The organism is Aurantimonas sp. E1-2-R+4, assembly GCF_036549515.1.
In the GTDB taxonomy this organism is placed as follows: domain Bacteria; phylum Pseudomonadota; class Alphaproteobacteria; order Rhizobiales; family Rhizobiaceae; genus Aurantimonas; species Aurantimonas coralicida_A.
This window is the reverse complement of the sequence record NZ_JAZHLK010000011.1, coordinates 55,368-98,710: the sequence shown is the minus strand read 5'-3', so window position 1 is coordinate 98,710 and position 43,343 is coordinate 55,368. Positions and strand designations below refer to the sequence as shown.

Below are 43,343 nucleotides of genomic sequence, written 5' to 3'. Positions count from 1 at the left end.
CCCATCAGCGCCAAAATGCCGAAAAGTTCATTGCCCCTGCATCGAGGGCCGCGTAACGTTCAACCCGGCATCGCCGCTCAACGAAGTTCAACAAACTTCGGGACATCCCCCGTCTGCGGCAAATTTCCGATGAAGATCCCGAACCCGATCGCGCGTTAGGCGGGTTGCTGCGGCAAGTTCTGGCGCTCGTGATCTAACGCTCGCAAAATCAAGCCGGGAACGCAGAGGTCCGCTTTTTGATATGTAAGTACATCGCAAAAATCCGTCGACTTCAGAAAATTCCTGCTCGCTCATCCCTCCGGCTCCAAAATTAATAACAATGCGTCCGCTTCAACCTGATCGCCGACGGCGACCAGAAGCTCAAAGACAGTCCCATCGCGGGGGCTCTTTAAAGTGTACTCCATCTTCATGGCTTCGAGAACGATCAGCGCCTCGCCTTTCGTCACCGCGCCGCCGGCCTTGGCGGAAACCAGCTTGACGAGGCCCGGCATCGGCGCGGCGATCCTGTCGCCGCCGCCGCCCTCCTCGGCGTGGGCGCTGGCGCTCCAGCGGGCGAAGCGATGCGCCGCGCCGTTGGCGAACACCGTGACGGCCTCCGGCTCCCGGGCCAGCGCCACACCGAAAATGCGGCCGTCGAGCGACAGACGCACATCATCGCCCTCGACCGCGGCGACGGCAAGATTCAGCGGCTCTTCTCCGGCATCCACGGCGAAACGGCCGTCGCCGCGATCGGCGACCGCCACGTCACGGCGCCCTCCCTCCCCGGTCTCGAACCGCGCCGTCTGGCGCGCGGTGCCCCAGACGCGAAAGCCGCGTAAACGCGTCCAGGGATCGTCGCCGGCCTTGACCGGGACAGGCTCCGCGAGATGACCGAGCTGCGCCAGCGCGGCGGTCGCCACGATTTCCGGCGCGGCCGGCGCGGTTGCCGTCAGTGTCTCCTGATCGCGGCCGATCAGGCCGGTGTCGACATCGCCGCCGGCAAACCCCTCATGCGCCGCGAGCCGGCCGAGAAACGCGACATTGGTCACCGTGCCGGCGATATGCGTTTCGGCCAAAGCCCGGCGCAAGAGCCGGAGCGCCGAGGGGCGGTCGGGACCGTGGACGATCAGCTTGGCGATCATCGGGTCGTAGTGCGGGGTGATCCGGTCGCCCGCGCGAACGCCGGTGTCGATCCGAACCCCCTCGCCCTTCGGGAAGCTGAGATGGGTCAGCGTGCCGGTCGCCGGCAAGAAGCCGCGGGCCGCATCCTCGGCATAGATTCGCGCCTCGAAGGCATGGCCGTGGATCGCCAGATCCTCCTGCGTGAACGGCAACGCCTCGCCGGCCGCGACGCGCAATTGCAGCTCGACCAGATCGAGGCCGGTGATCGCCTCGGTCACCGGGTGCTCGACCTGCAGCCGCGTGTTCATCTCCATGAACCAGAAGCGGTCGGGCCTGAGACCATCGGAGGCGTCGACGATGAACTCGATCGTCCCCGCCCCCGCATAGCCGATCGCCTTGGCGGCGGTGACCGCCGCTTCGCCCATGGCGGCGCGCATTTCGGGCGTCATGCCGGGCGCCGGCGCTTCCTCGATCACCTTCTGATGGCGGCGCTGCAAAGAACAGTCACGCTCGAACAGATGCACGGCGTTGCCGTGGCTGTCGCCGAACACCTGGATCTCGATATGCCGGGGCTTTTCGACATATTTCTCGATCAGGCAGTGCGGATCGCCAAAGGACGCCGCGCCCTCGCGCCGGGCGCCTTCCAGCGCAGCGGCGAACGCGGCCGGATCGTCGACGCGGCGCATGCCCTTGCCGCCGCCGCCGGCCCGGGCCTTGATCAGCACCGGATAGCCGATCTCACCGGCTTCACCGGCGAGAAAATCGGGATTCTGTTCTTCGCCGTGGTAGCCCGGAACGACCGGAACGCCGGCCGCGTGCATCAACTTCTTGGCGGCGTCCTTCAGGCCCATCGCCCGAATCGCCGAAGCCGACGGGCCGACGAAGATCAGCCCCGCCGCTTCGACCGCCGCGACGAAATCCGGATTCTCGGACAGGAAGCCGTAGCCGGGGTGAATCGCCTCCGCGCCGGTCCGCTTCGCCGCGGCGATGATGCGCTCGCCCTTGAGATAGCTCTCGCCGACCGGCGCCGGGCCGATATGCACCGCCTCGTCGGCCATTTCGACATGCAGCGCTTGCGCGTCGGCATCGGAAAACACCGCGACGGTCCGAATGCCCAGCCGCTTCGCCGTGCGGATGACCCGGCAGGCGATCTCGCCACGATTGGCGATGAGCAGAGTGGTGAACAGTCGTTGACGATGCTGTGCCATGCCTACCAGCCGAGGTCGCTGTGCGAGCCCAGCCGCACCAGGGTCAGTTCCCGATCATCCAGCTTAGCATAGATGAGCAGGAGATCAGGCCTCAGATGGCAATCGCGATAGCCGTTCCAATCGCCCGTCAGCGCATGGTCGCGATAGGTCTCTGGCAGATCGTTGTCCTCGATGAGGATCGCGACAACGGATCGCAACTCGGCATCCAAAATCGCGCCGTACCGCCCCTTCGCCATCCGCTTGTAGTCGCGGCGGAAGCGGGCCGTACGTCTAATCGTCCGCATTCAGATCGGCCATGAGGGCGTCGACGCTGTCGAACTTCTCCCCGTCGCCTCGGCGGGCCTCTTCAATGGCCGCGATTGTCTCGACATTCGGAACGAAGGGCGCGAAGGGCAGTCTTTTCTCCCTGGCCACTCGCACCATCAGCATGCGAAACGCATCGGACACCGACAGCCCCATCGTCGCGAGGACCGCGGCGGCCTCTTCTTTGGTTTCCTTGCTGATACGGGCCCTGACTACGGCATTTTCGGCCATGATGCGCTCCTTTGGGCTACAATGTAGCACACTGAGCAATCGGATTCGAGGGCCGCTCCATTCGGGTGGCACCTTATCCTTCCACGCGTGTCGAGACCGGTCTAATGTGATTTCCACCCATCCATGTGCGGCTAGGGTTCCGTTGCCTTCGCAAGCTGGTCCGAGCGCCGTTACGAGCCGTGTACGGCAGACACCTGAAAGACGAAAAACTAGGGGGGATGGCTGGGTGCGCTGGCGCGCGCCTGTTTCATCCTCATCGTCTTCAGGGGCCCTCATGACAGTTTCCGGTTTTGTTCTCGTGCTTGCGGCGGCGTTCTGCCACGCGACATGGAACTTCCTGGTCAAGAAAATCCGGGGCGGCCCCGAGCTGATCTGGCTCTTCACGGTGGTTACGCTCGTCCTCTATCTGCCGCCCGCCGTCTATGTCGTTGCCACAAACCCACCCGATTTCGGTCCATGGGAAATCGGCTTCATCCTCGGCAGTACCGGGCTGCATCTGGGTTATATTCTGCTGCTGCAGCGCGGCTATCGCGACGGCGATCTGTCGATCGTCTATCCGACCGCTCGCGCCACCGGACCATTCCTGGCCACGATCTTCGCCGTCACGATGCTGGGGGAACCGCTGACGTGGCAGATCGCCCTCGGCGCGATCGTCATCATCGCCGGCGTCCTGTTTCTGTCGGGCGGGCTCAAGCGTGGCTCCAAGAGCGTCACCGCCTCGATCCTGTTCGGCGTCAGCGTCGGCTTGCTGATCGCCAGCTACACCGTCTGGGATGCCTATGCCGTCACAGCGTTGCTGATTCCACCGCTGCTGCTCGACTATGCCTCCAGTATCGGCCGGGTGATGTTGCTCACGCCCTACGCGCTGCGACGCCGAGCGATGGTGACGGCGCTTTGGACGCACCACCGGGGGAGCGTCATTGCGATCGCCGTTCTCAGCCCGCTCGCCTACATTCTGGTGCTCTACGCCCTCACCTTCACGCCTATCATCTATGTGGCACCGACCCGTGAACTCAGCGTCGTCCTCACCGTCCTGATGGGCAGCCTGCTCTTGCGGGAGGGTCAGCTACGGCATCGTCTGTTCTGGGCGGCGGTCATCTTGGGCGGCGTGGTCCTGCTGGCCACAGGGTGAGGAGCGGCTCGCGTGATAGCTCCTTGGCCTGCTCAGAGGCCGATTTCATCACATGCGGAACAACCCGAACCGTGTGTCCTCGATCGGCGCGTTCAGCGCGGCGGCGAGCGACAGCGCCAGAATATCGCGGGTTTTGGCCGGGTTGACGATGCCGTCGTCCCACAGCCTCGCCGAGGCATAGAGCGGGTGGCTCTGGCGCTCGAACATCGCGATCGTCGGGCGCTTGAATTCGGCTTCCTCCTCGGCAGACCACTCGCCGCCGCGCCGCTCGATGCCGTCGCGCGTTACGCTCGCCAGCACCCCGGCCGCCTGCTCGCCGCCCATCACCGCGATACGGCTGTTCGGCCAGGTCCACAGGAAGCGCGGCGAATACGCCCGCCCGCACATGCCGTAATTGCCGGCGCCGTAGGAGCCGCCGATCAGCATGGTGATCTTCGGCACGGCCGTCGTCGCGACGGCGGTGACGAGCTTCGCCCCGTGCTTGGCGATGCCGCCCGCCTCATATTGCCGGCCGACCATGAAGCCGGTGATGTTCTGCAGGAACACCACCGGGATCTTGCGCTGCGAGCAGAGCTCGACGAAATGCGCGCCCTTCACGGCGCTTTCGGAAAACAGCACGCCATTGTTGGCGATGATTCCGACCGGCATACCGCGGATATGGGCGAAGCCGCAGACCAGCGTCGGGCCGTAGCGCGCCTTGAACTCGTGGAACCTCGACCCATCGACGATGCGGGCGATCACCTCGCGCACGTCATAGGGCGTCTTGGCGTCGGCGGGCACGATCCCGAGGATTTCATCCGGGTCGTAGGCCGGCTCTTCCGGCGTCTGGAACTCCACCGCCGGCCGCTTGTCCCGGTTGAGATGGGCGACGGCGTGGCGGGCTAGCGCCAGCGCATGCAGATCGTCCTTGGCCAGATGATCGGCGACGCCCGACAGCCGCGTATGGACGTCGCCGCCGCCCAGATCTTCGGCGCTGACCACCTCGCCCGTCGCGGCCTTGACCAGCGGAGGGCCGGCCAGGAAGATCGTGCCCTGCTTGGCGACGATGATGGTCTCGTCGCTCATCGCCGGCACATAGGCCCCGCCGGCGGTGCAGGAGCCCATGACGACGGCGATCTGGGCAATGCCCTTGGCCGACATCTGCGCCTGATTGTAGAAGATGCGGCCGAAATGGTCCCGGTCGGGAAACACCTCGTCCTGGTTCGGCAGATTGGCGCCGCCGGAATCGACGAGATAGACGCAAGGCAGATGGTTCTCGGCGGCGATCTCCTGGGCGCGGAGATGCTTCTTCACCGTCAACGGAAAATAGGTGCCGCCCTTCACCGTCGCGTCGTTGGCCAGCACCATCACCTCGCGGCCCGACACCCGGCCGATGCCGGCGATCAGACCGGCCGCCGGCACCGCGTCGTCATACATCCCGTTCGCCGCGAACAGGCCGATTTCGAGAAACGGCGAACCCGGATCGAGCAGCCCCTCGACGCGGTGGCGGGGTAAGAGTTTGCCGCGCGACAGATGCCGTTCGCGAGCCTTCTCGCCGCCCCCGGCCATCGCGGCTTCGGCGGCCGCCTCGACCGCTTCCATCTGCCGGACCATCGCCGCTCGATTTTCGGAAAAGCTCTCGGAGCGGGGCGAGATGGCGGAGGTCAGGACGGACATGAGGTGCTCAAGATTGGCTGCGGGCGACGCGGTCGTCCCGGACCATAGCCATAGAAGTCCCTGCCCTGCTACCGGTAGTCCGGATTGGGATGATCGAACCGACAGCCGGCCTCCCAGGCGTCGCGGTCGTTGCCGTGCCGTGGCAGGCCGTCGGCATCCTTCAGCATCCGCGCCATGTGCATCAGGTTCCAGGTCATGATGGTGGCGTTGCGCTGGGTGAAATCATTGTCGTATCCCAGCGGCCCGTTGTCCGTCTCGTCGCCGTAGCTCGGCCCCGGCCCGGCCTCGCCGATCCAGCCGCAATCGGCCTGCGGCGGAATCGTGTAGCCGAGATGGCCGAGGGCGTAGAGGCAGGTCATCGCGACATGCTTGATGCCGTCCTCGTTGCCGGTGACGACGCAACCTCCGGTCTTGCCGTAGAAGAAGCTCTGACCCTTGTCGTTCTTCAGCCCGCTCATGCCGTAGAGCCGCTCGATCACCAGCCGGCAGGCCGAGCTTTCCTCGCCAAGCCAGATCGGAGTGCCGAGAACGAGGATCTCTGCTTCTTTCACCGTCTCCCAGAGTTCCGGCCAGGCATCCGTCGCAGCGCCGTGTTCGGTCATGTCGGGCATGACCCCGTAGGCGATGGGATGGTCGACGGGGCGGAACTGGCTGACCGCGACGCCGTTTCGCTCCATGATCTGATGCGGAACCGACAGCAGATCGTCCGTATGCGAGCGCTCGGGACTGCGCTTCAGCGTGCAATTGATAATCACCGCCTTCAAATCGCTGAAGTCGAAATCATGCCCCTTGCAGAGCGCTTCCTGGCGGTCATTGAGGGGCATGGGAGTTCCTTTCGGTCACAGTTTTCGCGCAACTGCGCGGAACGCGGAAAATCGGGCATCCGCCCGCAAGGTCAACCCGTCTCGTGGAACAGCTCGCGGCCGATCAGCATCCGCCGGATCTCGCTGGTGCCGGCGCCGATCTCGTAGAGCTTGGCATCGCGCAACAGCCGTCCGGTCGGGTAGTCATTGATATAGCCATTACCGCCGAGCGCCTGGATCGCTTCCAGCGCCATCTGCGTCGCCTTCTCGGCGGCGTAGAGGATGCAGCCGGCGGCATCCTTGCGGCTGGTCTCGCCGCGGTCGCAGGCCGCCGCCACCGCGTAGACATAGGCCCGGCAGGCGTTCATCGTCACATACATGTCGGCGAGCTTGCCCTGCATCAGCTGGAACTCGCCGATCGGCTGGCCGAACTGCTTGCGCTCATGGACATAGGGAACGACCACATCCAGGCAGGCGGCCATGATGCCGAGCGGGCCGGCCGACAGCACCACCCGCTCGTAATCGAGGCCGCTCATCAGCACCCTGGCGCCGCCGCCCTCCTCACCGAGAATATTCTCATAAGGCACCTCGCAATCCTCGAAGACCAACTCGCAGGTGTTCGAGCCGCGCATGCCGAGCTTGTCGAGCTTCTGCGCGGTCGAGAATCCCGCCATCTGCTTCTCGATCAGGAAGGCGGTGATGCCGCGCGGCCCGGCGTCCGGGTCGGTCTTGGCGTAGACGATCAGTGTCGAGGCGTCCGGGCCGTTGGTGATCCACATCTTGGTGCCGTTGAGGACGAAGCGGTCGTTGCGCTTGTCGGCCTTGAGCCGCATGCCGACGACGTCCGACCCGGCGCCGCTCTCCGACATCGCCAGCGAGCCGACATGCTCGCCGGAGACGAGCTTCGGCAGGTATTTCCGCTTCTGGTCCTCGGTGCCGTTGCGACGGATCTGATTGACGCAAAGGTTGGAATGGGCGCCGTAGGACAGGCCCACCGAAGCCGAGGCACGCGAGATCTCCTCGATTGCGACGCAATGCGCCAGATAGCCCATGGCCGAGCCGCCATACTCTTCTTCGACCGTCACCCCGAGCAGGCCGAGCGCGCCCAGTTCCTTCCAGAGCTCGTTCGGGAATTCGTTGGTGCGGTCGATCTCGGCAGCGCGCGGCGCGATCGTCTCCTGCGCGAAGCGGTGCACCATCTCGCGCAGCGCGTTGATCTCCTCGCCAAGCGCGAAATTCATCCCCTTGTCGAACATGTCTGCTCCTTAAAATCCCGCCGGAGCCAATTTGGCGACATCGGGGATAACCGGCAACATTATTTCCGGCCCCAGACCCGCGCAGCATCGCCGAATGATGATCAAAGGGCTAGTCTGGCGATCGAAGAGCCTTGAAAGTCCGGAGGATGAGATGAGCCAGGCAGCGATCAAACCCCAAGCTTCCGACCAAGGCGAGCGGCGGGCCCTGGTGCTGGAGAAAAAGGGCGAACTCTCGCTTCGCGAGATGCCGGTCGACGAACCACTCGGTCGCCGCGACGTGCGGGTCGCTATCCACACCGTCGGCATCTGCGGCTCGGACGTCCACTATTACACGCATGGCGCGATCGGCCCCTTTGTGGTCAAGGCCCCCATGATCCTCGGCCACGAGGCATCGGGCATCGTTACCGAAGTCGGCGATCGGGTCGAAACGCTCCAAATCGGCGACCGCGTCTGCATGGAACCCGGCATCCCCGACCTGGACAGCCGCGCAACGCGCCTCGGGCTCTACAATCTCGATCCGGCCGTGCGCTTCTGGGCGACGCCGCCGGTGCATGGCGTTCTGAGATCCAGCGTCGTTCATCCGGAGGCGTTCACCTTCAAGCTGCCAGACAATGTCTCCTTCGCCGCCGGCGCCATGGTCGAGCCGCTGGCCGTCGGCGTCCACGCCGTGACCAAGGCGCGCGCGGCGCCCGGCAATGTCGCCATCGTCATCGGCGCCGGACCGATCGGCCTGGTCACCGTGCTCGCCGCTCTCGCCGCCGGCTGCGCCCATGTGATCGTCAGCGATATCGACGATAGCAAGCTGGACCTTGCCCGCACGCTCGGACCGGTCTCAACCGTCAATGTGGCGCGGGACAACCTCGTCGAGGCGGTGATGGCCCAGACCGGCGGCTGGGGTGCGGACGTCATCTACGAATGCTCCGGCGCGGAGCGGGCGATCGCCGGCATTTTCGAGCCGCTCTGTCCGGGCGGTACGGTGGTCTTCGTCGGCATTCCGCTGAAACCCGCCGCCTACGATGTCGCGGCGGCGATGCTGCGCGAAGCGCGGGTCGAGCATGTGTTCCGCTATGCCCATGTCTTCGACCGCTGCGTCGCGATGCTGGCTTCGGGAACGATCGACGTCGCGCCGCTGATTACCCGGACCTTTCCCTTCGCGCAAAGCGTCGAGGCCTTCGAACTGGCCGCGAGCGCACCGAAAGGCGAGGTGAAGATGCAGATCCAAATGGGACTTTGACACCAGCAAGAAGCGCATTTCGCGGAAAAGCGGCGGCGGCCGAGCCTGTTCTTTACCGGTCGTTGGGAATGGTCAGCAGGACCGACAGCCCCTTCGTCCCCTCGACCTCGAGGCTGCCGTTCAGTTTGCGGGCGCAGCCTTCCACGATCCGCCAACCGAGCGACTTGGAATTTCGAAGCACCGTCTCCGGATTATCCAGTCCCGGCCCATCGTCACCGACGCGAAGACAGAAATTGGGTCCCTGCTGATATGCTTGAATGTCCACATGGCCGTTCTCGCCGCCGTATTTCGCGGCGTTGGTCACCAGTTCGTTGACCACCAGCGCGATCTCCGTCGCCGCTTCGAACCCGATAGAAATCGCCTCGGCATGGCAGTCAATCGTTAAGCCACTGGAGCCGAAAGCGGAGGCGAGCCTGTCGGTGAGGCTCTCCAAATGCTGCCGCATATCGACCTGGGTCACGTCTTCAGCCTGATGCAGGAAATTATGTGCGTTGGCAAAGGCCTGTATGCGGTTCGTCAAAATCCCGAGCGCTTCCTGCGTCTCCTCCGATTTGGCCTGCCGCGCCTGCATCAGCGCCAACGACTGGATGATCGCCAGATTGTTTTTGGTCCTATGATGGATTTCGCGCAGGAGGAATTGCTGTTCGGCCAGGGAATCGCGCAATGCGCGATTCTGCTCGGCGAGTTCTTCGATCGGGGAGCCTTGCGCGGCGTCGATGAGGGCGCCGGCAGTCGCCTTTGCGAGATCGTCGGTGTCGCGATTCCCATTCAGGTGAAGCCCAAGCGTCACCAGTGTGCCGCCCGCGCCGGTCTTCAGGTCGAAATAATCGACCAGCTTCTGCGAGCCACTTAGGCCCAGACCGAGCCCGGTGTGTGCCTGATGCCGAGCCCGTAGCATCGTTTCGACGGCAGCGATCCCAGGCCCCTTGTCCTGCACCCTGGCCATCAGCCGGGTCCTGTCTTCAGGGCGGTCGAAGGCGAATTCGGCAACTCCCCCGCCCGCATATTGGAGCGCGTTGCGGGCAATCTCCGACACCGCCGTCGCAAAGCGAATCTGATCACGCGTAGCAGCGCCGGCGACCTGCGCGGCAAGGCGCGCGGTGCGGCGTGTATGCGTGACGTCCGCGTCCCGCTCGACACGAATCGACGTGACGACCGCCTTCACTGCCTTGCTCGCGCGACAACCACGCCGCAGTCATCGGTTCCCCGCCGCCTCCGCTTGTAAAGCGTCGCGGCAATTGTCATCGGCTCGCGAAAAAACAGCGACGACGGTTCCGGTACACGCTCGCTGCCCCGCAGACCATCGGTCGAAAGCACCAGCATTCCTTCCGCCGGCCAGTTGTGCTCCGTCACCCGAGGCTGTTTGGCGCTCGCGCCCACGATGCCCGGCGTCGATGGAATGCCGTGGCGAGCGCCGTCAGGGGACAATATTTCCCCCCGAACATTTCCGAGTGACATCGCCCGTAGTTTGCCGGCGGTATGCGGCAGCTCGACGAGTAAAGCGGCGGCACCGCGCCCGCCGCTCAGGGCCGCCGAAATTTCTGCCGCCGTCGCCTCCAGCGAGGCTCCCGTCGACCGCTCGAAGGCCTCGACACCTTTTTTAGCCTCGACCGCCGCCGCGGGTCCGTGACCCAGAACATCCATCAGCATGATCATCGTATGGCGCGCCTCCAGGCGCAGATCGAAGGCGTCCCCGCCCTCGGAGAAATCCGGCTTCGGGACGATCAGGCCGACGGCCTCCAAGGCTTTCCCCAAGTCCTGCTTCAGCTTGCCAATGGTGATCGCAAGCGTCGTGCCCTTCGGGTCGCTGTAGATGTCAAAGGCGTCCGACATGCGCGCGATCGCGCCGAGCCCGCCGCCCAATCCTCGTTCGCCCCCCTGCGCCGTCGTATAACCGTCGGTCATTGCAGCCTGGATATCCGACAAGCCCGGTCCGTCGTCGAGAACGATGACGTCAAATCGCGGCGCCGCGCCCTGCGCACACGGGATCAGAATCATCTCGCCCCCGCGGGCGTGCCGGACCAGATTTGTTGCCGCTTCGGTGACCACTAATGCCAGCCGGTCGCGGTCGTCGGCGGACAAGCCGATCGTCTCGGCTTCGTGGAGAGCTTTTCTGCGCGCCGCACCGACTTGGCTGATTTCCGTGACTTGTAGCGAGATCATCGGGCAGCGGACTCCAATATGACGGTTGTCCCGCTCTCGCGGGACGATTCAACCTCGAGCCGGTCGACCAGGCGGCGGGCGCCGCTCAAACCGAGCCCCAACCCGCCTCCGGTCGTAAAGCCGTCCGTGAGAGCCTGCTTGATGTCGTCAATGCCGGGGCCTCGGTCCGAGCATGTAGCAACGACCTTGCGGAACGACCCGTTCCCGATAATCGCAAATGAAATCACACCTCCGCCACCGTAGACGATCGCGTTGCGGGCGATCTCCGAGACGGCGGTGACGAACTTCGTTCGTTTGATCACGCTGGCGCCCAGAGACGCCATCGCTTTCATTGCGGCTTGGCGCGCGAAAGCCACATCGGTGGCTCGGGCGAGCCTGACGGTCACAACTTCCTCGCTCACGGATCGCTCAATGCTCTATTGGTGAAGGATCAGATCGATTGCCCTGTCCGCGTTCAGTGCCGTCTCGACGCCCTCCAGCGTCATGCCGAGTTCGACGAGAGTCATCGCCACGGCCGGACGCATGCCGACGACGATCGTGCGCGCATTCATCATGCGCGCCATCTGGGCCATGGCGCCCAGCATCCGGCCGGCGAAGGTATCGACGATCTCAAGACTGGAGATGTCGATGACGACACCACGGGCCTTGTGCCGCGCCACTTCCTCGACGAGTTGATCCTGGAGAGTCACGACCCCTTGGTCATCGAGATCATCTCGGATCGCGACAACCACGCATCCGGTGATCGTGACAATGGGGGTGGTGCCGAAGGAAGGTTCCACCCCTTAACTCTCCTTCACGGAGACGCCGATGCGCTCGAAAGCATGGGCGAGGCCGCTCTGCAGATCGACGCGCGTGACGATATTGGGCAGTTCCACGCCGAGATTGACGATCGTCTGGGCGATTTTCGGGCTGATACCGCAGATGACGCATTCGGCCCCCATCAATCGTACCGCCGCCGCCGTCTTCAAGAGGTGCTGGGCAACCAGCGTATCCACAGTCGAAACGCCCGTGATGTCGATAATCGCAACTTCGGCTTCCCACTGCACGATCGAGTCGAGCAGATTCTCCATCACCGCCTGGGCACGGAACGAGTCGAGGGTCCCGATCAGCGGAACCGTGACGATCCGATCCCAGATCTTGACCACCGGCGCGGAGACCTCGGTCATCTCGGCCTGCTGGCGTTCGATCACCGCCTCGCGCTTCTGAACGAGGTACTCGACGGCCTGAAGCACGATCTGATCGACGACCCGCGTGGTGTTCCAGATCTCGTTTGAGAAGGCTTGCGGGCTGTCAGCGAGGATCGACCGCAACTGATCGAACAAGGGCTGCTTGATCGAAGCGATGAACCAGCCCATTTCCTTCGGGGAAACCCCGCGCTGGGTGCGGCTCTCCGTGATCGCCTCCAGAGTCTCGCGGAATTGATCCCACGCTGGCTTGCCGAGATCGAAACCCTCGTCGACGGCGGCGTTTTCCATCGCCCCCGTAAGGACACTCAGAAGCTCCCGGCTCTGCTGCTCGGTTTCCTTGGCGGAAACGAGATCCGTTCGCTTGACGCCTTCCCGCGCCTGGGCCTTTAGCCATCCAGCGAGGACTTTCTCGAAGTCCGCGCGGAGAAGCGCCACGGTCGGTGATGTTTCGACTGCCATTTCATGCCCTTACTATCAGCGTCCCTGCCCGTCTATCGCCCGGTGCGGCCGTCGACGCAATCCGGTTTGTACGCATTTGGCCAGATTGGAAGTTTTGGCAATGGCTTTTTGCCTCTATCGCGGACAGGTTCTGCGCACATATTTTCGCACCAAAGCGGCAGCCATCTGCGGGTGCAGCGCAATATCCACGCGTGAATTCTCCACCATACATGCTGCAATGCAGTATTACCGCAGACTTCGGCGGTCATCCGAAAGTACTATTGGCGAACGCTCCCACTTCGGAAACGATAGCAGGCGTTCAAGCTGATTGTCGGCGTTCAGCGGCCACACGGTCGACGTCCGGCGCTCGGCCGGAATCCAATAATTCGGGAGGTCACCAATGGCATTTTTCAAGGACGGATGGACCCGTCGGCAGTTACTCACGACGGGCGTCGGCGTTGGCGCCGGCCTCGCCATGCCGCACGTGTTCACACGTGGCGCATGGGCGCAGGACCAGGCTTTTTGCAACAATCCGAACGGCGACACGGTCACCCTCGGTTTCAACGTCCCCCAGTCCGGCCCCTATGCCGACGAGGGCGCCGACGAGTTGCGGGCCTACGAGTTGGCCGTCAAGCACCTCAATGGTGAAGGCGACGGTGGCCTGATCCCGCTGCTCAAGCCGTCAAACCTCAAGGGCAACGGCATTCTCGGCAAGAAGGTCGCCTTCGTCACCGGCGACACCCAGACCAAGTCCGACGCGGCGCGGGCCTCGGCCAAGCGGATGATCGAAGCCGACGGCGCGATCATGATCACCGGCGGCTCGTCCTCGGGCGTCGCGATCGCGGTGCAGTCGCTCTGCCAGGAGATGGGTGTCATCTTCATGGCGGGTCTGACCCACTCCAATGACACCACCGGCAAGGACAAGCGGCGCTACGGCTTCCGCCATTTCTTCAACGCCTACATGTCGGGACAGGCGCTCGGACCGGTGCTCGCCGAGGAATATGGCAAGGATCGTGTCGCCTACCACCTGACGGCCGACTACACTTGGGGCTGGACCCAGGAAGAATCGATCAAGAACGCCACCGAGGCGCTCGGCTGGAAAACGGCGCAGGCCGTTCGCACGCCGCTCGGCGCCGGCGATTTCTCGCAGTATCTCACGCCGGTGCTCAATTCCGGCGCCGATGTCCTGATCCTCAACCACTACGGCGGCGACATGGTCAATTCGCTGCGTCAGGCCGTCACTCAGTTCGACATGAAGAGCAAGCAGGTCAACGGCAAACAGTTCGAGATCGTCGTACCGCTGTTCTCCGAGTTGATGGCGCAGGGCGCCGGTGAAGCCGTGAAGGGTATTCTCGGCACCGCCAACTGGGATTGGAAACTCGACAACGAGGCCTCCAAGGCCTTCTCCAAGTCGTTCGGCGAGGCCTACGGCCGTCCACCGTCGCAGGCTGCACAGACCTGCTACGCGCAGACGCTGCTCTATGCCAACGCCGCCGAGACTGCCGGCACCTTCTATCCGCCGGAATTGATCAAGGCACTTGAGGACTTCGAGTTCGACGGGCTCGGCAACGGGCCGACACTGTATCGCGGCGCCGATCACCAGTGCTTCAAGGACGTTCTGGTGGTGCGCGGCAAGCAGGAGCCGACCAACCAGTTCGATCTCATGGAGATCGTCAAGGTCGTGCCGCGCGACGAGGTCACCTACGATCCGGAGATCTTCGGTGGTGAACTCGGCCCCTCGGAAGTCAAAGGTTGCGCGGCCTGATCCAGGGCTGACATGATGAGGGCCGCCGACCGAAGGGCCGGCGGCCCATCAAGCTTTCGCGAGGATCGATAGGATCGATCAGAGGGACCTATGGACGCCATTATTCTTCAGGTCTTGAACGGGCTCGACAAGGGCGGCGCCTACGCGCTGATCGCCCTCGGCCTGACATTGATCTTCGGCACCCTGGGTGTGGTCAATTTCGCCCATGGCGCGCTGTTCATGCTCGGCGCCTTCTGTGCCGTGGCCTTCACCAAATTGCTGACGATCTCCGAGCGGATCCGCGACGAGAGCGTCACGTTTTTCGAGGCCTACAAGGAAATTCCCTATCTGGAGATCTGGTGGGGAGACACCGGCCGCGCGATCGTCGACTGGGCTGTCCCCCTGTCGGTCCTGGTGGCGATCCCGGTCATGCTCTTGATCGGCCTCGCCATGGAGCGCGGGCTCATCCGCTTCTTCTACAAGCGCAGCCATGCCGAGCAGATTCTGGTGACCTTCGGCCTGGCGATCGTGTTGCAGGAGATCGTCAAGCACTATTTCGGCGCCAACCCGATCCCGCTCACAGCGCCCCCGGCGCTGGCCGGCAGCGCCGACATTGGCCAATGGTTCGGGGTCACAGGCATCAGCTATCCGATGTGGCGGATCGTCTATTTCCTGTTCTCGCTCGTCGTCATCGCCGCCGTCTTCGCCTTCTTGCAACTGACCACCTTCGGCATGGTCGTCAGGGCCGGGATGGCGGATCGCGAGACCGTCGGCCTGCTCGGGATCAATATCGGCCGCAAGTTCTCGATCGTCTTCGGGCTGGCCGCGGTCGTCGCGGGCCTTGCCGGCGTCATGTACACGCCGATCCTCGCGCCGAACTACCATCTGGGGATGGATTTCCTGGTCTTGTCATTCGTCGTCGTCGTCGTCGGGGGCATGGGATCGCTTCCCGGCGCGGTGGTTGCCGGCTTCTTGCTGGGAATCCTGCAGTCCTTCGCCTCGCTGACCGAGGTCAAGGACATCGTTCCGGGCATCGACCAGATCATCATTTATCTCGTCGCCGTCGTCGTCCTGCTCGTCCGTCCACGCGGCTTGATGGGCCGCAAGGGCGTCATGGAGGTCTGATCCGATGAACAGCGCTGTTTCACCCTCCGTATCGACCGCCGAGACCGGTCCGCATCGTTCGACTCCGCCGGCAGCCAAGCGCCAGCGCGGCTTCTTCGAGGGGCCGATGGGGGATTATGTCTATGTCGCGCTTTTCGCGGCGGCGATACTGACCATGCCGATCTGGCTGGCGCCGATCGGCGCCGGTTATCCAGACATCCTGCAGAAGTTCGCGATCTTCGGGATCTTCGCGCTCGGCTTCAACATCCTGTTCGGCTTCTCCGGCTATCTGTCCTTCGGCCATGCCGCCTTCCTGGGAGCGGGCTCCTATGCTGCGGTCTGGATGTTCAAGCTCTTGTCGATGAACGCCGTCTTCGGGCTGGTCTTCGCGATCCTCGTCGCCGGCGTGTTCGCGCTGGCCATCGGCTTCGTCAGCCTGCGCAGGTCGGGCATCTACTTCTCGATCCTGACGCTGGCCTTCGCGCAGATGTCCTACAACCTCGCCTATTCGGTGCTGACGCCGATCACCAATGGCGAGACGGGCCTGCAGATCTCCCGCAGCGATCCGCGGATCATCGACCGCGCCTTCGGCACCGCCTCCGCGTCGCTGCCATCGCCAAACTTCTTCGGAATCGAACTGCAGGGATGGGCCGGCTTCTATTTCTGCGCGATCCTTTTGATCCTTGCCTTCTTCCTGGCGATGCGGATCAAGAATTCGACCTTCGGCATGATGTTGCTCGCCATCAAATCCAACCAGAACCGGATGGCCTTCACCGGCTTCAACACCCGGCCCTATCTACTCACCGCCTTTGTCATTTCGGGCATGTATGCCGGCCTTGCGGGCGGTCTTCTGGCCGTCACCGACCCGCTGGCGGGCGCCGACCGCATGCAGTGGACCGCATCGGGCGAAGTCGTTCTGATGACCATCCTCGGTGGCGTCGGCACGCTGCTCGGGCCGGTCATCGGCGCGGCGGTGATGAAATATCTCGAGCAGATCTTCTCCTCGTTCAACGACAGCTTCCTCTATCGCACCTTCGACTTCCTGCCCGACTGGGCGCAGGAGACGATGGTGGCGATCACCAGCCCCTTCGTCGGCGAAGGCTGGCTGTTGACGCTCGGCCTTCTGTTCATGATCCTGGTGATCGCGCTGCCGGGCGGCATCATGGAAGGACTGCGCCGGATCGGCGGCATCGTCCGCAGGCCGAAGACGGCGGGCAATAAACAAATGCCCGACATGCCGCACTCGGCCCATTCGGCCGCGGAATAGAGGAACCGGCATGGATATTCTCGCGATCAGCGGCGTCAACAAGCGCTTCGGCGGGCTCAAGGCCCTCGACAACGTCAATCTGAACGTCAAGGAAGGGACGATTCACGCCATCATCGGCCCCAACGGCGCCGGCAAGTCGACGCTGCTCAATTGTCTGGTGGGGCGCATCGTTCCGGATGAAGGCTCGGTCGAGTTCAACGGCCATGGGCTGCTCGGCCGCCATCCGCACCAGATCAATCAGGCCGGCATCGCACGGGTGTTCCAGACGCCGGAAGTCTTCGGCGAGATGACGGTGATGGAAAACGTCATGATCCCCGCCTTCGCGTCGGCGGACGGGGCCTTCCGCATCAATCTGTGGAAGCGCGCGGCGGACCGCCGACAGGTTGAGGCGGAAGCCGAGGAAATCCTGGAAGACCTGCACCTAGCGGACCAGCGCGACCAGATCGTCAATTCGATGTCGCGCGGCGACAAGCGGCGCCTGGAGCTGGCCATGTGCCTGGTCCAGAAACCCAAGCTGCTGCTGCTCGACGAGCCGACCGCCGGGATGTCGCGCGCCGACACCAACAACACCGTCGAGCTGTTGAAGAAGATCGCCAAGCGCAAGATCACCAAGGTGATCATCGAACACGACATGCATGTGGTCTTCTCGCTCGCCGACACCGTGAGCGTCATGGCGCAGGGGACCGTCATCGCCGAGGGCACGCCGCAAGACATCAAGACCGATCCGCGCGTGCAGGAAGCCTATCTCGGGGGAGCGCATCTATGAGCGAGACCATCGCCACGACGGAACGCCCGGCCTCCCCTCGCCCTGCGGCCGGGACCGGTGCGACGCCGTTCTTCGCCGCGCGGGACCTGCACGCCTATTACGGCGAAAGCTACATTGTCCAGGGCGTATCCTTCGAGGTGCGCGAGGGCGAGATCCTGGCGCTGCTTGGCCGCAACGGCGCCGGCAAGACCTCGACGCTGCGCACCATCGCCCGCGCCGGGCAACCCGAACTCAAGCGCGGCGAGATCTGGCTGGAAGGCCAGCCGCTGCACGAAATGCAGAGCTATCAGGCGGCCCAGGCCGGTATCCAGCTCGTTCCCGAGGACCGGCGGATCATCCCGGGCCTGACCGTCGAGGAAAACCTCAAGCTCGCCCAGATCGAAAAGCCAATCGGCTGGACNCCCGAGGACCGGCGGATCATCCCGGGCCTGACCGTCGAGGAAAACCTCAAGCTCGCCCAGATCGAAAAGCCAATCGGCTGGACGCTGGAGCGCATCTACGATCACTTCCCGCGGCTGGCGGAGCGCCGCACCCAGGAAGGCACGACGATGTCAGGCGGCGAGCAGCAGATGCTCGCGGTGGCGAGGGCCCTCGCCCGCGAGGTGAAACTGCTGCTGCTCGACGAGCCCTATGAAGGCCTGGCGCCGGTGATCGTGCATGAGATCGAGCGGATTCTGGAAGAGATCAAACAGCTGGGCATCACCACGATCCTGGTCGAACAAAACGCCATCGCCGCGCTGCATCTGGCGGACCGGGCGATCATCCTGGAAATGGGCGAAGTGGTTTTCGATGGCACCGCCCAGGAGATCATCGACAACAAGGAATTGCGTCTCCAGTACCTGGCGATCTGACCATGCCTCAGCTCCGGGGGGCCGTCAGGTCTTCATCATGCGCCTTCGTTGGAGTCGATCCGCATGGCGCGAACGACATTGCCGATGACGGCGGCGGGGCGCTTCTCGTCTCTAGGTCCGGTCGGCATTGCCATCCCCCTTTCTCGCTTCACGAAGCCGAAATGATGCGCATCCAAGATCGTCAGCGGTGAATTCGTTAGGGAACTTCTCTACCGCGGCTTCGATTGTCCAATCCAGCAGATTGAGTTTGTGCAGGCGCTTGAAGCCGCTCTGAAGATCACCACTCTGGACAAGTTTGGCTATGGCAGGTCGGGTTCCAAGTTGTTGGCGCATACCTATAAAAATTGTTGGGACGTAGCCTTTCTCACGACCCCTTCGGATCGTTTCGTCAATGAACGCTTCCAACGCGGGACTCGCTTTCGACATCTCGTGCTCCCATGCTTTCCGCGAAGCATATAGAAAATGAGCGATCGGCGCGATTAGGGGCTGTTCCAACTTCAGGTCACAAACTGGAGCCGCACCTTCTAACGTATACATTGCACCCTTCTCCGCGATATGTCATGAGGCCGCAAGGTTGGACCGGCGCGAGCCGCCATTTGGGGGATTCTCATGAACCGCATCGATCTTCAGGGACGCACGGCGATCATCACCGGCGGCGCGCGCGGCATCGGCCTGGCCACCGCCGAGCGAATTCTCGCCAGCGGCGGTTCGGCGGTACTGTGGGATGTCGATGGCGCGGCGATCGAGGAAGCGGTGACTCAGCTCGGTGCGAAGGCCAGCGGCCAGACGGTCGAACTGACCGACGCCAACGCGGTGGCAGCGGCCGCGAAGGACGCCTTCGCCAAGGCCGGAGCGATCGACATCCTCGTCAACAATGCCGGCATTACCGGCGGCAACGGCAAGACCTGGGAGTTGGAGCCCGACGTCTGGCGCAGGACCATCGAGGTCAATCTCGTCGCGCCATTCCTGACCAGCCGTGCGGTCGTGCCGCTGATGCTGGAAAAGGGCTATGGCCGGATCGTCAACATCGCCTCGATCGCCGGCAAGGAAGGCAATCCCAACGCCTCGCATTATTCGGCCTCGAAGGCCGGCCTCATCGGCCTGACCAAATCGCTTGGCAAGGAGCTTGCCGGCACCGGCATCCTGGTCAATTGCATCACCCCGGCCGCCGCGCGCACTGCGATCTTCGACCAGATGAGCCAGGAGCACATCGACTACATGCTGTCGAAAATCCCGCTCAATCGCTTTGTCGAGCCCGCCGAGGTCGCCGCAATGATCGCCTGGCTCGCCTCCGAGGACTGCTCGTTTTCGACCGGCGCGGTGTTCGACATTTCCGGCGGCCGCGCCGTCTACTGAGGCGCCGACGCTTTTCCTGCCCATCACGTTAGAAGGACGGACAACGCACCATGAAACTCGTTCGCTATGGCCCCTCGGGCAAAGAAAAGCCGGGACTTATCGACGCCAACGGCACCCTGCGCGATCTTGGCGCCCATGTCGGCGACATCGCGGGAGACGTCCTCTCCGACGCCGGGCTTGCCAAGCTGAAGGCTCTCGATCCTTCCAGCCTCCCCGCGGTCGACGGCACGCCGCGCATGGGCCCCTGCGTCGGGCAAATCCAGAAGATCCTGTGCATTGGCCTGAACTATTCGGACCACGCCGCCGAGACCGGCGCAGAGCCGCCGAGCGAACCGATCCTCTTCGCCAAGGCGCTGTCCGCGCTGTGCGGTCCCAACGACGACGTCGAAATGCCGCGCGGCTCGCAGGCTCTCGACTGGGAGGTCGAGCTTGCGATCGTCATCGGAGCCAAGGCGAAATACGTGTCCGAAGCCGACGCGATGAACCACGTCGCAGGCTTTGCGATCATGAACGACGTGTCCGAACGCGACTTCCAGACCAAGCGCATGGGCCAGTGGACCAAGGGCAAGAGCCACGACACCTTCGGTCCGCTCGGTCCCTGGTTGGTGACACGCGACGAAGTCGGCGATGTCCACAATCTCGCCATGTGGCTCGACGTCAACGGCGAACGCCGCCAGACCGGCAACACCAACACGCTGATCTTCAACGTGCCGCACATGGTGTCTTACCTGTCGCAGTTTCTCACGTTGATGCCTGGTGACGTAATCTCGACCGGCACGCCGCCGGGCGTGGGCATGGGAATGAAGCCGCCGAAGTACCTGAAGGTGGGCGACGTCATGACGCTCGGGATCGAAGGCCTCGGCGAGCAGAGGCAGACGGTCGTTTCGGCCTGACTCGGCAGTCAGCGGCGGGGATGACCGGCATGGCTCACGAAGCGCCCCCGCCCCTGCCGCCGCCTTATAAATCTGACGCAGTGTCGGCTCACCAGTCCCGACGCCGCGCCAGCACCAGATGACCAGGGGCCGGCTGCCCCTCCTGGAGGCGGACGACGATCGGTCCGCATTCCAGGCAATCGAATCCGTGCGCGGCGAGCCGGTCCCCAAGATACGTCTCGCGGTGATGGAAGCGCTGGTGCAGGCCGACCATGAAATCGCGTCCGGCGAATGTCGCCTCGGACAGCGTCTCGGTTGAAAATCCGAAGATTCCGCCGGGCGCCAACCGTGCGGCGACTCCGGAAAACAGCGCGTCGAGGCCGCCGAGATAAGGCAGCACGTCGGCGGCGACGATCAGGTCGAACGGTTCTTCCTCGTCGAACTCGGCGAGGAAGCCGACTGCCTCGCCGATATAGAGATCGTCGTAGATACCCTTGTCGAAACACGTCTCGATCATGCCTTCCGACAGATCGACGCCGAGCAGTGTCGTCGCCCGATCCCGTAGCGCCTCGCCGGCAAGCCCGGTGCCGCAACCGAGATCGAGCACGCGCTGGTAGGGACCGGGCGCGATCTCTGCGATTCGAGCAGCCATCAGCGCTGGAACGCCGTAGCGGAGCTGGCGCACCAGAATGTCCTCGAACGCCTCGGCATGCTGGTCGAACAGCGTCGCCACATAGGCATCGCCGGCCGATTCCGGAGCCTCGCCCAGACCCATCGCCGCGATGCGGACCGCCGCGCCACCATGGTCCTCGGGATCGATCACCAGACACTCGCGATAGGCTTCGGCAGCGGCCGCGTGCGCGCCGGCCTTTTCCAGCGAAAGCGCCCTTTCATAGGCGTCCGTCAACGCCGCTTCGTCGAACCCGCTCATAGGTACGCTTCCTGGCTCGCGTCCGCGCCGGCGTGCAACGCCGCCGCCAGCGCCCGCGCCGCCCGTTCGATGGTTGCCGCCGGCACGCTGCAGAACACGTCCGGCACCGCTTCGCTCGCGACGGTGTCAGCCACCGCCTCATCGCTCAGCGGAACATGGATGAAACCGAAACGCTGCACGCCGAGCGCTGTGGCATAATGGGCAAGGCGGTAGAACGTATCGTTGCAGAGATAGCCGCCGGCATTGGTCGACCACTCGAAGGAGGCGCCGGCACTGCGCAAGGCGGCGGCGACGTCGTTCCACGGTAGATTTGCAGGCAGCGACTGGGGACCGTCCAGCACCGCCGGGCCCGATGGGAAGCCGCCGACCGCGTCGGCATGGCCGAGCTCGCGACGGTTGCGCGCGACCAGTTCGATGCGAAGGCGTTCGGCGCGCTGGTGGAGGCCGAACAGCACAACGGTCGTCGGGCGCACGGCTTCGATCGCGGCCTTAAGCCGCGACCAGCTCCCCTCCCACTCGACGGGCAGAATCTCAGCGTGGAGACCATCGGAGCGGACTCGCTCGCACTGCAACGCGCGCGCCAGATCCTCGGTCGGATTGCGCGGCGCGCTCGGAAAGGAAGAAAAGCCGGCGAAGAGTAACGACATGGAACGCATGAGCCTGAACAGTGGGCGGTGCGGGAGGTCGGGTGAGACCGCCTGTCCCAAAATGAAACGTGAAGCTTGCCAAGAAACTTTTACTTGCAACGCCCGGCGCGGGATAGCATTCAAGGGATGTTTGGGCAATTTCGCGAACAAAGGTAATGGACGAACTGCGTATCGGAGGCGCCTCCTCCGGGTGGTATACCGAAACCGGATACCACGATGTATCGGTTCCCTTCCTCGTCAAGACTTGCCTGCCACCGCCACACGGCGACACGTAATGCCAGGATAAGGACTCCGATAATGGCACAAACCGGGACGGTCAAATTCTTCAATACCGAGAAGGGCTTCGGCTTCATCAAGCCGGACGACGGCGGCGTGGACATCTTCGTTCATATCTCGGCAGTGCAGGCATCCGGCCTGCCTGGCCTGGAGGAGAACCAGAAGGTCTCGTACGAAACCGAACCCGACAAGCGCGGCAAGGGCCCCAAGGCGGTCAACCTCGAAGCGGCCGACTGACGGCGGACCGAAGCGCCGATGAAACCGGCGCGAAAGTGCCGTAACGGCACAAAAATAGCTTGGGATAGCCCGCCGCGCATCGCACGGCGGGCTTTTTTGTCTCACACCTCCGTGGTGGAGTGCCGGAATGGAACAGAATCGTCTGGCACGCCACGTGCAAGGGCTCTGCCGAACGCCTCGCAAGGGGCCTAAACGGGAGATCGTCATGCAACGCCGAAATCGCTTGGCAATTCGCACGACCGCAGCCGCGCTGTCCTTTCTGATGCTGGCCTCGGGACCCGCTTCGAGCGAAACTTTCCTCGCCAGTAGCGGCGGCGGTGTCAGAACCGCCCAGATCATCGACTTTTCCGCTCAGAGCGAGGAATTTCTCGAGGATGGCGGTGGCATCCGGACTGCGCCCGATATCTACGTCACGGACGAGCGGGAAGAGTTGATCGAGGATGGGGGCGGCATACGAACCGCTCCCGATATCTATTCCACCAATGAACGGGAGGAGTTTCTGGAGGACGGCGGGTCGATCAAACGCAAGCCGAATTTCGACGTCCTGACCGTGCGTGGGCGAAATCGTGCTTGGCGCGCAATCGAGAAACAGGGGGCTTCGGCACGCTCGCAGGGTTCCTTCACGATGATATCCACCGGATCCTCCGATCGCCGCGCCCTGCCCTCCCGCGCCTCGGCATGGAAGCGGCATTCCGGCCTCGGCGCCATGCCGAACGGACCGCGAGTCATTGACGTGGCGCGCGAACGGCTGGATCGCCGTCCCATGCCGGCTTCCGGCATCGACATCATCGAGACCGGCGGCGCGAAGATCATCCGCATCGCTCCAAACTATGACCGACATGCCGCCGCAAAGTTGGATCGAAGCGCGCGCCCTGTGCGCAAGGCGCGCTCTGGCGAGCCGTGGACGCGGGAATGGCTGAGTGCCTGCACCCGCGCGTATCCCAGCTTCGATCCGAATTTCGGCACCTATATGGACGCGGCGGGCAAATCCCTGTTCTGCCCTGGCGGTTGATCGCGGCCCGACGGGGCGCGGCTATCAGGTCAGAAAGGGGTTGGTACGGCGCTCGTCGCCAAGGCGTCCGCCCGGCCCATGACCGCAGATGAAGCCGACATCGTCGCCGAGCGGCAGCACCTTCTGCTTGATCGAGTGGATCAGGGCAGCATGGTCGCCGCCCGGCAGGTCGGTACGCCCGATCGAACCGGCGAATAGGACGTCGCCGGCATGCAGGAACTTCGCTTGGCGATGGAAGAACACGACATGGCCGGGCGCGTGGCCCGGCGTGTGCAGCACCTCGAAGACATGCCCGGCGAAGCCGACCGTCTCGCCCTCTTCCAGCCAGCGGTCCGGCGTGCAATTGCGCACCGCGCCGCCGACGCCGAACATCAGCGCCTGGTTCTCGAGACCTGACAGCAAAAACGCGTCGTCCCGATGGGGTCCGACGATGTCGACGCCGAGCCGCTCCTTCAGCTCCATCGCACCGCCCGCGTGGTCGATATGGCCGTGGGTCAGCCAGATCGCCTCGATGGCAATGCCGGCGGCCTCGATCGCCGCGACGATCCGCTCGACATCGCCGCCGGGGTCGACCACGACGCCGGTCTTGGCCTCGGTGTCATAGAGGATGCAGCAGTTCTGCTGGAACGGCGTGACGGGCACGATCTCGGCGCTGAGTTGTGTCAAAACGGGAGTCTCCTCAACCAGTTGTGCGTCGGCGTTGATGTCCAGCCTTAGCCAGGATCGCGCGGCCGCCATGTTGAGCACGGGATAACCGCCGCTGCCCCTTGGCGCAAATGCTGCTTGGCTCTGGGAAAGCTTTCGCGAAACGCTTGGACGTGATTTCCGCGATGCGCGGACCTATGTCGTCGCGATCCAGATGACGTGCCGGGCGCCACGGCCCGTGCGGCTGGCGCGCACACGCGCCTCGTCGACGCTGAAGCCGGCCCGGCGAAGCCGTCCGGTAAAGCCGCTGTCCGGCCCTTGCGACCAGACCGCCAGCACCCCGCCTGGGCGCAGCGCGCGTCGCGCATCTTCCAGTCCTCCGAGATCGTAAAGACCGTCATTGGCGCGGCTCGTCAGACCCTCGGGGCCGTTGTCGACGTCCAGAAGGATCGCGTCATAAGCTGCCTTGCCGCCGCGAATGAGCTCGGCGACGTCCGTCACCGTTATGCTCACGCGGGGGTCGTCGAGGCTCCCGTCGACGAGATGCGCCATCGGGCCTTTCGCCCAGGCGACCACCGCCGGCACAAGCTCGGCGACAATCACGCTCGCGTCGCCGCCGAGATGGGAGAGGACGGCGCGGAGCGTAAACCCCATGCCGAGCCCGCCGACGAGGACGTGCGGCTTCGCCCGGTCGGCGATCCGCTCGCACGACAGTCGCGCGAGCGCTTCTTCCGAGCCCGAGAGCCGGCTGTTCATCAGCTCGTTGTCGCCGAGCATAATCGAGAACTCGGCGCCGCGCCGCATCAGCCGGAGCTCGCCTGCCTCGCCAGGGATCGCGGCGCTGTCGAGCTTTTGCCAGGGGATCATCGCCGCGCCACCCTCCGACCGGCCCGCCGGGCGCCCTACTCCGCCGCCGCCCGCTTCGGCTGCACGGCGTCGGTGTAATCCTCGACCAGCCGCCGGGTCGTCTCACCGGGCGTGAACCGCCAGTCGGCGATCTCGGAAACCGGGGTCACCTCGGCCGCCGTGCCACAGAGGAAGCATTCCTCGAAGCTGGCCAGTTCCTCCGGCATGATCACCCGCTCCTTGACCTCGATGCCGCGCTGGCGCGCGAGATCGATCACGGTGCGGCGAGTGATGCCGTCGAGGAAGCAGTCGGGCGTCGGCGTGTGCAGGACGCCGTCCTTGACGAAGAAGACGTTGGCGCCGGTCGCCTCGGCGACCTGGCCGCGCCAGTCGAGCATCATCGCGTCGGCATAGCCCTTGGCCTCCGCCGCGTGCTTGGAGATCGTGCAGATCATGTAGAGGCCGGTGGCCTTGGCCTTGGAGGGCGCCGTGCGCGGGTCCGGCCGGCGATACTCCGCCAGATCCAGCCGGATGCCCTTCATGCGCTGCTCGGGATCGAAATAGCTCGGCCATTGCCAGATGGCGATGGCCACGTTGATGCGGTTCTTCTGGGCCGAAACGCCCATCATCTCCGAGCCACGGAAGGCGATCGGCCGAACATAGGCGTCGGCAAAACCCTGCCGGTCGAGCAGTTCATTCGTCGCCGCGTCGATCTCGTCGGCGCTGTAGGGCAGCGTGAATCCGAGCATGCGACCGGATTCGATCAAGCGTTCGGTGTGCTCGCGCAGCTTGAAGACCGTGCCGCCATAGGCCCGCTCGCCCTCGAAGACGGCGCTGGCATAATGCAGCCCGTGCGTCAGCACGTGGATCTTGGCGTCCTTCCAGGGCACGAACTGGCCGTTGAACCAGATTTCGCCGTCAAGCTGGTCGAATGGAACATTGCTCATGGTGCTCGCGACGCCTATTCCGGCGTCCTCCCTATCATCATCTGGCGGCGGTCGACTGTCGGCCGAGGGGTGGATCCGCGTCAATGTCCCTGGCCCATTCATGGCGGACCAGCGACGGTTTCCACTCTTCGCCGTCCGGTGTAACAATGGTAGGAAATTACGTCAATAGTGCTGACCTAAATTATGGATGCTGCCCTGACCTCCGACGTGCGCGCGGACAATACCGCCGAAGCCATTGTGCGTGAGCCCCTGCCGACCTTCGGAAATCCGGACTTCCGGATGATCGAGTTGCTGTTCTTCGCCTATCGCGAATTCACCGCCGATGCCGATTCGATCCTTGCCCGCTACGGGTTCGGGCGCGCCCATCACCGTATCCTGCATTTCGTCAACCGCGCCCCTGGTATGACCATCACCGATCTCCTCGACCTGTTGCAGATCACCAAGCAATCGCTGTCGCGCGTGTTGCGCCAGCTCATCGACGATGGCTTCATCCGTCAGATGCCGGGGGTGGAGGATCGTCGACAGCGCTGCCTCTATCCGACCGTGAAGGGGCGCGAGCTGACGCTGGAGCTCTCGCGGGAGCAGGCACGTCGCATCGACGCGGCGTTGAGCGATGCCGCGCCCTCCGACGCGGCGCCGATCGGCGCCTTTCTCAGGCAGATGGCGGCGGACCGGCCGGCGACGCGCGAGTGGTTCAAGAAGCAAGGCATCAATTGGAAAGATCCGCTATGAACGAGCTTGCCGGGGAGACTTCGGGCGAGGTGACATCGCTGGGAGACGATGCCCCCCACATTCTCGTCGTCGACGACGACCGCCGCATCCGCTCGCTGCTGTCGCGGTTCTTGTCGGAGCAGAATTTTCGCGTCTCGATGGCCGCTAATGCCAGGGAGGCCCGGCGAATTCTCGATGGGCTCGACTTCGATCTCCTGATCGTCGATGTGATGATGCCCGGGGAGAATGGCATCGAGTTGGTGCGCTCCTTCCGCGCCGACCGTCAATCGCCGGTGCTGATGCTGACGGCGCGTTCGGAGACCGAGCAGCGGATCGAAGGACTGGAAGCCGGGGCCGACGATTATCTGCCCAAGCCATTCGATCCACGCGAACTGCTGCTGCGCATCAACAACATCCTGCGGCGCGGGAGCCAGGCCCCGATCCAGAAACTGGAACATGTGCGCTTCGGTCCGTTCACCTTCACGCTCTCCCGCCGCGAACTGAAACGCGGGCCGGAGATCATCCGCCTGACCGAACGCGAGCAAGAGATGATGTGCCAGTTCGCCGGCAATCCGGGCGAGACGATCCAGCGTCAGGATCTTCTTGCAGACGAGACGGAGGTTGGCGAGCGCACCGTCGACGTTCAGATCAACCGCCTGCGTCGCAAGATCGAAAGCGACCCGGCAAATCCCTTGTGGCTACAGACGGTGCGCGGCATCGGCTATCGCCTGAACACGGATTGAGGCCAGAGCGGTCGTGACCCTGATCGAACGCCTCATCCAAAAGCGGCCGTGGCGGTTCGGGGCGTCTACCCGGCGTCGCGCGTGGCGGCCGCGCTGGGGGTGGGGCAAGCTGCCGACGATCGACATCTGGCGGGGGCCCCTGCGACCCATTCCCCGCATCATCCAGCGTTTTATGCCGAAGGGGCTCTATGCACGCTCCCTGATCATCATCATCGCACCGGTGGTCCTGCTACAAGGCGTGGTGACGGTGGTGTTCATGGAGCGGCACTGGCAGCTCGTGACCCATAGGCTGTCGACCGCCGTGGTGCGCGACATCGCGGCTATTACCGACCTCGTCGAAGCACAGCCGCCGGGCAGCGACTATTCCCAGGTCATCGGCATCGCCCGCAACCGGCTTGGCCTCAACGTCTCGGTGCTCCCGCCGGGTCCCCTGCCCCCTCTGGCTCCCAAGCCGTTCTTCAACATCCTCGACGGCATCCTCAGCGAGGAGATCACCGACCGGATCGGACGACCGTTCTGGATCGACACGGTCGGCCAATCCAAGATCGTCGAAGTCCGCATCCAGCTGGACGACAAGGTTTTGCGCGTGTTCGCGCCGCGCAACTCCGCCTATGCTTCGAACACCCATATTTTCCTGGTGTGGATGGTCGGAACATCGTTGGTGCTGATGATCATCGCCATCCTGTTTCTACGCAACCAGATCCGTCCGATCCAGGCTCTGGCCGCGGCGGCCGAAGGTTTCGGGCGCGGCCAGCCAATGCCGCCGGACTTTCGCCCGCGCGGCGCTTCGGAGGTCCGGCGCGCCTCGCTTGCCTTCATCCAGATGCGCGACCGCATCGAGAGACAGATGGAACAGCGCACGGCCATGCTGACCGGCGTCAGCCACGATCTGCGGACCATCCTGACGCGTTTCCGACTGCAGCTTGCCCTGCTCGGCGAAGGCGAAGACCAGGACGAGTTGAACGCCGACGTCGACGAAATGCAGCGCATGCTTGAGGGTTATCTCGCCTTTGCCAAGGACGAGGCCGCCGAGGAGGTCGGTGAACTCGACCTTGTCCCTGTGCTCGGCAAATTCCGGACCGAAGCCAAATTGAAGGGCAAGCAGATCTCGGTCGAAATCACCGGCGATCCGCGCCTCGCGGTGCGGCCGGATTCCTTCACCCGCATGGTGACCAACGTCGTCACCAACGCCTTGCGCCACGGCGACCGCATCCGCGTCCGCGCCAACCACCAGGGGCGGTGGCTGACCATCACCGTCGAGGACAACGGCACCGGGATCGCCGCCGAACAGCGCGAGGAAGTCTTCAAGCCGTTTGTGCGGCTCGACACCGCCCGCAACATCGACAGCGGCGGCACCGGCCTCGGCCTTGCGATCGCCCGCGATATCGCCCGCAGCCACGGCGGCGACATTCTCCTGTCGGACAGCGATCTCGGCGGTTTGCGCGCGCTCATTCGCGTGCCGGCTTAAGCCCGCTCAAAACATCCGGCCGCCGTCGGGCACCGTGTGGCCTGGCCCGAGCAGCACGACCTCGCCAGCTGCGTCCGGTACGCCGAGGGTCAGCACCTCCGACATCATCGGGCCGATCTGCCGCGGCGGGAAATTGACGACGGCGAGCACCTGCCGGCCGACCAGCGCCTCGGCGTCATAATGCGCGGTGATCTGGGCGGAGGATTTCTTACGGCCGATCGGCGCGCCAAAGTCGATGGTCAGGCGAAACGCCGGCTTGCGCGCTTCGGGAAACGGCGCCGCCTCGACGATCGTGCCGACGCGGATATCGACCTTCATGAAATCGTCGAAGCCGATTTCCGGCGCCGGACCCTTGCCTGCCGACATTCACCTACTCCCTCGACAATGCCTCGGCACGGTCGCGCGCTGCCTGTACGGCCCGCCGCATCAGCGGCGCCAAACCGTCGTCCGCCATCAAGACATCGAGCGCGGCCTGGGTGGTACCGTTCGGCGAGGTGACGTTCCGGCGCAATTTTTCCGGCGTGTCCTCGGACCGGATCATCAACTCGCCCGCGCCGGCGACCGTGTGCCGCGCCAGCCGCATCGCGAGATCGGCCGGCAGTCCCGCCGTTTCGCCAGCTTTCGCCAGGCATTCGGCGAGATAGAACACATAGGCCGGGCCGCTGCCCGAGACGCCGGTGACCGCGTCGATCAGGACCTCGCTCTCGACCCATTCAACCGGGCCGCTAGCCGACAGGAGACCGTCCGCGACGGCGCGCCCCGCGGCCTCGACCCGCGCATTGGCGTAGGCACCCGTGATACCCCGGCCGATCAGCGCCGGCGTGTTCGGCATGGCGCGCACCACCGGTCGCTCACCCAGTTTCGCCTCGATCGCCGCCACCGAGGTTCCGGCGGCGATCGACACCACGAGGCTTGCCGGCTTGAGCGCCGCGCGTAACACCGGAAGCGCCTCCCCCATCACCTGCGGCTTGACCGCCAAAAGCACGACGTCGAACGCCTCACCCGGGACACCTGTCGCATGGCGCACGCCGTAGCGGTCGATCAGCGGGCGCAAGGCATCGCCGATCTTTGGATCGACGACGAGCACGCGCGATGGTTCCAGCCCACTTTCCAGCCAGCCGCCAAGCAGCGCCGCGCCCATGTTGCCGCCGCCCAGAAGCAGGATGCGCTGCTGCGCGCCGGCCATGCTCACGCTTCGCCTTCGGTCTCGAAAATCGCGCAAGCCAGCGCATCGTCGGCCATCTTGTCGGCCCACACGACGAACTGAAATGCCTGATAGAAGCGCTCGCAGCTTTCCAGCGCCGTCGCCAGCATCCGTTCGGCCTGCTGGCTGGTCGGCTCAGCGCCGCCGGACAGCAGCAGTGCGTGGCGGAACATCACCGCCCCTTCCTGCTGCCAGAGGTCGAAATGCCCGACGAGCAGCTTCTCGTTGATCAGCGCCAGTAGCCGGAGCACTTCGGAGCGACGATGCGCGGGGATCTTGAGGTCGAAGGCGCAGCCCAAATGCAGCGCCTCGATATTCTCCAGCCAGGAGAACGAAACCGAGTAATCGGTCCAGACTCCGGCCACCGCCACCGCGATCTCGTCGTCGCCCGAGCGCTCGAACGCCCATTCCCGAGCCGCAGCGACCCATTCGATCATATCGACCGGATGAGACTGCCTCAAAGAGGCAAATTCAATCAGACTCATGTCCACGTCCCCGTATCCAATTCGGCGGGGATGCCGATTGCCGCCAAGGCGCCCCGCAGGGGTGACACCGCCACCGCACAGCGTCGAATCACCCTTATGAATCAGCATATAGACCGCGAGTCCTCGCGCTAAGGGGCGTTAACCAAATATTCACCGTCAATCGATTTTGGCACCCCGGAGAAGGGCCTCGCCGGGAGTCTTAAGCGACTCTCGGCAAAGGATAATCCGGTTCGACCATAGGTTGTTCGAAAGTTGTTGATTGCCTGTGGAGAACCAGTCAGCCGGCCTTCGGCTTGGCACTGGGCACGCGTGCCTCGAGGTCATCAAGCCGCTTCTTCAGAACTTCGTTCTCCATACGCGCCTTCGCGGCCATGTCGCGAACAGCTTCAAATTCCTCGCGCTGGACGAGATCCATCTGGTTGAGGAAGCGCTCGCCCTGTGCCCTGAACACCGTCTCCACCTCACGGCGCACCCCTTGGGCGGCACCGGCGGCGTCGGTCATCATCCGCGCGAACTCGTCGAGCATTCGGTTGGGGCCCTGCCGGCCGGGACCTGAAGTGGACATGGATCGTCTCCGCTATGGTGTTGTGGCGTTGCTTCTGCTGGGAGGTAGAGAGCGCTTGGCCCCATGGCAATGGTCTGGCCTACCGGAACGCGGTTCGATCGGTTCCGCCGCCGCCGCAGATGGGCGTGAGCCGACCCCCGCAACGTTGCCGGAAGCCGGCCGGTTTCAGGAATTCTGGATCAATGCCTTGATGCGGACCTGAACGCCTTGCGGCAGGTATTTGATTTCGACACCGCCCGCGAGTTGACGCCCCAGCAGCCGTTCGAGCAGAGTCGTCCCGAATCCTCGCCGGGTAGGCAGGGAGACCGGCGGACCGTCCCTCTCGATCCAATCCAGGCTCAGCTTGCGCCCTTCCTGCGAGGCCTCGGTCATCCATCGGATGTCCAACCGACCCTCTTCGACCGACAGGGCTCCATATTTGGCGGCGTTCGTAGTCAATTCGTGGACCGCCATGGCGAGTGGCACGGCCGCATCGGCGGGCAGGAAGAAACGCGGCCCCTCGAGTTGCAGCCGTCCGCCGTCGTCATAGGGCTCCAATTCGGCGCGGAGAATGTGCTCCAATTCCGCCCCGTCCCACTCATTGTCGGTCAACAGTGTATGGCTTCTCGCCAGGGCGCCGATCCGATTGCCGATGCCGGCCTGAAATGTTTCCATGCTCTCGGATGTGCGCAAGGTGAAGTTGATGATCGACTGCACAGTGGCGAGATTGTTCTTCACACGGTGATGCAGCTCGCGAACCAGCAGAGCCTGCCGCTCCTCCGCGTGCCTTGCCTCGGTAATGTCGATGACCACCCCAATGAAGCCGATGACGGTGCCCGCCGCGTCGCGCTGCGGACGACCGCTCACCTCGATCTGTCGCCGCGCGCCGTCCGCCCGTTCGATGCCACATTCCAGGTGCCACTCGGTCTGACCTTCGACCGCGGATTGGAAACATGACTGGACCCGGTCGCGCTCCTCGGGCAGGACATGGTCGAGGAAGCGCTTGAAGCTCCACTCTACCACCGGCGTCTCGTAGCCGAAGATCGCATCATGTCGCGGTGTGCGATCGGCGCTGTCGCGGCCGATGTCGAGCGACCAGGCCCCGATGCGACCGGCATCGAGGGCGAGATGCAGACGCGCATCGCTGCCCTGCAGCGCCCGCTCTGCCCGGGCGCGTTCGACGGCGTCCCAGGTCTGGTCGGCGACTTCCCGGACAAGGCCAATCTCGTTGTCCGTCCACGCACGCGCCTCGGCGTGATTGACGTAAAGGCCGGCCTGCCAGCGGCCCTCGCGAATGATCGGCGCACCGATCAGCGAAACGGTCCCGATCTCGCCGAACAACGAGTCCGCGGTCAGCGGATCCGCTCGCGTATCGCTGATGCCCAGCGTCTTGCCGGCCCGAACCTCGGCCAAATAGCCTGTGCCGATGCCGATGGACGGCAAAGGCACCGTCAACAGCGGCAGCCGGCCATCGGTCCACCCCGACAGAAACTGAAGCGTGTCATCTTCCGCCATCTCGAAGAAACCGACCCGATCGACGACGAGATGTCGGCCAACTGCTTCGGCAGCGGCCTGCATCATGAATTGGTCGTCATGCGTCTTGCGTTGCCCATCCAGCAAACGCAGCAGCAGGTCCTGCCGCCGGTGGTTTTCGCGCAGGGCCGATTCCGACCGCGCACGCTGGACCTCCGCCCAAGTGCTCTCGGCGACCTCGCGTACGAGTCCTTTTTCGGATTCTGTCCAATGCCGGGGTTCCCGGCCGTGTACGTAAAGGACCCCGGCCAACGTGCCGTTCTTGACGAGCGGCACGGTCATCGCCGCGCAGGTACTGACCGACCGGAAGGCTTCGGCGACGTCCTCGCCCGAGGTCAACGGCTCCGTCAGAGCATCCGCGAATGCGACCGTATTGCCGGCGCGGAACTCGGCGATCAGCGCCGGACCAAAATCGTCGAGGCGATGACGGCCAGCGAGACTCGGCATCCCGGCGGCGCACCAATCGCGTTCAACGAAAAACATGGTGTCGGCTTCGATCTCGGCATAGCCCACGCGATCGGCACGCAGGTGGAGGCCGAGGGTTTCGGCGGCGGCGAACATTACCTCGCGCGGATCGTCCAGATCGCGGAGCCGGTCCTTGAGCGCTATCCGAAAATTCAGGCGCCGATCGGCCAGCACGTCGCCGGTGGTTTCGACGCTGATCACCAGAATGCCGCCGACCGTTTCGCTCTGAGTGTAGATCGGCGAACAGGAGAAGCTGAAATACCGCTCCTCCTCGAGGCCACCCGGAATGACGATCGGCAAGTTGTCGGCCCCCGTCGTCTCACCCGCGAGGGCGCCTTCAACGAAGGGTCGCACGCCCGACCAGATCTCCTCCCATACCTGCGCCAAAGGGCGGCCTAGTGCGTCGCAATGCCGGTCGTTCAGGAGCGGTGCATAACTGTCGTTGTACAGGACGCGCAGGTCGGGGCCCCATGCGGCCAGCATGGGAACCTTCGAGCCAAGCAGCGTTCGCACGGTCGTCAGCAACGGCAACGACCAGTCCTGCGGGGGACCGAGCGGCGAATCCCGCCACATATGCGCCCGGATAAGCGCGCCCATCTTGCCGCCGCCGCGCAGGAAGGCGGGGACCGACGGGCCAATATGCGTTACGGACTTCTCTATCGCATCCATCCGCCATGCCCCAGGGCGGCACTACGCCAACCCTTCACTGCCACAAATCGTCCCGTTCCGTGAGACGTTCAGCCATGCTGCCACAGCAGAGGCTTTGTCGACCTTGGCGTGGCGTAACCACGCAACCTGCGATCTGTTCCATTATTGTCAATGGAAGCCGGATATTTCCGTTCCGGTCTCGGCGAAAAAAGCTCGACGACCAACGACCCCGGGAGCGGCGCTCCTAATCAGAGCTCCTCATGCCGCCGGATCGACTTGTGCGAGCCACGACCCGATCCGGGCGAGGATCGGTTCGGGCGGCTGATAGCCGGCGGTGACGAGGGCGTAATTGCCATCCGCCTGCGGCCCGGCGATCAGGGTTGGAAAGCCGGTGACGCCGGCGCGCTGGGACAACGCGAAATCACCCAGGGTTTCCTGTTTGGTTTCCTCGCGCGCGAACGCCGCCACAAATGCCGTGCGATCGAAGCCCAATTCAGCCGCCAGATCGGCCAGTGTGTCGGAGTTGGTGACGTCACGATTCTCGGCATAGAACGCTCGGGCGATCCTGTGTTCGAGCGCGATGGCCTTCTCGGGTCCGAGCTGGCGGCCGGTCACAACCGCCCGCGCGGCCGGTTCGGTATCGTAGACGAAGCCGTCCCGCTCGAAAAAGGCAAAGTCGAAGGGTTGCCCCGAGGCGTCGCGCACGTGCTCCCAATGGTTGCGGATATCTGCCTTGGCGCTCGCGTCCATCGGCTTGTCGGTAAACGGCCTGAGGCCGCCCAGCACGAGGCGGACTGCTAAATCCGGATAACGTTCGGCGATCGCATCCATGACCGGCGCGAAGCCCCAGCACCATGAGCACATGGGATCGGCGAAATAGATCAAATGGGGCGTTTGCGGCAATGAAGACGGGTTGTCGGACATGATGGCAATCGGCCTTTCGAGTCATGGGTGGCGATACAGCGCCGCGTCCTTCACCTGTCGCGCGGGGACATACCGGCAAGGGGCGTGTTGAGGGCTATCACCGTCCCGGCGGTTCGGGGCTCCCAACCACGCTTTCGTGAGCAACCAATTTGTTCAGGAGCCGTTCAGCTTCCCAATCGTTACCTAAGTGTTAAAGTATTGGTAATGCAGGAGGTCGACATGAAGTTCTTCAAATCGTTGGCAGTCAAATCCCTCGCACTGGGGCTTGCGCTGTCGGTGGCACCAGCCGCAGTGCCCGCCAACACACCCCTCGTCGGAATATCGCAGGCGGAGGCCGGTCACTATGGCGGCGGCTCCTTTGGCGGCGGTCGATATTACCGGGGAGGTCGTTATGACGGGGGCCATCGTGGCTTCCGCGGCAACCGCCGTTACTATCGTCGCCACCGCGGCCTCGGTTCCGGCGGCGCCGCGATCATCGGCGGTATCGTGGGCCTCGGCATCGGCGCAGCAATTGCTAGCCAACCGCGCTACTCCCGCCCGGCACCGCGTTATTATCGGGCCGCGCCCCGCTACTACCGCGGCAGGCCGGCGGCCTGGTCAGGCGAGTGGTATCGCTATTGCGCGGCCAAATACCGGTCGTTTGACGCGCGCTCGGGCACGTTCCAGCCCTATAATGGCCGGCGCCGCCTCTGCCGCTGACGTCATGGGCCGCAGATGGCCCGTCACGCACCAATCCACATCGAGACCGGAGGAACGGCCTCGATGTCTTGAAGCATCGCCCACGCGGAACGGGCGAACCAGTTAGCCCGTGCTGATGGAGCGTGTCGCCGCCTCCAGCCAGCCCCGGTCCTCGGCCCGCATCAACGGGGCGAGCGTCCCTCGCACCTCCGCGTGGTAGGCATCGACCCAGTCGACTTCCTCCCGGCTCATCAGCGTTGGCTCGATGAGCCGGTGGTCGATCGGCGCGAGCGTCAGTGTCGCGAAGGAATGCATCGCAAGATCGCCGCCCGCAATGGCTGTCGCGGGCTCGACCAGGATCAAATTCTCGATCCGGATGCCGTAGGCGCCCTCGCGGTAATATCCCGGCTCGTTGGACAGGATCATGCCGGCTTCGAGCACCGCCATGCCGCGCTTGGAGATCGATTGTGGCCCCTCATGCACGGCGAGATAGGAGCCGACGCCATGACCGGTGCCGTGGGCGTAGTCGCAGCCGGCCTTCCATAGGGCGATCCGGGCCAGCGGGTCGAGATCGACACCGCGCGTCCCTTTGGGAAACCGCGCCGTGGCGATGGCGATCATGCCTTTCAGCACCAGCGTGAACTTCGTCCGCATCTCGGCGCTTGGCTGGCCGATCGGAATCGTGCGGGTGATGTCGGTGGTGCCGTCCTCGTACTGGGCGCCGGAATCGAGCAGAAAGAGTTCACCCTGCCCGAGAGGCCGGTCGCTCCCCCGGTTGACACGATAATGCACGATCGCGCCGTTCGGACCGGAACCGGCGATCGTATCGAAGGAAATGTCCCTCAAGGGGTGCCCGTCCCGCTCGCCATACTCGGCGCGCAACGATTCCAGCCGCTGGGCTGCGGCGATCTCGGTGATGCTTCCCGGCGGCTGCCGATCGAGCCAGGCGAGAAAGCTCGAGACCGCCGCGCCGTCGCGTCGGTGAGCGGTCCGCGAACCGGCGATCTCGCCGGTATTCTTGATCGCCCGTGGCAGCCGCGCCGGGTCCGGCATGTCGACGAGCGTGCCGCCGGCCGCCTCTACGATGGTCGCCAGTCGCGCGGCGCCCAATTGCGGATCGAGACCGATCGCGCGGTCGGCCGCCTCCCGCTTCAACGCGGCCTCGAAATCGTCCGGCGATGCCAGATCGCAAAGCGCCGCGAGATAGTCCCTGACCTCGGGGTCGAGCTTGTCCGGATCGACGAACAGGGTCGGACGGCCGTCGGCGCGCAGGATGGCAAAGGCCAGCATCAGCGGGGTGTGCGGCACGTCGGCGCCGCGAATATTGAAGGTCCAGGCGATCGAGGCGGGGTCGGTGAGAAGCGCGGCGTCGGCCTTCGCGTCGCCGATCCGCCTGGCCAGATCGGCCAGCTTGCCCGCCGCCGGGCGTCCGGCGAAGCGCTCCGGATGGATAACCGCCCGCGCCTTCGGCGGCGCCGGCCGATCGTTCCAGATCCGGTCGATCGGATTGGCCGGAAGCGCGACGAGCTGTCCGCCATCCGCCTCGATAGCGTCCGCCAGCGTCCGAATCTCCGCCACCGTATGCAGCCACGGATCGTAGCCGATGCGCTTGCCGGGCGCGGCGACCGTCAGAAAGTCGGTTAGCGAGGTTTCGACGGACGATAACGGCTCGAAGACCGCGGGATCGATTTCGGAGCGGACCTGCAACGTGTATCGCCCATCGACCAGAATCACGGCGCGATCGGCGAGAACGGCCGCCGCCCCCGCCGAGCCGGAAAAGCCGGTCAGCCATTCGAGCCGCGCGGCCGAGGGGGGGATATACTCGCCCTGGTGCTCGTCGGCGCGCGGGACGATGAAACCGTCGATGCCGGATTCCCCGAACCCGGCGCGGAGCTGGCGGACCCGTTCGGCACTGCGCGAGAAATCGGTGGTCTGGTCGAAATTCTGAAACATCGGCGGCTCTGGCAGGAAACGAGTAAGGACGGGGTGAAAACGGCGCGACCCGCGGCCGACCGCGGGGACCATAAGCGGGCAGAGCGCGGCGCGAAAGGTTAACGAGACATGAATCGCCCTACCGTTGTGCAATGCAATAAAGGGCAGGCACCTATGCAGGAATGACTCTACCTGAATCGGACCCCAGGTCGCATATTGGTTGCAAGGGGAGGCCAGCAAACCGCATCAGGAGATATTGCGATGGCCACGACGACCTACACCGAATTGTCCCACCGCGGCACCGGCCGCTCCAAAGGCTTCATGCGCAGCATGCTGGACCGCATGATCGAAGCGCGCGAGCGCGAGGCCCGACGCTACATCGAAGACCGCATGGCGTTTCTCGGACGCGATGGCTTCGAGCTGGGCGGGCGAGAGTCGCTGTTCGAGGGGCGCACGCCCGAGCGTCGCTGATCCCGGCAGGCGTTCCGGAGCATCGAGAGACGCTTCGCGCGCCATCGGCACGTCACACAGCATCAAAACGCCGGCCGCAGGAACTGCGCGCCGGCGTTTTCGCGTCTTGAGGCTGCTTGTACCCCTCATCGGGCCAGATGCAGCGTCACCCAGTCGCCGATCACCAGCGTGCGCCGATGGAAAAGCCCTTGCACGCGAAAGGCCGCCAGAACCGCGTCCCGCTGGCTGACCAGAATGCCCGACAGCACGATGTCGCCGCGCCGCGCCAGATGCCGCGCGAATTGCGGCGCCAGTTGCATCAGCGGCCCGGCGAGAATGTTCGCGACGATCAGATCGAACGGCGCGCGCGCGCGGATCCCCGGCGCGGCGAAGCCGACCGCAGTGACGCTGGTGACGAAGGGGGCGACGCCATTGGCGACCACATTGGCCTTGGCGACGCGCACGGCCACGGGATCGATGTCGGTCGCGAGCACCGGGACGCGGGCGAGCTTGGCCAGGCCGATCGCCAGCACCGCGCTTCCGGTGCCGAGGTCGAGCGCGTTGCGCGGACGGCGCCGCGTAGCGATCTGTCCGATCATCGTCAAACAACCGGCCGTCGTGCCGTGATGGCCGGTGCCGAAGGCTTGCCCGGCCTCGATCTCGATAGAGAGGTCGTTGGCGGCGATCTTGTCGCGATCATGAGCCCCATGGACGAGGAAGCGGCCGGCACGCACCGGCTTCAATGCCTTGAGTACGTCGGCCATCCAATCCTTGTCGGGAAGCTCTTCGCGCTCGATTCGACCCGCCAGAGCCGGGCCGACCGCCTCGGCGAAGATGCCTTCCCAGGCGTGGGCGTCGGCGGCGTCGAAATAGGCGGAGACCTCGAAAAGCCCCCTCGCCTCGTCGATCTCGCTAATCGCCACCGGAACGCCGTCGTCCTCGAACGCCCTGTCGACGGCGCCGTAGATCGCCTCGGCCCCGGCCCTGTCGGCCCGGACGAAATAGCGCGTCTGGGCCATCAGAGGCTCGCCGCCGCCGCGTTCGCGGATGCGGTCTCGCTCGTCTTGCGGGCCTTCTCAGCGCGGGCCTCGCGCTCGGTCGTCGTTGCCTTCACGATCTTATCCTGCTCGCGCTCCGGCCGGGGCGGACCGAAGGAAATGATGGTGTCTCCTTCGTCGGGTTCGCCCGATCCTTCGGATGCAGCGAAGACGAGACTTTCCGATGGCTTGATCCACAACAGGACGTGGGTTTCCTCCGGCCGCGTCTCGGCGAAGCGCTCGTAACCAAATTCGTCGGTCAGCCGCGTTGCCTGGAAGGTCCAGCCGTCGACGATGAGATCGCGCAGCTCGGCATAGCTCTTGCCGGGCTTGAACAAGGGCAGGCCGCCGATGGTGAAGTTCATCGACTGGCGATCGGAAACCCCCAGATCGCCGATCTGGAATACATCGGAACGGCCGATCTCCGGCGCGAAATCCGTGCAGATCAAGGCGTTGTAGGCGTCGTTGTCGGTGGCGGCCACCATGTGGTCGAAGCGCGAGAGGTTAAGTGAGTGGTGGGCCTGCTCCGACAGAATCTCGCCATACCAGACCTCGACTTCGGCCAGCCGCGCTTCGGAGGCGCGCGACCAATTGCCGTCGGCGATGAGAACCGGAACCTCCTGCGCCTTCAGGCGGCGGGCGAAGGCGATGGTAAAGCGGGACGCGCCGACGAAGAGGACGCCCGGCCGATCCGCCGATCGCAGATCGAGAAGGCGTGCCAGCGGCCCCAGCGAAAAGCCGTGCAGGAGGATCGTGGCGGCGACCAGGGCGAAGGTATAGGCGATCATCCGGTCGCCATCGGCCACCCCGATCCGCGTAAGCGTCGCGCCGAACAGGCCGGCGACGGCAACCGCGACGATACCGCGCGGTGCGATCCAGCCGACAAGCAGCCGCTCCTTCCAGCTGAGCCCGGCGCCGATCGTCGCCACGAAGACGGCCAGCGGCCGCACCAGGAACAGCACGACGGCCAGAAAGCCGACGACCCGCCATTCGAGGCTGCGGATCACGTCCATCTGCAAAGAGGCGGTCAGTACGATGAACAGACCCGAGACGAGCAGCGTGGTGATCGTTTCCTTGAACCGCCGGAGTTCGGTGATGCTGGCGATCCGGGCATTGGCCATGGTGATGCCCATCACCGTCACGGTCAGCAGCCCGGCCTCCTCAAGCACCAGATTGGTGATCGAATTCATCGCGACGACTGCCGCGAAGAGGATCGGTGCCTTCAGATATTCGGGAGCATGGCCACGGGTGAACAGCCAACTGAGCGCGCGCCCAGCCGCGATGCCGCCGGGCACCGCGATGACGATCGCCAGGATCACGTTGAGGATCAGGTTCTCGGCCTCGTGGGAGCCGTTCAGGACGAGGAAGGTTTCGAAGGAGATGACCGCGAACAACGCGCCGAGCGGGTCGTTGACGATCGCCTCCCATCTGAGGATCGACGCCGGCCGGGTCTTCAGTTTGGCGTGGCGCAGGAGCGGCATGATCACCGTCGGCCCGGTGACCACCAGGACCGCGCCGAGGATGATCGCGGTCGGCCAGGACAAATTGCCGACATAGTGGGCGGCGAGCGCGGTCATGATCCAGACCAGCGGTCCGGACACGATGACGATGCGCCTGACCGCCTTCGACGTTTCCCGTATCTCCCGGAAATTCAGCGTCAGCCCGCCCTCGAACAGTACGATCGCGACCGCGGTCGACACCAGCGGCGTATAGAGTTCGCCGAAATCCGCGCGCGGATTCATGAATCCGGTGAACGGACCGAAAAAGAGACCAACGGCGAGCAGGAGCACGATCGCCGGGATCTGCAGGCGCCAGGCCAGCCACTGCGAGGCGATGCCCGCGGCGCCGATGAGGGCGATCTGGGCGGCGAGATCATCCATATACGATTATCCTTGCGAACGACGACGCCCAACTAGGCCAGGACGACGCGAAGGAAATGGGCGACGCGATAGGCGATGCGGCGACAAGGGTCTTTGCCCTCGCCGCGCCGGATGCTTGCTTCCGCCCTTGTGTCAAAGCCCGACGAGCCGATCCAGCTTGGCACGCGCGGTGTCGGACTTTTCACCGTAGGCTAGCGTGCCGGCCAGCGCGCCGTCGGCGTCCAACAGGAAGGTCGTCGCCGTATGGTCCATGGAATAGTCGGGGCCTTCGCCCACCTTCGCCGAATAAACGCCCCAGCCCCTGAGCATGGCGGCGATCTTGTCCGGCGCCCCGGTGATCGCGGTGATATCGGCGCCGATCGCCTCGACATAGTCCTTGAGGATTTCGGGCGTATCGCGTTCCGGATCAACTGTCACGAAGACGACGCGCAGGTCTTTGCCCTCCTGCTTGAGCTGCCGCTGGTAGCCGGCAAGCTCATACAGCGTCGTCGGGCACACCTCCGGACAATGGGTGAAGCCGAAGAACACCGCGGAGGGTTTGCCGGTTAGGTCCGCCTCGGTGATCGCCGCGCCGTTCTGATCAACGAGCGCGAACGGCGTCCCGAAGGGCCCCTCGGCCGTGTTCCGCCCGCCCTGCCCGTAGAGAAACACCAACGCCACGACCGCGCCCACCAGGAGCGCCACCAGCGCCCAGAGACCCACGCGTAGGATTGAAACTGAGTTCATATCGTTCCTCGTGCGGGAATCGCGAAGACCCCGCCCACCTCTCCGGCGCGTCAGGTTTGATTTCCGGACGCAAATAGCACAGCCCGACCGCACGAGGCGAGGGTTTATGACCCTTGGCCCGGCGAGCCTGCCCCCAGGATTTGCGGGACGCTGAACGGATTGCGATACAGATCGCCATGGCTCTCGACGCCGACCGCGATGACGCAATCGGAACGAGGGCGGGCGACACACAAGAGGATATAGCCGGCCGCGCTCTGCCGGCGGTTCAGCGCCGTCCCCTTCGGCTGGCGCACCTTACCCGAGATCAGTCGCGCCGCACAGGTGATGCAGCCGCCATAGCGGCAGGCGACGGGCAGGACCATCCCGGCCGCCTCGGCCACGTCTAGGATCGATTGATCCTCACCAACATCGAGGACGCGGCCGTTTCGATTCACCAGCGTGACCCGATGGGTTTTCACCACCCGCGCCGTCCGTCGAGGAACCGGCCGCCGAGCCGCGTCACATCCAGATGTCGCTGGTCACGTCGCCGCCCGGATAGCGCATCTCGTGGCAGCGCGCCGGGCCGTTCGGCTCTCTACCGAAGTCGACCAGGAAGTCAGGATTGATCGACATGCCACCCTTCTCGGTGTCGCAGTCGATCATGAACATCTGCGCGCCCTTGTCCTTCATGCCCGGGTAGAACTGATTATCCCAGGTCGAGAACAGCGAGGTCGTGACGTAGAGCCGCTTGCCATCCAGCGACAACTGGATCATCTGCGGCGCGCCCTGCACCGTGACGCCGTTGACCTCCGGCGCCTTGCCGAGCATGCCGCCGAGCCAGACCTGACCGGTCAGCTTCGGGTTCGAACGGTCGGCGATGTCGTATTGCCGGAGATCGCCATGCAGCCAGTTGGCGAAATAGATGTAGCGGTCGTCCATCGAGATCAGGATGTCGGTGATCAGCGACGGCATCGGCACCGGGAAACCCGCGACATCGATCGTGGGGATATCGATCACCTTCTCCAACTGGGGTTCGCCGGCATCGTCCTTCCACCAATGGAAGACGTTGGACGACAGCGTCGCGGCGAAATAGCCGTGATGCGATTCCGGGTCATGCAGCCCGCGCACCTCCAGCGGGATCATGCCCTCGGCGCCGAGATCGACCGATTTGGCTATATTCTTGCCCTTGAAGTCCCAGAAATGCACCGATTGCCCGTATTTTCCCGCCGCCACGTCGTCGAGTTCGAAGCCCGGCAGAAAGGTGTTCGGCGCAGCCCATTCCGAACTGACCATCATGTTGTGGCGCGGCTGGTACCAGAAGTCGTAATTGTACTTCATGCCGTTGAGCTCGTTCTCCCAGCGGCCAACGATGTCAAAATTCTCGTCGAGATGCAGAAAGCCGCCGGGCCCGTTGCCGTCGGCGTCGCCAAGCATCGAGATGATGATGTCCGAGCCGAGGCAATGGACCGTGTGCGGCGCCGACAGGTTGGTCTTCGCCTTGATCTCGTCGCCGGAGACGACCGTGTGTAGCTTGGGGTTCGCGGCGTCGGCCGTGTCGATCACGTTGATGTTCGAGGTCCGCACGCCCGGCATCAGCAGATAGCGGCGGGATTTCGAGGAATCGTCGTGACAGGACGAGCAGGCGTTCCAGCCCGAATGGTGCAGCTCGTCGCCGATCTGCGGCATTTCGGTGCGCGCCACGACGCTGGAATAGGTGGGGCTA

Annotated in this window: 45 protein-coding genes (1 of these 45 only partly in view); 16 read left to right on the top strand and 29 right to left on the bottom strand. The window is 64.4% G+C overall.

The features are described 5' to 3' along the window. Nucleotides 1-290: 290 nt before the first annotated feature. From VQ045_RS07670 to VQ045_RS07660, 3 genes are read right to left on the bottom strand one after another with little or no spacing between them, the layout of a single operon-like run. Entirely contained in the window at nt 291-2,288 is a 1,998-nt protein-coding gene (locus VQ045_RS07670; protein WP_331829693.1) for an acetyl/propionyl/methylcrotonyl-CoA carboxylase subunit alpha, read from the bottom strand. A gap of 23 nt (nt 2,289-2,311) precedes the next feature. Beyond that, nucleotides 2,312-2,593: a type II toxin-antitoxin system YafQ family toxin gene (locus tag VQ045_RS07665; RefSeq protein WP_331829689.1), complete on the bottom strand. Its 282-nt coding sequence runs from the start codon at nt 2,591-2,593 to the stop codon at nt 2,312-2,314. Next, complete coding sequence (locus VQ045_RS07660; protein ID WP_331829688.1) at nt 2,580-2,843, bottom strand: type II toxin-antitoxin system RelB/DinJ family antitoxin; 264 nt, start codon at nt 2,841-2,843, stop codon at nt 2,580-2,582. The genes VQ045_RS07665 and VQ045_RS07660 overlap by 14 nt, the downstream gene beginning before the upstream one ends. Before the next feature lie 274 nt (nt 2,844-3,117). Between VQ045_RS07660 and VQ045_RS07655 the strand changes: the two genes are divergently transcribed. After that, entirely contained in the window at nt 3,118-3,975 is an 858-nt protein-coding gene (locus VQ045_RS07655; RefSeq protein WP_327623100.1) for a DMT family transporter, read from the top strand. 48 nt (nt 3,976-4,023) lie between these two features. Here VQ045_RS07655 and VQ045_RS07650 read toward each other — a convergent pair whose 3' ends face one another. From VQ045_RS07650 to VQ045_RS07640, 3 genes are all read right to left on the bottom strand, one after another. Next, a complete protein-coding gene (locus tag VQ045_RS07650) occupies nt 4,024-5,631 on the bottom strand; it encodes a carboxyl transferase domain-containing protein (protein ID WP_327623099.1) in 1,608 nt (535 codons plus the stop codon). Between the two features lie 68 nt (nt 5,632-5,699). Beyond that, nucleotides 5,700-6,455 (bottom strand): flavodoxin family protein, encoded by a 756-nt coding sequence (locus VQ045_RS07645; RefSeq protein ID WP_331829687.1) that lies wholly within the window; start codon nt 6,453-6,455, stop codon nt 5,700-5,702. A gap of 71 nt (nt 6,456-6,526) precedes the next feature. Further along, nucleotides 6,527-7,690 (bottom strand): isovaleryl-CoA dehydrogenase, encoded by a 1,164-nt coding sequence (locus VQ045_RS07640; protein WP_327623097.1) that lies wholly within the window; start codon nt 7,688-7,690, stop codon nt 6,527-6,529. Nucleotides 7,691-7,841: 151 nt separating this feature from the next. Here VQ045_RS07640 and VQ045_RS07635 point away from each other — a divergent pair, with 151 nt between their 5' ends. Next, nucleotides 7,842-8,924: an NAD(P)-dependent alcohol dehydrogenase gene (locus tag VQ045_RS07635; RefSeq protein ID WP_331829686.1), complete on the top strand. Its 1,083-nt coding sequence runs from the start codon at nt 7,842-7,844 to the stop codon at nt 8,922-8,924. A gap of 52 nt (nt 8,925-8,976) precedes the next feature. On the opposite strand, the gene VQ045_RS07630 is transcribed toward VQ045_RS07635, so the two are convergent. The 5 genes from VQ045_RS07630 to VQ045_RS07610 are packed head-to-tail and all read right to left on the bottom strand — an operon-like array spanning nt 8,977 to nt 12,733. Next, on the bottom strand, nt 8,977-10,089 hold the full coding sequence (locus VQ045_RS07630; protein ID WP_327623095.1) for a sensor histidine kinase: 1,113 nt from the start codon (nt 10,087-10,089) through the stop codon (nt 8,977-8,979). Beyond that, nucleotides 10,086-11,087 carry an ATP-binding protein gene (locus VQ045_RS07625; protein WP_331829685.1) on the bottom strand — a complete coding sequence of 334 codons (1,002 nt, stop codon included), beginning with the start codon at nt 11,085-11,087 and terminating at the stop codon, nt 10,086-10,088. The genes VQ045_RS07630 and VQ045_RS07625 overlap by 4 nt, the downstream gene beginning before the upstream one ends. Further along, nucleotides 11,084-11,488 carry an ATP-binding protein gene (locus VQ045_RS07620; RefSeq protein WP_327623093.1) on the bottom strand — a complete coding sequence of 135 codons (405 nt, stop codon included), beginning with the start codon at nt 11,486-11,488 and terminating at the stop codon, nt 11,084-11,086. The genes VQ045_RS07625 and VQ045_RS07620 overlap by 4 nt, the downstream gene beginning before the upstream one ends. A 15-nt stretch (nt 11,489-11,503) precedes the next feature. Further along, nucleotides 11,504-11,866, bottom strand: a complete 363-nt coding sequence (locus VQ045_RS07615; RefSeq protein ID WP_327623092.1) for an STAS domain-containing protein — start codon at nt 11,864-11,866, stop codon at nt 11,504-11,506. A 3-nt stretch (nt 11,867-11,869) separates the two neighbouring features. Further along, nucleotides 11,870-12,733 (bottom strand): STAS domain-containing protein, encoded by an 864-nt coding sequence (locus VQ045_RS07610; protein ID WP_331829683.1) that lies wholly within the window; start codon nt 12,731-12,733, stop codon nt 11,870-11,872. Nucleotides 12,734-13,112: 379 nt separating this feature from the next. On the opposite strand from VQ045_RS07610, the gene VQ045_RS07605 reads away from it, so the two are divergent. From VQ045_RS07605 to VQ045_RS07585, 5 genes are all read left to right on the top strand, one after another. Then, nucleotides 13,113-14,477 (top strand): substrate-binding protein, encoded by a 1,365-nt coding sequence (locus tag VQ045_RS07605; RefSeq protein ID WP_327623091.1) that lies wholly within the window; start codon nt 13,113-13,115, stop codon nt 14,475-14,477. A gap of 90 nt (nt 14,478-14,567) precedes the next feature. Further along, on the top strand, nt 14,568-15,581 hold the full coding sequence (locus tag VQ045_RS07600; RefSeq protein ID WP_327623090.1) for a branched-chain amino acid ABC transporter permease: 1,014 nt from the start codon (nt 14,568-14,570) through the stop codon (nt 15,579-15,581). Between the two features lie 106 nt (nt 15,582-15,687). Then, nucleotides 15,688-16,827, top strand: coding sequence for a branched-chain amino acid ABC transporter permease (locus tag VQ045_RS07595; protein ID WP_327623134.1), 1,140 nt, complete (start codon nt 15,688-15,690; stop codon nt 16,825-16,827). 10 nt (nt 16,828-16,837) lie between these two features. Further along, entirely contained in the window at nt 16,838-17,593 is a 756-nt protein-coding gene (locus tag VQ045_RS07590) for an ABC transporter ATP-binding protein (RefSeq protein WP_327623089.1), read from the top strand. Continuing rightward, the gene (locus VQ045_RS07585; RefSeq protein ID WP_331829682.1) at nt 17,590-18,444 is read left to right on the top strand and encodes an ABC transporter ATP-binding protein; all 855 of its coding nucleotides are present in this window, start codon (nt 17,590-17,592) and stop codon (nt 18,442-18,444) included. The genes VQ045_RS07590 and VQ045_RS07585 overlap by 4 nt, the downstream gene beginning before the upstream one ends. A 111-nt stretch (nt 18,445-18,555) precedes the next feature. Here the strand turns inward: VQ045_RS07585 and VQ045_RS07580 are convergent, their stop codons facing one another. Next, nucleotides 18,556-18,981 carry a hypothetical protein gene (locus tag VQ045_RS07580; protein WP_331829681.1) on the bottom strand — a complete coding sequence of 142 codons (426 nt, stop codon included), beginning with the start codon at nt 18,979-18,981 and terminating at the stop codon, nt 18,556-18,558. 72 nt (nt 18,982-19,053) lie between these two features. Between VQ045_RS07580 and VQ045_RS07575 the strand changes: the two genes are divergently transcribed. Together VQ045_RS07575 and VQ045_RS07570 are read left to right on the top strand one after the other, a co-directional pair. Then, entirely contained in the window at nt 19,054-19,800 is a 747-nt protein-coding gene (locus tag VQ045_RS07575; protein WP_327623086.1) for an SDR family NAD(P)-dependent oxidoreductase, read from the top strand. Between the two features lie 50 nt (nt 19,801-19,850). Beyond that, nucleotides 19,851-20,693, top strand: coding sequence for a fumarylacetoacetate hydrolase family protein (locus tag VQ045_RS07570; RefSeq protein ID WP_327623085.1), 843 nt, complete (start codon nt 19,851-19,853; stop codon nt 20,691-20,693). An 88-nt stretch (nt 20,694-20,781) separates the two neighbouring features. On the opposite strand, the gene VQ045_RS07565 is transcribed toward VQ045_RS07570, so the two are convergent. Together VQ045_RS07565 and VQ045_RS07560 are read right to left on the bottom strand one after the other, a co-directional pair. Further along, nucleotides 20,782-21,603 carry a class I SAM-dependent DNA methyltransferase gene (locus VQ045_RS07565; RefSeq protein WP_331829680.1) on the bottom strand — a complete coding sequence of 274 codons (822 nt, stop codon included), beginning with the start codon at nt 21,601-21,603 and terminating at the stop codon, nt 20,782-20,784. Next, on the bottom strand, nt 21,600-22,250 hold the full coding sequence (locus VQ045_RS07560; RefSeq protein WP_327623083.1) for a pyroglutamyl-peptidase I family protein: 651 nt from the start codon (nt 22,248-22,250) through the stop codon (nt 21,600-21,602). Before VQ045_RS07560 ends, VQ045_RS07565 begins: the two co-directional genes overlap by 4 nt. 297 nt (nt 22,251-22,547) lie before the next feature. On the opposite strand from VQ045_RS07560, the gene VQ045_RS07555 reads away from it, so the two are divergent. Beyond that, the gene (locus VQ045_RS07555) at nt 22,548-22,763 is read left to right on the top strand and encodes a cold-shock protein (protein WP_327623082.1); all 216 of its coding nucleotides are present in this window, start codon (nt 22,548-22,550) and stop codon (nt 22,761-22,763) included. Between the two features lie 205 nt (nt 22,764-22,968). Next, nucleotides 22,969-23,775 (top strand): hypothetical protein, encoded by an 807-nt coding sequence (locus tag VQ045_RS07550; RefSeq protein WP_331829679.1) that lies wholly within the window; start codon nt 22,969-22,971, stop codon nt 23,773-23,775. Nucleotides 23,776-23,799: 24 nt separating this feature from the next. On the opposite strand, the gene VQ045_RS07545 is transcribed toward VQ045_RS07550, so the two are convergent. The 3 genes from VQ045_RS07545 to VQ045_RS07535 all read right to left on the bottom strand — a co-directional run bounded on the left by VQ045_RS07545 (nt 23,800) and on the right by VQ045_RS07535 (nt 26,213). Continuing rightward, on the bottom strand, nt 23,800-24,441 hold the full coding sequence (locus VQ045_RS07545; protein WP_331829678.1) for an MBL fold metallo-hydrolase: 642 nt from the start codon (nt 24,439-24,441) through the stop codon (nt 23,800-23,802). Between the two features lie 174 nt (nt 24,442-24,615). Then, nucleotides 24,616-25,287 carry a spermidine synthase gene (locus VQ045_RS07540; protein WP_331829677.1) on the bottom strand — a complete coding sequence of 224 codons (672 nt, stop codon included), beginning with the start codon at nt 25,285-25,287 and terminating at the stop codon, nt 24,616-24,618. A gap of 35 nt (nt 25,288-25,322) precedes the next feature. Beyond that, the gene (locus VQ045_RS07535; protein ID WP_331829676.1) at nt 25,323-26,213 is read right to left on the bottom strand and encodes a branched-chain amino acid aminotransferase; all 891 of its coding nucleotides are present in this window, start codon (nt 26,211-26,213) and stop codon (nt 25,323-25,325) included. 183 nt (nt 26,214-26,396) lie between these two features. Between VQ045_RS07535 and VQ045_RS07530 the strand changes: the two genes are divergently transcribed. From VQ045_RS07530 to VQ045_RS07520, 3 genes are all read left to right on the top strand, one after another. Then, the gene (locus tag VQ045_RS07530) at nt 26,397-26,945 is read left to right on the top strand and encodes a MarR family winged helix-turn-helix transcriptional regulator (RefSeq protein ID WP_331829675.1); all 549 of its coding nucleotides are present in this window, start codon (nt 26,397-26,399) and stop codon (nt 26,943-26,945) included. After that, nucleotides 26,942-27,667 (top strand): response regulator transcription factor, encoded by a 726-nt coding sequence (locus VQ045_RS07525; protein ID WP_331829674.1) that lies wholly within the window; start codon nt 26,942-26,944, stop codon nt 27,665-27,667. The genes VQ045_RS07530 and VQ045_RS07525 overlap by 4 nt, the downstream gene beginning before the upstream one ends. A 172-nt stretch (nt 27,668-27,839) precedes the next feature. Continuing rightward, on the top strand, nt 27,840-29,135 hold the full coding sequence (locus tag VQ045_RS07520; protein ID WP_331829692.1) for an ATP-binding protein: 1,296 nt from the start codon (nt 27,840-27,842) through the stop codon (nt 29,133-29,135). Nucleotides 29,136-29,141: 6 nt separating this feature from the next. On the opposite strand, the gene VQ045_RS07515 is transcribed toward VQ045_RS07520, so the two are convergent. The 6 genes from VQ045_RS07515 to VQ045_RS07490 form a co-directional block, all read right to left on the bottom strand. Beyond that, nucleotides 29,142-29,501, bottom strand: a complete 360-nt coding sequence (locus VQ045_RS07515; protein WP_327646985.1) for a tRNA-binding protein — start codon at nt 29,499-29,501, stop codon at nt 29,142-29,144. A gap of 4 nt (nt 29,502-29,505) precedes the next feature. Beyond that, on the bottom strand, nt 29,506-30,321 hold the full coding sequence (gene proC, locus VQ045_RS07510) for a pyrroline-5-carboxylate reductase (RefSeq protein ID WP_331829691.1): 816 nt from the start codon (nt 30,319-30,321) through the stop codon (nt 29,506-29,508). A gap of 2 nt (nt 30,322-30,323) precedes the next feature. Further along, nucleotides 30,324-30,824, bottom strand: coding sequence for a YbjN domain-containing protein (locus tag VQ045_RS07505; protein WP_206454212.1), 501 nt, complete (start codon nt 30,822-30,824; stop codon nt 30,324-30,326). Between the two features lie 277 nt (nt 30,825-31,101). Beyond that, nucleotides 31,102-31,350, bottom strand: coding sequence for an accessory factor UbiK family protein (locus VQ045_RS07500; RefSeq protein ID WP_327623073.1), 249 nt, complete (start codon nt 31,348-31,350; stop codon nt 31,102-31,104). A gap of 204 nt (nt 31,351-31,554) precedes the next feature. Continuing rightward, a complete protein-coding gene (locus VQ045_RS07495) occupies nt 31,555-34,035 on the bottom strand; it encodes an HWE histidine kinase domain-containing protein (protein ID WP_331829673.1) in 2,481 nt (826 codons plus the stop codon). Nucleotides 34,036-34,272: 237 nt separating this feature from the next. After that, nucleotides 34,273-34,938, bottom strand: a complete 666-nt coding sequence (locus VQ045_RS07490; protein ID WP_327646989.1) for a DsbA family protein — start codon at nt 34,936-34,938, stop codon at nt 34,273-34,275. Nucleotides 34,939-35,157: 219 nt separating this feature from the next. Here VQ045_RS07490 and VQ045_RS07485 point away from each other — a divergent pair, with 219 nt between their 5' ends. After that, nucleotides 35,158-35,637: a BA14K family protein gene (locus VQ045_RS07485; RefSeq protein ID WP_327646991.1), complete on the top strand. Its 480-nt coding sequence runs from the start codon at nt 35,158-35,160 to the stop codon at nt 35,635-35,637. A 102-nt stretch (nt 35,638-35,739) separates the two neighbouring features. Here the strand turns inward: VQ045_RS07485 and VQ045_RS07480 are convergent, their stop codons facing one another. Then, nucleotides 35,740-37,569 (bottom strand): aminopeptidase P family protein, encoded by a 1,830-nt coding sequence (locus tag VQ045_RS07480; RefSeq protein ID WP_331829672.1) that lies wholly within the window; start codon nt 37,567-37,569, stop codon nt 35,740-35,742. Between the two features lie 240 nt (nt 37,570-37,809). On the opposite strand from VQ045_RS07480, the gene VQ045_RS07475 reads away from it, so the two are divergent. Beyond that, complete coding sequence (locus tag VQ045_RS07475; RefSeq protein WP_331829671.1) at nt 37,810-38,019, top strand: hypothetical protein; 210 nt, start codon at nt 37,810-37,812, stop codon at nt 38,017-38,019. Nucleotides 38,020-38,144: 125 nt separating this feature from the next. On the opposite strand, the gene VQ045_RS07470 is transcribed toward VQ045_RS07475, so the two are convergent. The 5 genes from VQ045_RS07470 to VQ045_RS07450 all read right to left on the bottom strand — a co-directional run. Then, nucleotides 38,145-39,017, bottom strand: a complete 873-nt coding sequence (locus VQ045_RS07470; protein ID WP_331829670.1) for a 50S ribosomal protein L11 methyltransferase — start codon at nt 39,015-39,017, stop codon at nt 38,145-38,147. Continuing rightward, nucleotides 39,017-40,915: a cation:proton antiporter gene (locus VQ045_RS07465; RefSeq protein ID WP_331829669.1), complete on the bottom strand. Its 1,899-nt coding sequence runs from the start codon at nt 40,913-40,915 to the stop codon at nt 39,017-39,019. The genes VQ045_RS07470 and VQ045_RS07465 overlap by 1 nt, the downstream gene beginning before the upstream one ends. Nucleotides 40,916-41,047: 132 nt before the next feature. After that, nucleotides 41,048-41,641 carry an SCO family protein gene (locus VQ045_RS07460; RefSeq protein WP_331829668.1) on the bottom strand — a complete coding sequence of 198 codons (594 nt, stop codon included), beginning with the start codon at nt 41,639-41,641 and terminating at the stop codon, nt 41,048-41,050. 104 nt (nt 41,642-41,745) lie between these two features. Next, nucleotides 41,746-42,102 carry a 2Fe-2S iron-sulfur cluster-binding protein gene (locus VQ045_RS07455; RefSeq protein WP_331829667.1) on the bottom strand — a complete coding sequence of 119 codons (357 nt, stop codon included), beginning with the start codon at nt 42,100-42,102 and terminating at the stop codon, nt 41,746-41,748. Between the two features lie 37 nt (nt 42,103-42,139). Further along, on the bottom strand, nt 42,140-43,343 hold the 3' portion of the coding sequence (locus VQ045_RS07450; protein ID WP_331829666.1) for a selenium-binding family protein. 152 nt of this gene lie beyond the right edge of the window; only the last 1,204 of its 1,356 coding nucleotides appear in the window; its start codon lies off the right edge, out of view; the stop codon is at nt 42,140-42,142.

Bases quoted from the DNA above. Each gene is read 5' to 3' on its own strand.
- VQ045_RS07665 (WP_331829689.1), bottom strand. From the start codon at position 2,593: ATGCGGACGATTAGACGTACGGCCCGCTTCCGCCGCGACTACAAGCGG.
- VQ045_RS07660 (WP_331829688.1), bottom strand. From the start codon at position 2,843: ATGGCCGAAAATGCCGTAGTCAGGGCCCGTATCAGCAAGGAAACCAAA.
- VQ045_RS07655 (WP_327623100.1), top strand. From the start codon at position 3,118: ATGACAGTTTCCGGTTTTGTTCTCGTGCTTGCGGCGGCGTTCTGCCAC.
- VQ045_RS07650 (WP_327623099.1), bottom strand. From the start codon at position 5,631: ATGTCCGTCCTGACCTCCGCCATCTCGCCCCGCTCCGAGAGCTTTTCC.
- VQ045_RS07645 (WP_331829687.1), bottom strand. From the start codon at position 6,455: ATGCCCCTCAATGACCGCCAGGAAGCGCTCTGCAAGGGGCATGATTTC.
- VQ045_RS07640 (WP_327623097.1), bottom strand. From the start codon at position 7,690: ATGTTCGACAAGGGGATGAATTTCGCGCTTGGCGAGGAGATCAACGCG.
- VQ045_RS07635 (WP_331829686.1), top strand. From the start codon at position 7,842: ATGAGCCAGGCAGCGATCAAACCCCAAGCTTCCGACCAAGGCGAGCGG.
- VQ045_RS07625 (WP_331829685.1), bottom strand. From the start codon at position 11,087: ATGATCTCGCTACAAGTCACGGAAATCAGCCAAGTCGGTGCGGCGCGC.
- VQ045_RS07610 (WP_331829683.1), bottom strand. From the start codon at position 12,733: ATGGCAGTCGAAACATCACCGACCGTGGCGCTTCTCCGCGCGGACTTC.
- VQ045_RS07605 (WP_327623091.1), top strand. From the start codon at position 13,113: ATGGCATTTTTCAAGGACGGATGGACCCGTCGGCAGTTACTCACGACG.
- VQ045_RS07600 (WP_327623090.1), top strand. From the start codon at position 14,568: ATGGACGCCATTATTCTTCAGGTCTTGAACGGGCTCGACAAGGGCGGC.
- VQ045_RS07595 (WP_327623134.1), top strand. From the start codon at position 15,688: ATGGGGGATTATGTCTATGTCGCGCTTTTCGCGGCGGCGATACTGACC.
- VQ045_RS07590 (WP_327623089.1), top strand. From the start codon at position 16,838: ATGGATATTCTCGCGATCAGCGGCGTCAACAAGCGCTTCGGCGGGCTC.
- VQ045_RS07580 (WP_331829681.1), bottom strand. From the start codon at position 18,981: ATGTATACGTTAGAAGGTGCGGCTCCAGTTTGTGACCTGAAGTTGGAA.
- VQ045_RS07575 (WP_327623086.1), top strand. From the start codon at position 19,054: ATGAACCGCATCGATCTTCAGGGACGCACGGCGATCATCACCGGCGGC.
- VQ045_RS07570 (WP_327623085.1), top strand. From the start codon at position 19,851: ATGAAACTCGTTCGCTATGGCCCCTCGGGCAAAGAAAAGCCGGGACTT.
- VQ045_RS07565 (WP_331829680.1), bottom strand. From the start codon at position 21,603: ATGAGCGGGTTCGACGAAGCGGCGTTGACGGACGCCTATGAAAGGGCG.
- VQ045_RS07560 (WP_327623083.1), bottom strand. From the start codon at position 22,250: ATGTCGTTACTCTTCGCCGGCTTTTCTTCCTTTCCGAGCGCGCCGCGC.
- VQ045_RS07555 (WP_327623082.1), top strand. From the start codon at position 22,548: ATGGCACAAACCGGGACGGTCAAATTCTTCAATACCGAGAAGGGCTTC.
- VQ045_RS07550 (WP_331829679.1), top strand. From the start codon at position 22,969: ATGCAACGCCGAAATCGCTTGGCAATTCGCACGACCGCAGCCGCGCTG.
- VQ045_RS07540 (WP_331829677.1), bottom strand. From the start codon at position 25,287: ATGATCCCCTGGCAAAAGCTCGACAGCGCCGCGATCCCTGGCGAGGCA.
- VQ045_RS07535 (WP_331829676.1), bottom strand. From the start codon at position 26,213: ATGAGCAATGTTCCATTCGACCAGCTTGACGGCGAAATCTGGTTCAAC.
- VQ045_RS07530 (WP_331829675.1), top strand. From the start codon at position 26,397: ATGGATGCTGCCCTGACCTCCGACGTGCGCGCGGACAATACCGCCGAA.
- VQ045_RS07525 (WP_331829674.1), top strand. From the start codon at position 26,942: ATGAACGAGCTTGCCGGGGAGACTTCGGGCGAGGTGACATCGCTGGGA.
- VQ045_RS07520 (WP_331829692.1), top strand. From the start codon at position 27,840: ATGCCGAAGGGGCTCTATGCACGCTCCCTGATCATCATCATCGCACCG.
- VQ045_RS07515 (WP_327646985.1), bottom strand. From the start codon at position 29,501: ATGTCGGCAGGCAAGGGTCCGGCGCCGGAAATCGGCTTCGACGATTTC.
- proC (WP_331829691.1), bottom strand. From the start codon at position 30,321: ATGGCCGGCGCGCAGCAGCGCATCCTGCTTCTGGGCGGCGGCAACATG.
- VQ045_RS07505 (WP_206454212.1), bottom strand. From the start codon at position 30,824: ATGAGTCTGATTGAATTTGCCTCTTTGAGGCAGTCTCATCCGGTCGAT.
- VQ045_RS07500 (WP_327623073.1), bottom strand. From the start codon at position 31,350: ATGCTCGACGAGTTCGCGCGGATGATGACCGACGCCGCCGGTGCCGCC.
- VQ045_RS07495 (WP_331829673.1), bottom strand. From the start codon at position 34,035: ATGGATGCGATAGAGAAGTCCGTAACGCATATTGGCCCGTCGGTCCCC.
- VQ045_RS07490 (WP_327646989.1), bottom strand. From the start codon at position 34,938: ATGTCCGACAACCCGTCTTCATTGCCGCAAACGCCCCATTTGATCTAT.
- VQ045_RS07485 (WP_327646991.1), top strand. From the start codon at position 35,158: ATGAAGTTCTTCAAATCGTTGGCAGTCAAATCCCTCGCACTGGGGCTT.
- VQ045_RS07480 (WP_331829672.1), bottom strand. From the start codon at position 37,569: ATGTTTCAGAATTTCGACCAGACCACCGATTTCTCGCGCAGTGCCGAA.
- VQ045_RS07475 (WP_331829671.1), top strand. From the start codon at position 37,810: ATGGCCACGACGACCTACACCGAATTGTCCCACCGCGGCACCGGCCGC.
- VQ045_RS07470 (WP_331829670.1), bottom strand. From the start codon at position 39,017: ATGGCCCAGACGCGCTATTTCGTCCGGGCCGACAGGGCCGGGGCCGAG.
- VQ045_RS07465 (WP_331829669.1), bottom strand. From the start codon at position 40,915: ATGGATGATCTCGCCGCCCAGATCGCCCTCATCGGCGCCGCGGGCATC.
- VQ045_RS07460 (WP_331829668.1), bottom strand. From the start codon at position 41,641: ATGAACTCAGTTTCAATCCTACGCGTGGGTCTCTGGGCGCTGGTGGCG.